The organism is Streptomyces sp. BBFR2 (genome assembly GCF_044497305.1).
Classification (GTDB): Bacteria; Actinomycetota; Actinomycetes; order Streptomycetales; family Streptomycetaceae; genus Streptomyces.
In genome coordinates, this window is the sequence record NZ_CP172415.1 from 3,087,958 (window position 1) to 3,144,817 (window position 56,860).

49 protein-coding genes, 1 tRNA gene, 2 pseudogenes and 1 CRISPR repeat array (1 of these 53 cut by a window edge) are annotated in these 56,860 nt (G+C 71.2%); of the genes and pseudogenes, 37 read left to right on the plus strand and 15 right to left on the minus strand.

The annotated features are described in order from the left end of the window. Positions 1-257: 257 nt before the first annotated feature. From ACGH2B_RS11955 to ACGH2B_RS11975, 5 genes and pseudogenes are all read left to right on the plus strand, one after another. Positions 258-767, plus strand: a pseudogene (locus tag ACGH2B_RS11955) (Lrp/AsnC family transcriptional regulator); the annotation flags it as partial. Positions 768-1,159: 392 nt separating this feature from the next. Beyond that, complete coding sequence (gene ddaH / locus ACGH2B_RS11960) at positions 1,160-1,933, plus strand: dimethylargininase (RefSeq protein WP_399096953.1); 774 nt, start codon at positions 1,160-1,162, stop codon at positions 1,931-1,933. After that, positions 1,930-3,168, plus strand: a complete 1,239-nt coding sequence (gene rocD / locus ACGH2B_RS11965; protein ID WP_399087829.1) for an ornithine--oxo-acid transaminase — start codon at positions 1,930-1,932, stop codon at positions 3,166-3,168. The genes ddaH and rocD overlap by 4 nt, the downstream gene beginning before the upstream one ends. A gap of 185 nt (positions 3,169-3,353) precedes the next feature. Next, positions 3,354-3,587 (plus strand): hypothetical protein, encoded by a 234-nt coding sequence (locus ACGH2B_RS11970; protein ID WP_399087831.1) that lies wholly within the window; start codon positions 3,354-3,356, stop codon positions 3,585-3,587. Positions 3,588-3,658: 71 nt separating this feature from the next. After that, positions 3,659-4,837, plus strand: coding sequence for an SPFH domain-containing protein (locus tag ACGH2B_RS11975; protein ID WP_399087833.1), 1,179 nt, complete (start codon positions 3,659-3,661; stop codon positions 4,835-4,837). A gap of 315 nt (positions 4,838-5,152) precedes the next feature. Here ACGH2B_RS11975 and ACGH2B_RS11980 read toward each other — a convergent pair whose 3' ends face one another. Then, positions 5,153-5,632, minus strand: coding sequence for a MarR family winged helix-turn-helix transcriptional regulator (locus ACGH2B_RS11980; protein ID WP_399087835.1), 480 nt, complete (start codon positions 5,630-5,632; stop codon positions 5,153-5,155). A gap of 372 nt (positions 5,633-6,004) precedes the next feature. Between ACGH2B_RS11980 and ACGH2B_RS11985 the strand changes: the two genes are divergently transcribed. The 4 genes from ACGH2B_RS11985 to ACGH2B_RS12000 all read left to right on the plus strand — a co-directional run bounded on the left by ACGH2B_RS11985 (position 6,005) and on the right by ACGH2B_RS12000 (position 9,048). Further along, positions 6,005-7,225, plus strand: a complete 1,221-nt coding sequence (locus tag ACGH2B_RS11985; RefSeq protein ID WP_399087837.1) for a cytochrome P450 — start codon at positions 6,005-6,007, stop codon at positions 7,223-7,225. A 128-nt stretch (positions 7,226-7,353) separates the two neighbouring features. Next, positions 7,354-7,563 carry a ferredoxin gene (locus ACGH2B_RS11990; RefSeq protein WP_399087839.1) on the plus strand — a complete coding sequence of 70 codons (210 nt, stop codon included), beginning with the start codon at positions 7,354-7,356 and terminating at the stop codon, positions 7,561-7,563. Between the two features lie 58 nt (positions 7,564-7,621). Beyond that, entirely contained in the window at positions 7,622-8,275 is a 654-nt protein-coding gene (locus ACGH2B_RS11995; protein ID WP_399087841.1) for a PadR family transcriptional regulator, read from the plus strand. 422 nt (positions 8,276-8,697) lie between these two features. After that, on the plus strand, positions 8,698-9,048 hold the full coding sequence (locus ACGH2B_RS12000) for a hypothetical protein (RefSeq protein WP_399087843.1): 351 nt from the start codon (positions 8,698-8,700) through the stop codon (positions 9,046-9,048). A gap of 148 nt (positions 9,049-9,196) precedes the next feature. Here the strand turns inward: ACGH2B_RS12000 and ACGH2B_RS12005 are convergent, their stop codons facing one another. After that, a complete protein-coding gene (locus ACGH2B_RS12005; RefSeq protein WP_399087845.1) occupies positions 9,197-10,093 on the minus strand; it encodes a helix-turn-helix transcriptional regulator in 897 nt (298 codons plus the stop codon). A 139-nt stretch (positions 10,094-10,232) separates the two neighbouring features. Between ACGH2B_RS12005 and ACGH2B_RS12010 the strand changes: the two genes are divergently transcribed. The 8 genes from ACGH2B_RS12010 to ACGH2B_RS12045 all read left to right on the plus strand — a co-directional run bounded on the left by ACGH2B_RS12010 (position 10,233) and on the right by ACGH2B_RS12045 (position 17,776). After that, positions 10,233-11,288: an NAD(P)-dependent alcohol dehydrogenase gene (locus tag ACGH2B_RS12010; RefSeq protein ID WP_399087847.1), complete on the plus strand. Its 1,056-nt coding sequence runs from the start codon at positions 10,233-10,235 to the stop codon at positions 11,286-11,288. Between the two features lie 210 nt (positions 11,289-11,498). Beyond that, positions 11,499-11,672: a 50S ribosomal protein L32 gene (gene rpmF / locus ACGH2B_RS12015; RefSeq protein WP_399087849.1), complete on the plus strand. Its 174-nt coding sequence runs from the start codon at positions 11,499-11,501 to the stop codon at positions 11,670-11,672. Positions 11,673-11,940: 268 nt separating this feature from the next. Next, positions 11,941-14,334 (plus strand): DUF4157 domain-containing protein, encoded by a 2,394-nt coding sequence (locus ACGH2B_RS12020; protein ID WP_399087851.1) that lies wholly within the window; start codon positions 11,941-11,943, stop codon positions 14,332-14,334. 405 nt (positions 14,335-14,739) lie between these two features. Then, the gene (locus ACGH2B_RS12025; RefSeq protein WP_399087853.1) at positions 14,740-15,255 is read left to right on the plus strand and encodes an LAETG motif-containing sortase-dependent surface protein; all 516 of its coding nucleotides are present in this window, start codon (positions 14,740-14,742) and stop codon (positions 15,253-15,255) included. A gap of 26 nt (positions 15,256-15,281) precedes the next feature. Beyond that, positions 15,282-15,959, plus strand: coding sequence for an RNA polymerase sigma factor (locus ACGH2B_RS12030; protein ID WP_399087855.1), 678 nt, complete (start codon positions 15,282-15,284; stop codon positions 15,957-15,959). Further along, positions 15,956-16,504 carry a hypothetical protein gene (locus ACGH2B_RS12035; RefSeq protein WP_399087857.1) on the plus strand — a complete coding sequence of 183 codons (549 nt, stop codon included), beginning with the start codon at positions 15,956-15,958 and terminating at the stop codon, positions 16,502-16,504. The genes ACGH2B_RS12030 and ACGH2B_RS12035 overlap by 4 nt, the downstream gene beginning before the upstream one ends. A gap of 233 nt (positions 16,505-16,737) precedes the next feature. Beyond that, positions 16,738-17,034 carry a type II toxin-antitoxin system VapB family antitoxin gene (locus ACGH2B_RS12040; protein ID WP_003986294.1) on the plus strand — a complete coding sequence of 99 codons (297 nt, stop codon included), beginning with the start codon at positions 16,738-16,740 and terminating at the stop codon, positions 17,032-17,034. 115 nt (positions 17,035-17,149) lie between these two features. Further along, positions 17,150-17,776 carry a LytR C-terminal domain-containing protein gene (locus ACGH2B_RS12045; RefSeq protein ID WP_399087859.1) on the plus strand — a complete coding sequence of 209 codons (627 nt, stop codon included), beginning with the start codon at positions 17,150-17,152 and terminating at the stop codon, positions 17,774-17,776. A 78-nt stretch (positions 17,777-17,854) separates the two neighbouring features. Here the strand turns inward: ACGH2B_RS12045 and upp are convergent, their stop codons facing one another. Further along, entirely contained in the window at positions 17,855-18,490 is a 636-nt protein-coding gene (upp, locus tag ACGH2B_RS12050) for a uracil phosphoribosyltransferase (protein WP_399087861.1), read from the minus strand. A gap of 297 nt (positions 18,491-18,787) precedes the next feature. On the opposite strand from upp, the gene ACGH2B_RS12055 reads away from it, so the two are divergent. The 5 genes from ACGH2B_RS12055 (at position 18,788) to ACGH2B_RS12075 (ending at position 21,904) form a co-directional block, all read left to right on the plus strand. Next, positions 18,788-18,997, plus strand: coding sequence for a hypothetical protein (locus ACGH2B_RS12055; protein WP_399087863.1), 210 nt, complete (start codon positions 18,788-18,790; stop codon positions 18,995-18,997). Positions 18,998-19,255: 258 nt separating this feature from the next. Next, a complete protein-coding gene (locus ACGH2B_RS12060; RefSeq protein WP_399087865.1) occupies positions 19,256-19,789 on the plus strand; it encodes a hypothetical protein in 534 nt (177 codons plus the stop codon). Between the two features lie 579 nt (positions 19,790-20,368). Then, positions 20,369-20,902 (plus strand): nucleoside deaminase, encoded by a 534-nt coding sequence (locus ACGH2B_RS12065; protein ID WP_399087867.1) that lies wholly within the window; start codon positions 20,369-20,371, stop codon positions 20,900-20,902. A 55-nt stretch (positions 20,903-20,957) separates the two neighbouring features. Beyond that, a tRNA-Ser gene (locus ACGH2B_RS12070) sits at positions 20,958-21,047 on the plus strand. Positions 21,048-21,652: 605 nt separating this feature from the next. Next, positions 21,653-21,904 carry a hypothetical protein gene (locus ACGH2B_RS12075; protein WP_399087869.1) on the plus strand — a complete coding sequence of 84 codons (252 nt, stop codon included), beginning with the start codon at positions 21,653-21,655 and terminating at the stop codon, positions 21,902-21,904. A 59-nt stretch (positions 21,905-21,963) separates the two neighbouring features. On the opposite strand, the gene ACGH2B_RS12080 is transcribed toward ACGH2B_RS12075, so the two are convergent. Continuing rightward, complete coding sequence (locus ACGH2B_RS12080) at positions 21,964-22,167, minus strand: hypothetical protein (RefSeq protein WP_399087871.1); 204 nt, start codon at positions 22,165-22,167, stop codon at positions 21,964-21,966. A gap of 909 nt (positions 22,168-23,076) precedes the next feature. Between ACGH2B_RS12080 and ACGH2B_RS12085 the strand changes: the two genes are divergently transcribed. The 9 genes from ACGH2B_RS12085 to cas6e all read left to right on the plus strand — a co-directional run bounded on the left by ACGH2B_RS12085 (position 23,077) and on the right by cas6e (position 34,544). Beyond that, positions 23,077-23,394: a WXG100 family type VII secretion target gene (locus tag ACGH2B_RS12085; protein WP_399087873.1), complete on the plus strand. Its 318-nt coding sequence runs from the start codon at positions 23,077-23,079 to the stop codon at positions 23,392-23,394. After that, on the plus strand, positions 23,394-24,737 hold the full coding sequence (locus ACGH2B_RS12090; RefSeq protein WP_399087875.1) for a hypothetical protein: 1,344 nt from the start codon (positions 23,394-23,396) through the stop codon (positions 24,735-24,737). The genes ACGH2B_RS12085 and ACGH2B_RS12090 overlap by 1 nt, the downstream gene beginning before the upstream one ends. An 11-nt stretch (positions 24,738-24,748) precedes the next feature. Beyond that, on the plus strand, positions 24,749-25,204 hold the full coding sequence (locus ACGH2B_RS12095) for a hypothetical protein (protein ID WP_399087877.1): 456 nt from the start codon (positions 24,749-24,751) through the stop codon (positions 25,202-25,204). Positions 25,205-25,384: 180 nt separating this feature from the next. Continuing rightward, positions 25,385-28,231, plus strand: a complete 2,847-nt coding sequence (cas3, locus tag ACGH2B_RS12100) for a CRISPR-associated helicase Cas3' (protein WP_399087879.1) — start codon at positions 25,385-25,387, stop codon at positions 28,229-28,231. Between the two features lie 36 nt (positions 28,232-28,267). Beyond that, a CRISPR array of direct repeats spans positions 28,268-29,519; the repeat unit is 28 nt; unit sequence CTCTTCCCCACGCACGTGGGGGTGCTCC. Positions 29,520-29,614: 95 nt separating this feature from the next. Next, positions 29,615-31,222, plus strand: a complete 1,608-nt coding sequence (gene casA, locus ACGH2B_RS12105; RefSeq protein ID WP_399087881.1) for a type I-E CRISPR-associated protein Cse1/CasA — start codon at positions 29,615-29,617, stop codon at positions 31,220-31,222. 50 nt (positions 31,223-31,272) lie between these two features. After that, positions 31,273-31,926, plus strand: coding sequence for a type I-E CRISPR-associated protein Cse2/CasB (casB, locus tag ACGH2B_RS12110; RefSeq protein WP_399087883.1), 654 nt, complete (start codon positions 31,273-31,275; stop codon positions 31,924-31,926). 1 nt (position 31,927) lies between these two features. Further along, the gene (gene cas7e, locus ACGH2B_RS12115; RefSeq protein ID WP_399087885.1) at positions 31,928-33,052 is read left to right on the plus strand and encodes a type I-E CRISPR-associated protein Cas7/Cse4/CasC; all 1,125 of its coding nucleotides are present in this window, start codon (positions 31,928-31,930) and stop codon (positions 33,050-33,052) included. A gap of 53 nt (positions 33,053-33,105) precedes the next feature. Beyond that, the gene (gene cas5e / locus ACGH2B_RS12120; RefSeq protein WP_399087887.1) at positions 33,106-33,864 is read left to right on the plus strand and encodes a type I-E CRISPR-associated protein Cas5/CasD; all 759 of its coding nucleotides are present in this window, start codon (positions 33,106-33,108) and stop codon (positions 33,862-33,864) included. After that, positions 33,861-34,544 carry a type I-E CRISPR-associated protein Cas6/Cse3/CasE gene (gene cas6e / locus ACGH2B_RS12125; protein ID WP_399087889.1) on the plus strand — a complete coding sequence of 228 codons (684 nt, stop codon included), beginning with the start codon at positions 33,861-33,863 and terminating at the stop codon, positions 34,542-34,544. The genes cas5e and cas6e overlap by 4 nt, the downstream gene beginning before the upstream one ends. A gap of 1,989 nt (positions 34,545-36,533) precedes the next feature. On the opposite strand, the gene arsB is transcribed toward cas6e, so the two are convergent. Further along, positions 36,534-37,655: an ACR3 family arsenite efflux transporter gene (gene arsB, locus ACGH2B_RS12130; protein ID WP_399087891.1), complete on the minus strand. Its 1,122-nt coding sequence runs from the start codon at positions 37,653-37,655 to the stop codon at positions 36,534-36,536. Continuing rightward, the gene (locus ACGH2B_RS12135) at positions 37,655-37,966 is read right to left on the minus strand and encodes an ArsR/SmtB family transcription factor (protein WP_399087893.1); all 312 of its coding nucleotides are present in this window, start codon (positions 37,964-37,966) and stop codon (positions 37,655-37,657) included. The genes arsB and ACGH2B_RS12135 overlap by 1 nt, the downstream gene beginning before the upstream one ends. A gap of 108 nt (positions 37,967-38,074) precedes the next feature. On the opposite strand from ACGH2B_RS12135, the gene ACGH2B_RS12140 reads away from it, so the two are divergent. After that, positions 38,075-38,494, plus strand: coding sequence for an arsenate reductase ArsC (locus ACGH2B_RS12140; RefSeq protein WP_399087895.1), 420 nt, complete (start codon positions 38,075-38,077; stop codon positions 38,492-38,494). On the opposite strand, the pseudogene ACGH2B_RS12145 reads toward ACGH2B_RS12140, so the two are convergent. Next, a pseudogene (locus ACGH2B_RS12145) lies at positions 38,433-38,833 on the minus strand (ArsR/SmtB family transcription factor). The gene ACGH2B_RS12140 and the pseudogene ACGH2B_RS12145 overlap by 62 nt on opposite strands. A 293-nt stretch (positions 38,834-39,126) precedes the next feature. Between ACGH2B_RS12145 and ACGH2B_RS12150 the strand changes: the two are divergent. Both ACGH2B_RS12150 and ACGH2B_RS12155 read left to right on the plus strand, forming a co-directional pair. After that, on the plus strand, positions 39,127-44,361 hold the full coding sequence (locus tag ACGH2B_RS12150; protein WP_399087897.1) for a caspase family protein: 5,235 nt from the start codon (positions 39,127-39,129) through the stop codon (positions 44,359-44,361). Then, the gene (locus ACGH2B_RS12155; protein WP_399087899.1) at positions 44,358-45,239 is read left to right on the plus strand and encodes a hypothetical protein; all 882 of its coding nucleotides are present in this window, start codon (positions 44,358-44,360) and stop codon (positions 45,237-45,239) included. Before ACGH2B_RS12150 ends, ACGH2B_RS12155 begins: the two co-directional genes overlap by 4 nt. A gap of 211 nt (positions 45,240-45,450) precedes the next feature. Here the strand turns inward: ACGH2B_RS12155 and ACGH2B_RS12160 are convergent, their stop codons facing one another. After that, a complete protein-coding gene (locus ACGH2B_RS12160; protein WP_399087901.1) occupies positions 45,451-47,463 on the minus strand; it encodes a heavy metal translocating P-type ATPase in 2,013 nt (670 codons plus the stop codon). A gap of 95 nt (positions 47,464-47,558) precedes the next feature. Here ACGH2B_RS12160 and ACGH2B_RS12165 point away from each other — a divergent pair, with 95 nt between their 5' ends. Next, positions 47,559-47,945 carry an ArsR/SmtB family transcription factor gene (locus ACGH2B_RS12165; RefSeq protein ID WP_399087903.1) on the plus strand — a complete coding sequence of 129 codons (387 nt, stop codon included), beginning with the start codon at positions 47,559-47,561 and terminating at the stop codon, positions 47,943-47,945. Between the two features lie 238 nt (positions 47,946-48,183). Here the strand turns inward: ACGH2B_RS12165 and ACGH2B_RS12170 are convergent, their stop codons facing one another. The 4 genes from ACGH2B_RS12170 to ACGH2B_RS12185 form a co-directional block, all read right to left on the minus strand. After that, positions 48,184-48,879, minus strand: a complete 696-nt coding sequence (locus tag ACGH2B_RS12170) for a hypothetical protein (protein WP_399087905.1) — start codon at positions 48,877-48,879, stop codon at positions 48,184-48,186. Positions 48,880-49,086: 207 nt separating this feature from the next. Next, positions 49,087-49,392 carry a hypothetical protein gene (locus ACGH2B_RS12175; RefSeq protein ID WP_399087907.1) on the minus strand — a complete coding sequence of 102 codons (306 nt, stop codon included), beginning with the start codon at positions 49,390-49,392 and terminating at the stop codon, positions 49,087-49,089. An 89-nt stretch (positions 49,393-49,481) separates the two neighbouring features. Next, entirely contained in the window at positions 49,482-49,610 is a 129-nt protein-coding gene (locus ACGH2B_RS12180; protein WP_399087909.1) for a hypothetical protein, read from the minus strand. A gap of 488 nt (positions 49,611-50,098) precedes the next feature. Beyond that, entirely contained in the window at positions 50,099-50,767 is a 669-nt protein-coding gene (locus tag ACGH2B_RS12185; protein WP_399087911.1) for a hypothetical protein, read from the minus strand. Positions 50,768-51,032: 265 nt separating this feature from the next. Between ACGH2B_RS12185 and ACGH2B_RS12190 the strand changes: the two genes are divergently transcribed. After that, on the plus strand, positions 51,033-51,587 hold the full coding sequence (locus ACGH2B_RS12190; protein WP_399087913.1) for a hypothetical protein: 555 nt from the start codon (positions 51,033-51,035) through the stop codon (positions 51,585-51,587). Positions 51,588-51,622: 35 nt separating this feature from the next. Here the strand turns inward: ACGH2B_RS12190 and ACGH2B_RS12195 are convergent, their stop codons facing one another. Beyond that, the gene (locus ACGH2B_RS12195) at positions 51,623-53,719 is read right to left on the minus strand and encodes a serine/threonine-protein kinase (protein ID WP_399087915.1); all 2,097 of its coding nucleotides are present in this window, start codon (positions 53,717-53,719) and stop codon (positions 51,623-51,625) included. Between the two features lie 355 nt (positions 53,720-54,074). Between ACGH2B_RS12195 and ACGH2B_RS12200 the strand changes: the two genes are divergently transcribed. Continuing rightward, the gene (locus tag ACGH2B_RS12200) at positions 54,075-54,665 is read left to right on the plus strand and encodes a TetR/AcrR family transcriptional regulator (protein ID WP_399087917.1); all 591 of its coding nucleotides are present in this window, start codon (positions 54,075-54,077) and stop codon (positions 54,663-54,665) included. 174 nt (positions 54,666-54,839) lie between these two features. Here the strand turns inward: ACGH2B_RS12200 and argG are convergent, their stop codons facing one another. Both argG and ACGH2B_RS12210 read right to left on the minus strand, forming a co-directional pair. After that, complete coding sequence (gene argG, locus ACGH2B_RS12205) at positions 54,840-56,285, minus strand: argininosuccinate synthase (protein WP_399087919.1); 1,446 nt, start codon at positions 56,283-56,285, stop codon at positions 54,840-54,842. A gap of 171 nt (positions 56,286-56,456) precedes the next feature. Then, positions 56,457-56,860 carry the 3' portion of a hypothetical protein gene (locus ACGH2B_RS12210; RefSeq protein WP_399087921.1) on the minus strand. Its footprint extends 112 nt past the window's final position, so the window shows 404 of its 516 coding nt (coding positions 113-516); the start codon falls outside the window, past its right edge; the stop codon is at positions 56,457-56,459.

Sequence of the window (56,860 nt, forward strand, 5' to 3'; positions counted from 1 at the left end):
ACCCCCGGCCCGCCCGGCCCCCGCGCGACCACCCCGACCGCCCCCCGGTCCACGCCCCGTCGCCCCGCCCGCTGGATACCGTGCCCCCACACCACCGCCCCGGAGGACCCATGACCAGCAAGCCCACGAGGAACGGCGCACGGAACGGCGCGAGGAGCGGCGCGGGAAACGGCGCCCGGAACACCGCCGGAAGCCCCGCCCCCCACGGCCGCCCGCGCCCCGCCTCCCCCGCCACCGGGAACTCCCCGGCCACCACCGCCCGCACCCCCGCCTTCGACGACCTCGACCGCAAGATCGTCGCGGCGCTCATCGACAACGCCCGGACCAGCTTCGCGGAGATCGGCACCGCCATCGGGCTCTCCGCCACCGCGGTCAAGCGCCGCGTCGACCGGCTGCGGGACGCCGAGGTGATCACCGGGTTCACCGCGACGGTGCGGCCCTCGGCGCTCGGCTGGCGCACCGAGGCGTACGTCGAGGTGTACTGCGACGGCGCCGCGCCGCCCCGGCGGCTGGCCGAGGTGGTCCGCAACCACCCCGAGATCGCCACGGCGATGACCGTCACCGGCGCCGCCGACGCGTTGCTGCACGTCCGGGCCACCGACGTCGCGCACTTCGAGGAGGTGCTGGAGCGGATCCGCGACGAACCCTTCATCCGGAAGACGATCAGCTATCTCGTGCTGTCCCATCTGCTGCCGGACTCCGCGGAGGCGGGCGCCCGTCGGGCGGCCCCCGACGACGCCCCCGGCGACGCAACGATCCTGCCCTGAGCCCCCTGATCACGCAGCGATGCTGCGTCCTCACGCACCATGTTCGCCTTGTCCCGCGCGCCGCGCGCTCCCTACCGTGGAGACGTATCCGGCAGCCCCGCGGCCGACCACCGCGGGCCGACCGGTCGTGCCCCGTAGGAAGCGGAGGATCCCCCGTGCCGACGAGTCATGCGCCCGCGCCGAACGACCGCCACGAGCCCGCACCGCCCGCCACCGGAACCGGGGCCGCCCCCGGAACCGGAGCCGGAACCACCGTGGCACCGCACCCCACCGGCCCCGCCACCCCCGGCATCCGGCCGGACCGTCTCACCCCGGCCGAGGACGCCACCCTGCGCGCCACCGTGGACGCGCTCCCCGCGCCCCGCCGCACCGCACGCCCGCGCCGCTTCCTGATGTGCCCGCCGGACCATTTCGACGTCCGCTACGCCATCAACCCCTGGATGCGCACCGACGAGCCCGTCGACACCGCGCGCGCCGCCCGGCAGTGGGAGGCGCTGGCCGCCGCCTACCGCGCGCACGGCCACACCGTCGAGACCATCGCGCCGCAGGCGGGCCTGCCGGACATGGTCTTCGCCGCCAACGCGGCGCTCTGCCTGCACGGCAAGGTCTTCGGCTCGTCCTTCCACGCGCCGGAGCGCCGCCCGGAGTCCGCCGCGTACGAGAAGTGGTTCGCGGCGGACGGCCGTCCGGTGCGCCGCCCGGAGTCGCCGTGCGAGGGCGAGGGCGATCTGGTGCCGGTCGGCGGGCTGCTGCTGGCCGGTACGGGCTTCCGCTCCAGCCGGGCGGCGCACGCCGAGATCCAGGAGTTCTTCGGCGTCCCGACGGTCGTCCTCCAGCTCACGGACCCGTACTTCTACCACCTCGACACCGCGCTGTTCGCCCTCGACGACGAGAACGTCGCGTACTACCCGCAGGCGTTCTCGCCGGGCAGCCGGCAGGTGCTGGAGCGGCTGTTCCCCCGGGCGGTGCACGCCACCCGCGACGACGCGATGGTGTTCGGGCTGAACTCCGTCTCCGACGGCCGTCACGTCTTCGTCGCCCCGCAGGCCACCGCGCTCATCGGCCGGCTGGCCCAGGAAGGCTATGTCCCCGTCCCCGTCGACCTGTCGGAGTTCATCAAGGCCGGCGGCGGCATCAAGTGCTGCACCCAGGAGATCCGCTCATGACCGCTCCCGCGCAGACCGGCCCCGCCGCCGGCGCCGACCGTTCCTCCACCGCCCTCATCGCCGCCGAGTCGCCCGTCCTCGCGCACAACTACCACCCGCTGCCGGTGGTCGTGGCGCGCGCCGAGGACGTCTGGGTCGAGGACGTCGAGGGCCGCCGCTATCTGGACATGCTCGCCGGGTACTCCGCGCTCAACTTCGGCCACCGCCACCCGGCGCTGACCGAGGCGGCCCACCGCCAGCTCGACGCGCTGACCCTGACCTCCCGCGCCTTCCACAACGACAAGCTCGCCGGGTTCGCCGCGAGCCTGGCCTCGCTGACCGGCCTGGACATGGTCCTGCCGATGAACACCGGCGCCGAGGCGGTGGAGAGCGGCATCAAACTGGCCCGCAAGTGGGCGTACGACGTCAAGGGCGTCCCGGACGGCCGGGCGACGATCGTGGTGGCCGCGGACAACTTCCACGGCCGCACCACCACCCTCGTCAGCTTCTCCACCGACCCGGTCGCCCGCGACGGCTTCGGCCCGTTCACCCCGGGCTTCCGCATCGTCCCGTACAACGACCTCGCCGCCCTCGAAGCGGCCGTCGACGAGACCACCGCCGCGGTGCTGATCGAGCCGATCCAGGGCGAGGCGGGCGTCCTGATCCCCGACGACGGCTACCTCACCGGCGTCCGCGAGCTGACCCGCCGCACCGGCTGCCTCTTCATCGCCGACGAGATCCAGTCCGGCCTCGGCCGCACCGGCCGCACCCTCGCCGTCGACCACGAGAACGTCGTCCCGGACGTCCTGCTGCTGGGCAAGGCGCTCGGCGGCGGCATCGTCCCGGTCTCCGCCGTCGTCGCCCGGCGGGACGTGATGGAGGTGCTGCACCCGGGCGAGCACGGTTCGACGTTCGGCGGCAACCCGCTGGCCGCAGCGGTCGGTTCGGCCGTCGTGGAGCTGCTGGCCACCGGCGAGTACCAGCGCCGCGCCGCGGAGCTGGGCGAGGTGCTGCGCGAGGGGCTGACCGCCCTGGTCGGCCGCGGCGTGGTGGCGTTCCGCTCCCGCGGCCTGTGGGCGGGCGTCGACGTCGACCCGTCCCTCGGCACCGGCCGCCACATCAGCGAACTCCTCATGGCCGAAGGCATCCTCGTCAAGGACACCCACGGCTCCACCATCCGCCTCGCCCCGCCCCTGACCATCACCCGCGAGACCCTGGAATCCGCCCTCGGCTCCCTGGCGAAGGTCCTGGGGTAACCCCGCCCCGTACGAACGGAAGCGGCCCGGCGGGGAATCCCCCGCCGGGCCGCACGGCTGTGACGTCCCGCTCCCGCGTCAAGCTCCGGCAATGCCCGCTTCCGCGCCCGCTTTCCCGGGGGTGAAAGCCGTGGTCGCGGGCTAAGGTCGGCAGCAGGACCAGCAAGGCGAGGGGGAAGCCGTCGATGGCGCGGGACGAGGCCGTGATCGGCTGCACCGGTGTGCTGCTCATCGGTACCCGGGGTGAGGCCGGGCCCGGTGAGGTCCAGGTGCGGGTCAGGGGCGGGTCCGAGACGTTTCTGGCCTGGTCGGCCGAGCCGCTGGCGACCGGCACCGAGGTGCTGGTGATCGCCTCGCGCGGCACCCGGCAGGTGGATGTCCTCGCCTGGTCCGATCCGTTGGACGCGCTGGACGGCTAGGGGCCCGTCCGCGTGCGCCGGGCGCCGCGGACCGTTCCCCGGGGCGACGGCGCCCGTTGAGGAGACGAGAGATGTTCGGTTACCGCGTACCGGCCCCGGATGAGGCCATGTTGATCTCGGGCGGCCGGCGGGGGCACGGCGACGCCCCGTTCCGCGTGGTGATCGGCCACGGCAAGTTCGTGCTGCCGGTCTTCCGCAAGACCCGGTTCCTGACGCTGGCGATGTGCGAGTCGGAGGTCGCCGAGACCTGTGTGACGAAGCAGGGCATCGCGCTGACCGTGCGCGCCGTGATCGCGTTCAAGGTCGGCAACGACACCGAGTCGATCGTCAACGCCGGGCAGCGCTTCCTGTCCGACCAGGACCAGATGTCCGTGCTGACCGGGCGGATCTTCGCCGGTCATCTGCGGTCCATCATCGGCTCGATGACGGTCGAGGAGATCGTCACCGAACGGCAGAAACTGGCCACCGAGGTCCTGGAGACCTCCAAGACGGAGATGGCCAAGATCGGTCTGATCGTCGACTCATTGCAGATCCAGTCGATCGACGACGGTGAGACCGGCTACATCGAGGCGATGTCCGCCCCGCACAAGGCGGCCATCCAGCGGCAGGCGCAGATCGCGCAGGCGCAGGCCACCCAGGCGTCGGCCGAGGCCCAGCAGGAGGCGGCGCGCAACCAGGCCGAGTACTCCCGGCAGACGGCCGTGGTCCAGGCCCAGTACAGCGCCGAGGTCGACCGGGCGCAGGCGCAGGCCGCGCAGGCGGGCCCGCTGGCCGAGGCGCACGCCCAGCAGGAGGTGCTGGCCGCCCGTACGGAGCTGGCCGAGCGGGCCGCGTCGCTGCGCCAGCAGGAGCTGGTGGCGGAGGTCGTCAAGCCCGCGGAGGCGGAGGCGGAGCGGATCCGGCTGCTGGCGCTGGCCGACGCGGAGCGGATGAAGATCCAGGCGGAGGCGGCGGCGTCGTACGACCGGGTGGCGCTGGACCGGATGCTGATCGACCAGTTGCCGCAGATCGTCAAGGAGGCGGCGGCCGGTCTGTCCGGCGCCAACGTCAACGTCCTGAACGGCGCGGACGGCCTCGGCGAGATCGCCGCCGGCCTGGTCGGCCAGGGCCTGACCATCCTCGACTCGGTCCGCCGCAACCTCGGCGCGTCCGACGCCACCGGCGACTCCTCCGGCGACGCCGCGCCCCGCACGGGCGCGTCGCCCGAGCCCCGCCGCCCGTCCGACGAGGGACGCATCGGCATCGAGTGACCGGCGGCCGTCTCCCCGGCCCGGCCCCGTACGGATCCTCCCGTACGGGGCCGGGCCGTGTGCGAGGCCGTGTGCTTACGGGCCGTGCCCTTACGGGCCGTGTCCTCACGGGCCGTGTCCTCACGGGCCGTGTCCTCACGGGCCGTGGGGGACGCTGTCCCTCGCCCGGAGCCGGTCCCCTACGGGAGCCCCGCGCCGAACAGGTCCCGTACGGGCCCGCCCCCGAACGGATCCCGTAGCGGTCCCGGACTCCCTCCGGCTCCTCTACGGGCCGCACGCCCCGGCGCGCTCCCCGAGGCCCGTACCGTCCCGGCCTCACTCCTCCCGCGCCTCCCGCTCCCGGACGTGTTCCGTGAGCCGGGTCAGGACCTCCGCGGTGACGGCCACGTCGTGGGCGGCGACGCCGTCGAGGGCCTGGTGGAGGGTGAGTTGGCGGGCGTCCTGGAAGCGGCGCAGGACGGTGCGGCCGTGTGCGGTGATGGCGACCTGGCGGGCCCGCCGGTCGAGCGGGTCCGGGGCGCGTTCGACGAGGCGTTCCGCGGCCAGGCGGCCTATCTGGCGGGTGACGTGGGACGGCTCGACCATCAGGTGTTCCGCCAGGTCACCGACCCGGCTCACGCCGCCGGCGCCCTCCAGCGCCATCAGCAGCCACAGGTCCGACCGCCGGGCGGAGACCCCGGCCCGGTCGGCGAGGCGTTCGTGCGCCTGCGAGCGGGTGAGCAGGTAGGACAGGGTGGCCAGCGCCCGCTGCAGCGCGACGATGGGGTCCGGTTCCGGCACCGAGGGCTCCGACATGCAGGAACCTTAGCGGCCCCGGTGAACCGCCCCCGACGGTACGGAAACCGGCCATCACCCGAGCGGCCGGAACACCCCCTTTCACCCCCGGCGAGGGAGGGTTACCGTGGGGCCCGATAGTTGCTTTAGTCAGGTAAAAGTCGGCAGTCGGGTACCGGGTCACACCGGTACCGCCCGGCGGAACGGTCCGCGTCCGCGTCCCGCGACGGACGCGCCGACTCCTGCCGGCGGCCCGGTGCCGACGGCAGGAGTCGGCGCGCACCACCGCGACCGGCCGGGGCACCCGCACCGGCCGCCCGCCATCCGCGCGCCGACGGCGTCACCCGCACCGTTCACCACGGCGCCCCGCGCCCGAACGTGGAAGGACCCGCCATGACGATCGCACCGCAGCACACCGAACCCGCGACCACCCCGGCGCCCGTCGCCGTCCCCGCCGCCCGCGCCCCCGGCTGCCCCTTCGACCCGGCGCCCGCCGTGCACCACACGGAGGGGCCGGTCGTCCGGGCGACCCTGTGGGACGGCTCGCCCGTCTGGCTGGTCACCCGCCATCAGGACGTCCGCGACGTACTGGGCGACGCGCGCTTCAGCGCGGACTCCCACCAGCCCGGTTTCCCGTTCCTCTCCCCCGGGGTGCGGGTGATCGCCGAGGACAGTTCGTTCAGCTTCATCCGCAAGGACGATCCCGAGCACGCCCGGCTGCGCCGCATGCTGACCGCCGACTTCATGATCAAGAAGGTGGAGGCGATGCGGCCGCAGGTCCAGCGGATCACCGACGATCTGCTGGACCGGATGACCGACGGCCGCACCTCCGCCGACCTCGTCGCGGAGTTCGCGCTGCCGCTGCCGTCGCTGGTCATCTGCCTGCTGCTCGGCGTCCCGTACGAGGACCACGCCTTCTTCCAGGAGCGCAGCCGGGTCCTGCTCACCCTGCACTCCACGCCCGACGAGGTCCGCGCCTCGCAGAACGAACTCCTCGGATACCTGGAGGAGTTGGCGGCGAAGAAGCGCCGGGAGCCGGACGACGCGATCATCAGCCGGCTGGCCGCGCGCGGTGAACTCTCCGACGAAGCCGTCGCCGGGATGGGCCGGCTGCTGCTCATCGCCGGGCACGAGACCACCGCGAACATGACGGCGCTCGGCACCCTCACCCTGCTGCGCAACCCGGAGCAGCTCGCCAAGCTGCGCGCCGAACCCTCCCTGATCAAGGGCGCGGTGGAAGAGTTGCTGCGCTATCTGACGATCATTCACAACGGTGTGCCGCGCGCCGCCACGGAGGACGTCACGGTCGGCGGCACCCTCATCCGGGCGGGCGAGGGCGTCCTGTGCACCCTGAACGCCGCCAACCGCGACGAGACGGTCTTCCCCGGCGGCGACACCCTCGACGTGACCCGCGACGCCCGCCGCCACGTCGCGTTCGGCTTCGGCATCCACCAGTGTCTGGGCCAGCCGCTGGCCCGCGTCGAGATGCAGATCGCGCTGGAGACGCTGCTGCGCCGCCTGCCGGACCTGCACCTCACGGTCCCCTTCGAGGAGATCCCGTTCCGCCACGACATGAACATCTACGGCGTCCACGCCCTCCCGGTCGGCTGGTGACCGGCAGGACCCGCGCCACGCCGTCTCCCGTACCCCGTGAAGAACTCCGTCCGGCGCCCCGTCCGGAGCGCCGCGTCACCACCGGCCCGGGGCGGTCCGCCGCCCGGCCCCATCCGAGGAGCGATGCCATGCGTGTCACCGTCGACCAGGACAAGTGCTGCGGCGCCGGGAGCTGCGTCCTCGCCGCGCCGGACGTCTTCGACCAGCGGGACGAGGACGGCATCGTCGTCCTCCTCGACGCCCGGCCGGACGCCGCACTGCACGAGGCGGTCCGTGAGGCCGCCGCGGTCTGTCCCGCGGCGGCCATCACCCTGGAGGAGGCCACCGAACGTGTCTGACCGGGTGGGGCGGGCTGTCCTCGGGCGGCCCGCCCCACCCGGCCCGAGAGGAGTCGTGATGACCCTGCGGCACGCCGTCCTCGCCGCGCTGCTGGACGGGGAGCGCAGTGGCTACGAACTGGCCAAGGAGTTCGACGCCCGGATGGCCAATTTCTGGTACGCACGCCCGCAGCAGCTCTACACCGAACTGTCCGGACTGGAACGGGACGGGCTGGTCACCGGCCGTCAGGTGGTGCAGGAGATGCGCCCGAACAAGCGGCTTTTCACGGTGACCGAGGCGGGCATCGGCGAACTGCACCGGTTCGCCGCCGCCACGGTCCGTCCGTCGTTCCCCCGCGACGACCTGCTGGTCAAGGTGCAGGCCGTGGACCGCTTACCGGCCGTGCCGGTGATCGCCCAACTCACCGAGCGCGCCCGGATCGCCGCCGGCCGCGCCGAGATCTTCGACCGGCTGCTGGAACGTCTCCGCGACGGCCTCGACGAAGCCGCCTTCCTCGCCAGCGGCACCCGCATCGGCCCGTACCTGGCCTGCCAGCGCGGCCTGACCTTCGAACACGAGACCCGCGCATGGTGCGAACGGACCGCGGCGGTCCTGCGCGACCGCGAGACGGCGGCCCTGCGCGACCGCGAGGCGGCGGCGCGGACGGCCGACGACCGGCACCAGGACGGCGGAACGCCCGGCGGTATGGCGGCCGCACGTCCCGTGCCGTGACGGCGGTACGCCCGGTGGCATGACGGCGGTACGCCCGGTGGCACGGCGGCGGCGACGCGCGTCCGGGGCCGCGACGGCGGAACGGGGACGCGCCACCGGGCGGCCGGGGCCCGGCGCACGAGCGCACGAGGTGTACGAGGCGCCCCCGACGCACGAGTGCACGAGACGTACGAGACGTACGAGGCGACGGCCCCAGGCGCACGAGGCACACAAGACGCCCCGGCCTACGAGACGCCCGGCTACGAGGCATCCGTACGCCGGGGCGCCCGGCACGCCGCCGGTGCCCCTGCCGCGCCCCTGCCGCGCTCCTTCAGCACTCCTTCGTGTGATGCGGCGCGGGCGCGCGTCACGCCGTACGGGGCACGGCAGTTGCTCCCGGCACGCGCCCCGCGACGGGGCGCCCGTTCCCCGGAAGGAAACCCATGCGCCTTCGCCACACCGTGGCCGCCGCTCTCGGTGCCCTCGCGCTCGCCGTCACCCTGCCCGCCGCGTCCGCCCAGGCGGCGACCGGCTCGTTCACGTACCTCATCGACGCCCCGGACGGCGCCGTCCGCGTCGGGACGCTGGCGGACCCGCCGACCGGTGTCTGCGTGACGCTGCCCGAGGTCGCGCAGGAGTGGGTGGCGCCCGCGCACACCCCCCGCAACGACACCTCCGACTTCGCGACCGTCTTCACCGGTCCGGGCTGCGACGGCGACTCCTTCACCCTCCGCCCGCACGGCGGCCACGCCACCGAACGCCTGAAGTTCCGCTCGGTGCTCTTCCTCCCCTGAGGAAGCAGGGCCCGGGGCCGCGCCGGGGACGTCCTCCCGCCCCCGGGCGCCTCGGTCCGCCGGACCACACGGCGGCGCCCGGCAGGCCCGGACCGGACAAGCCCAGCCCGGCAGCCCGGGAACCGGAACCAGAACCGGAAAGGCCCCTCTAGGCCAGCTCGTCCCCGGCCCGCGCCCCGCTCCGCCGGTCGTCCGGCTCCGGCTCCGGACGGGGCCGGGCCGGCTCCAGCGTCCAGGAGGCCAGCAGCCGCAGGGACTGCGCGGACGGTGAGCCGGGCTCCGCGTGGTAGGTGATGAGCTGCTGGCCGGGGTCGGCGGGCAGGCTCAGCGTCTCGTAGGCGAGGGTCAGCCTGCCGACCAGCGGATGCCGCAGCACCTTCGTGCCGAACCCCTTGTCCTGCACGTCGTGCGCGGCCCACAGCCGCCGGAAGTCCTCGCTCTTGAGGGACAGCTCACCGATCAGCGAGGCGAGCCCCGGATCGTCCGGGTTGCGTCCGGCGTCCCGCCGCAGATAGCCGACGACGTCGGCGGCCTTGGCCTCCCAGTTCTCGTACAGCGCGCGGTGCCGCTCGTCGAGGAAGACCTGCCAGGCGAGGTTGCGCTCCTTGCGCGGCAGCGCGGGGAAGTCGCCGAGCAGCGCGCAGGCCAGCCGGTTCCAGGCGATGAGGTCGAGCCGCCGCCCGATGACGTACGCGGGCACCGCCTCCATCGTGTCCAGGAGCTGCTGGAAGGCGGGCCGCACCCGCTGTGCGCGGACCGCCGGGCGGGAGCGGCGCGGCACCGGACGGGCGAGGTGGTCGCGCTCCGCGCCGGTCAGCCGCAGCGCGTCGCCGATCGCGTCCAGCACCGAGGCGGAGACGTTGCCGACCCGGCCCTGCTCCAGCCGGATGTAGTACGCGACGCTGACCCCGGCGAGCTGCGCCAGCTCCTCCCGCCGCAGCCCGGGCACCCGGCGCCTGCCGTGGTCGGGCAGCCCGACGTCCCCCGGCCGCAGCCGGGCCCGCCGCGAGCGCAGGAACTCGCTCAATTCGGTGCGCTGGTCCATACCCGAAGTATGCGCATCCGGGACGGCACCGGGGAAAACTCCGGCGGGCCGCTGGGTGGTCCTGCCAGTGGTAGGAACGCCAGTCGTACGAAGCGGGGGGCACTGGCTACGGTCCGGCGGCTCTCGCATCCTCGGGAGCATGAACCACACCTCTGTCGCCGCGTACGCCGCACCCGCGCCGAAGGCACCGCTGGAGCGGACCACCATCCCGCGCCGCGAGCTGGGTGCCCACGACATCCTGATCGACATCAAGTTCGCCGGTATCTGCCACTCCGACATCCACACCGCCCGCGCCGAATGGGGCGAGGGCGGTCACTTCCCGCTCGTCCCCGGCCACGAGATCGCCGGCGTGGTCGCCGCGACCGGCTCCGCCGTCACCCGCTACGCGGTGGGCGACCGCGTCGGCGTCGGCTGCTTCGTCGACTCCTGCCGCGAGTGCGACAACTGCCGCGCCGGTATCGAGCAGTACTGCACCGGTGACCTGGGCAACGTCGGCACGTACAACGGTGTCGGGCGGGACGGCGAGCCCACCCAGGGCGGCTACTCCACCCACCTGGTGGTGGACGAGAACTACGCCCTGCGCATCCCGGAGAGCATCCCGCTGGACGCCGCGGCGCCGCTGCTGTGCGCCGGGATCACGGTCTACTCGCCGCTGGCCCACTGGAACGCGGGCCCCGGCAAGAAGGTCGCCGTGGTCGGTCTCGGCGGTCTCGGCCACATGGGCGTCAAGATCGCGCACGCGATGGGCGCCGAGGTGACGGTGCTCAGCCAGTCGCTGCGCAAGAAGGACGACGGGCTGCGCTTCGGCGCCGACGACTACCGCGCGACCTCGGACCCGGACACCTTCAAGGAGCTGGCCGGCACCTTCGACCTGATCATCAACACGGTCTCCGCCGACCTCGACCTCAACGCCTACCTCTCGCTCCTGCGCACCGACGGCACCCTCGTCCAGCTCGGCGCCCCGGAGAAGCCGCTGACCGTCGCGCCGTTCGCGCTGATCGGCGGGCGCCGGTCGTTCGCCGGTTCGCTGATCGGCGGCATCCGCGAGACGCAGGAGATGCTCGACTTCTGCGGTGAGCACGGCATCGCCGCCGACATCGAGGTGATCGGCGCCGACCGCATCAACGAGGCGTACGAGCGCGTCCTCGCCAGCGATGTGCGCTACCGCTTCGTGATCGACACCGCGACGATCTGACGCGGAACCTGGCGCGCGCAGCCGGCGGGCGGCCCCGCGCCGCCGCTGCCGCGCGCCCCGGACACCTCCGCCCGGGGCGGCCCCACCAGGCCGCCCCGGGCGCTCCCGTATCCGGGGACCTCCTGCCCATCCACCCCCAAATCGAAACGACAGTCATTTTCATATAGCCTCTGGTGGTCCGTCCGACCCCATCTCCCGGAGGCTCCACCCATGGCCGTCCCCAAGCGCAAGCTCTCCCGCAGCAACACCCGCCACCGCCGCGCCCAGTGGAAGGCGACCGTCCCCCAGCTCGTCCCGGTGACCGTCGACGGCTCGGTCTACCAGGTCCCCCAGCGCCTGGCCCAGGCGTACCGGCGCGGGCTGATCGACCCGCCGAAGAGCTGAGGGAGGGGTACGGGGGGGGCGGGCCCGGGTACGGGGGCGCCCCCGGGAAGGCGTACGGAAGCGCCGCACCCGATACGGCGTCGGGAGGGCGGCCCCGTGGACGCAGGGCCGCGCGCCGCTACCTGCCCGGGCCGCCGGCCGCGGCCGGGAAGGGCCCGCGCCCGCTCGCGGGACTGCCCGGACCTCTGCCCCTTCGGCCCTTCAGCCCGCTTCCCGTGCCGTGCTACTCATGCGGGACTTCTCGCGGCGCCGCACAGGGAGCACGGTTATGCCCTCACAGGAAAAGAAGAGCAAAAATCCGGGTGCGAGGCAGACCCCCGCTCCGAAGAAGTCCGCCGCGCCACCGGACGACATGCTCGCGCTGCAGCGGAGCGTGGGAAACGCCGCCGTTTCCGCCTGGCTCCGCATGAGTGCCGGAAAGGGAACTCTCGACGCGCCCGGCCTCACCGCCCTCCAGCGCAGCATCGGCAATTCCGCGGTGAACCACCTCGTCAGCCGCTCCGCCTCTTCGGCCCACACCGAGGAAGAGGCGGCGGAACACGGGAATTCCACGGGCTCCCAGGAACAGCCCCTGGCCGTCCACAACGTGCTCCGCTCGTCCGGCCGCCCCATGGAAAACGGACTCCGCCAGGAGATGGAGCAGCGGTTCGGCGACGGCGTCGATTTCGGTTCCGTCCGCTTCCACACGGGGGATCAGGCCGCCCAATCGGCCACCGAATTGCAGGCCCGCGCCTACACCGTGCGCAACCACGTCGTCTTCGGCAAGGGCGTCGAGCGCGACAAGAAAACCGTCGCGCACGAGCTGGCCCACGTCGTGGAGAACGAGAAGGGCACCTCGTTCACCTCCGTTCCCTACGGGGACAACGTCAACGTCTCCGAGGTGAACGGCCCCTCGGAGGTCGCGGCGGAGGCGACCGCCGAGCGCGTCATGAGTACGCCCGCCCCCGCTCCTTCCGCGGCACCCGCCGGCCATGACACCACCACCGTCGCGCGCAGGAAGACCGACGGCGGCGCAGGCGTCCCGTCCGCGGGCCTGCCCGCGGTGCAGCGGGCCCTCACCGTCGGCGACCGGGACTTCACCAAGGAATACCAGGCGAAAACCGCCCGCAGGGACGAGAAGGACCACGCGGCCATCCTCAAGAAGATGACGGACGAGGTCTCACAGCACTTCCTGAAGGACGCGGCGAAGGAATTCTCCCCGGAGGAACGCAAGGATTTCGTCAACGAAGCCAAACGGATCAACTGGCAGTTGGCGAAGGCCATCGTCTCCCCCGTCGGCCTCAAGAACGAATACCACCCGGCCCTGCGCGGCGTGGTCGGCACGCACCCCGACTTCGGCGCGAAGAACCACGACATCCAGGTCAACAACTACACCGACCTCGCCCGCAACCTCATGGGCTGGGTCCACGCCAAGGACAACCGGAGGCAGGAGAAGAAGGAAGCGGAGAAGATGCACCGCGACCCTGACCTGGACATTTACCTCAACGTCCTGCTGCGGCGCATGCACGGGTACACCCGCGCGGTCCAAAAGGGACGGAACATGAGCGACAGAGATATCGCCGTCATGGAGCAGGAACTGCGCACCGGTCGCGCGCACATCAGGTCGCAGATCACGAAGGACGGGGTACGCGACCCCGACAAGCAGGCGGGAAAGCCGGTCGGCTCCTACATCGCCCACTTCGACGGGACGATGAACAAGAAGTTCCGGGGAACCCGGCTGGACGCCCGCATCATGGACCGCGGAGGACTGACCGCGGTGATGAAGGACCCGGAGAAATTCGATCTCCGCGAGAAAATGATCGTCCTGCACGACCTCTCCGAGTACTTCGGCCACTCCACCCACACCCCGCCCACGGCGGGGAAGAAGGCGGTCCCGGAGATGACCGAGGACGACCAGCGGAGCACTCTCGCATTCGACCACCGGGGCAAGCGGGTCAGCACCACCCGCGACCGCGGCCAGAACGCCCTTCTCCATGACGACGGCACCCCCAAGCTCAACGACCGCGGCAAGCCGGCGACGCACCCCTCCACCCGGAACGAGAACTCCGAGACCACCCGCAACGCGCGGGAAAAGGACATCCCCGTCTGGGCAGGTCAGTCCTGGACCGCCGCCAGGATGTTCCGGATGGCGGTGTCCAGCGGGGCGTCACTGGAGGAAATCGCCGCACTCGGCTGGGGAATCTTCGCGTTCTGGCGCACCGACTTCGACCACACGACGGATTTCGCGTATCACACGCTGCACGAAGTCATGGACATCGCCCAGAACTTCGGGCTCTCGTACAACATCAACAAACCGTACGGCTCGTACCGCAAGGTCGACACCACACGCGTGGGCGCGAAGGTGGACACGCTCCTGTCGAATGTGTCGGACATCCGGTCCCAGGCCAAGGATCTCGTCCGGGGCATGAAGGACGCGAAGCTCAACAACCCCCGCCGGTGGGGGCGGCGGGAAGAAGAACTCCTGGGCGTGTTCATCGACATCAAGGAAGACGCCGAAGTGCTCCAGGAGAAAATCCAGCGACGCGCCGATTCCCTCCGCGGTTGGAGCAGGCTCACCGACGAAGAACGCACCGACCTCCTCAAGAAGGTCATCGACGGCCTCAACAACTGGCACGACGAATTGGGCGACCTCCAGCAAACGCTCAGCAGGCACAGCCGTTGACCCTCCCGCCCACGGCGACGGCCACGGCGCTGACCTGACACCCACCCGCTTCCACCGCCTCCGGTCGGCCCGCCGTCGGCACGTCGAAGCTCCTGGCACAAAGCCCCGAGAACCACGGCTCTCTGCCAGGAGCCGACGCGCCCAGCGCCCCCGCCCCCACCGGAGCCACCCCCGGCGACACGCACACGGCCCGACGGCACCGGCACCCACTCATTCCGGCACGGCCACCCGCCGATCCGGCGAACGGCGCGCTCCCGGCTCCCGGCTCCCGGCTCCCGGCTCCCGGCTCCCGGCTCCCGGCTCCCGGAAGAATTTTTCTCCCCACCGGCAACCCCCGCCCCCGCCGCACGTCGTCAGGGGTGAGGGCGCCACCGGGCGCCGCCCGACGACCGTGGAGCAGTACCCGTGAATTCCTCCCGCACCGCCCCCACGCAGTCCGCCGCTTTTGCCGCACGGCCCGCCGCGCGCCGCCGGATACGCGGTGCCGCCACCGCCGGTCTGCTGGCCGCCTGCGCGCTCACCACCCTCTCCGTGGCCGGCACCGCGCACGCCGACGGTGTCCGCCCCGAGCCCACCGTCAGCGTGCCGTCCCAGGAGCGGCCCACCGCCGTCCCCTCGTCGCCCGGCCGCGACGCGACGCAGCCGCCGTCGTCCCGGCCCAGCGCCTCCCGGGCACCGTCGTCCGCGGAGCCCACCCAGCCGCCCGGTGACGCCACCGCGCCGCGCCCCGTACCCAGCGAGAGCCGCCCCGGCGGCACCCGCGCCGGCGCGGACGCCACCCCCGCGCCCGCCTCCGGCAAGGACGAACTCGCCCACACCGGCGCCTCCGAGACCACCACCCTGATCCTCGGCGCGGGCGCCGCCGCCCTGCTCGTCGCCGGTGGTGGCACCCTGTACGCGGTCCGCCGCAACCGCGCCTGACGCCCCCTCCCCGGCACCAGGAACCGATGGAAACCCTCCTCCTCCCGCTCGCCCCGGCCGGGTTCGCCCGGCCGGGGCCGCGGCGTCCCCGGTGGCAGTGGCTGCGCCGCGTCACCGGCACGGCGGCCCGCACCGCCCGGACCGCCCGCACCGCCGCGCCCGCCCCGGCCGCCACCCCGGCGCCGGCCCTGTCCGCGTACGGCACGCCGATGCCCGAGCGGCCCTCGATCGGCGAGCTGTACCACGCGCACCGGCTCGCGATGGTCCGTCTCGCGGTGCTGCTCGTCGACGACCGGGCCACCGCCGAGGACGTCGTCCAGGACGCGTTCACCGCGCTCTGCCGCCGCCACGGCGAACGCCTCGACGAGGTCGACAACGCCCTCGCCTACCTGCGCACCGCCGTCGTCAACGCCGCCCGCTCGGTCCTGCGCCGCCGCCGCACCGCCCGCGGCTACACCCCGCCGCACGAGGCCGACGCCCCGTCCGCCGAGGAACGCGTCGTCCTCGACGAGGAACACCGCGAGGTCCTCGCGGCGCTCGGCCGACTCACCGCCCGCCGCCGCGAGGTCCTCGTCCTGCGGTACTGGGGCGAGTTGTCCGAGGCCGAGATCGCCCGCACCCTCGGCATCAGCCGGGGCGCGGTGAAGTCCCTCGCCAGCCGCGCCCTGGACGCGCTGGAGAAAATCCTGAAGGAGCGGTCATGAGCACCGGCGACCACCACCGGACCGCCCCCTCCCCCGGCGGCCCCGAACGCCCCGTCGAGGCCCGGCTGCGCGCCGCCCTCGCCGCCCGCGCCGCCACCGTCGAACCCCGCGACCTGCGCCCCGCCGAACCGCCCCGGGCCGCCCGCCGCACCTCCTGGCTGCGCGGCGCCCCCTGGAGACGCTTCGCCCTCCCCCTCGCCGCCGCGGCAGCCGCCGCGGCCGTCGCCCTCGGCTACGCGGCCCTCTCCCCCGGCACCACCCCGCCCCGCCCGACACCCGCCACCACCCCCGACCCGCTGCCCCGCCCCACCCACCACGGGCAGCCCTCCCCCGACCCGTCCCCCACCGTCCCGGACCGCGGCACCCCCGACCCGACCCGCACCCGGAACCCCGGCCGCACCATCAGCCCCGACGAACTCGTCCCGGACGCCACGGCGAGCTGGACCCCCAGCACCGACAGCCGCACCCCGCGCTCCCGAGGCGCCACCCCCACCACACCGGCGGCCCCGCCCTCCCAATCACCCCCCGGGCCCCAGCAGCCGTAGCACGCCGTACGGGACGGGCGGTACGGAGCGGACGCGCACGGGCCCGGCGGACCGCACGGGACGGCGCCCCGCACCGCACCGCGGCAGCGCCCCGGAACACCCCCCGGCGCCGCCCCCGCGCACAGGCTCCGGCCCCCGCGCGCCGGGGCCACACCGGCCTCGTCCGGGGCCCGGAGTGGCCGATACCCGTGGCACGGCTGGGCCCGCGGCCACTCGCCCGGTAGGCTTTCCGTGTGATCTTCAAGCGCATCGGAAATGGGCGTCCGTACCCCGACCACGGCCGGGAGAGCACCCGCCAGTGGGCGGATGTCGCCCCGCGCCCGGTACGCCTCGACCAGTTGGTGACGACCAAACAGCAGTTGGACCTGGAAACCCTCCTCGCCGAGGACTCCACGTTCTACGGCGACCTCTTCGCCCACGTCGTGAAGTGGCAGGGCGATCTCTACCTGGAGGACGGCCTGCACCGCGCCGTCCGCGCCGCGCTCCAGCAGCGCCAGGTGCTCCACGCCCGCGTCCTCGAACTCGGCTGACGCCAGGCGCCCGTTCCGCCGTCCGTACGGTGCGATTGCCCCTTTCGGGTCGGCTCCGCCACCGTGGGCCGATCATTTAGTAGGCACGCGTCCGGAGCGGCACTACGCTCGGCTCATGAGCATGCTGACGCCCCCAGGCATGGGCGGTAAGAAGTACCGCATCACGGGCGACAGGTATCCCCGGATGCGCCGCCCCCGCCACCGCCGCCGGATCGCCCTCGCCACCGCCGCGGGGGCCTGCGCCCTCGGCCTGGTCGGCTGGGGCACCCTCCAGCTCATCGACGTCTTCGGCGGCACCTCCGGCAAGGCCCAGGCGGCCGAGAAGGGCACCGACGCCAAGCGGAAGTGCAAGCCCGCCGCCGCGGTGGCCCCGCCGCCGGCGCCGTCCGCCATCACCGTCAACGTCCTCAACGCCACCCCGCGCGGCGGACTCGCCAAGCAGACCGCGGACGAGCTGAAGAAGCGTGGCTTCGACATCGGCAAGGTCGGCAACGCCCCCGCCGCCTACGACAAGAAGGTCAAGAACAACGGCGTCCTGCTCGGCCCGTCCGGCGCCGCCGGCTCGCTGAAGGTCCTCGCCACCCAGCTCCCCGGCACCCGCCAGGAGACCGACGGCCGCAAGGACCACTCCGTCGACCTGATCATCGGCGACACGTTCCAGGAGCTGACCAAGGCGAAGGACGCCCGGAAGGCGCTGACCGCCCTCGCCCGCCCGCCGCGCCCCACGGCCCCCGCCTGCTGACCGCCCGGCCGCGGACATGCCACGGGCCCCCGCCGGAGAACCGGCGGGGGCCCGGAACGTTCCGTACGGGCCCGGGGCTCAGCCGGCCGTCCCGTACATCCGGTCGCCCGCGTCGCCCAGCCCCGGCACGATGTACCGGTCCTCGTTGAGCCGCTCGTCGACGGCGGCGGTGACCACCGTCACCGGCGCACCGGCCAGCTCCCGCTCCATCACCGCGACGCCCTCCGGCGCCGCCAGCAGGCAGATCGCCGTGACATCGTCCGCACCCCGGCCGATCAGCTCACGGATCGCCGCGACCAGCGTGCCGCCGGTGGCCAGCATCGGGTCGACGACGTAGATCTGCCGGCCGGAGAGATCGTCCGGCATCCGCGTGGCGTAGGTGTGCGCCTCGTACGTCTCCTCGTTGCGCACCATGCCCATGAAGCCGACCTCGGCGGTCGGCAGCAGCCGCACCATGCCGTCCAGCATGCCGAGCCCGGCCCGCAGGATGGGGACGACCATCGGCCGCGGGTACGACAGCCGGACACCGGTGGTCGTCGTCACCGGCGTCTCGATCTCGACCTGCTCGGTCCGCACATCGCGGGTCGCCTCGTACGCGAGCAGGGTCACCAGCTCGTCGGCGAGCCGCCGGAAGGTGGGGGAATCGGTGCGCTTGTCGCGCAGGGTGGTGAGCTTGTGCGCCACCAGCGGGTGGTCGACGACGTGGATACGCATCCCTCGACAGTAACCGAGAGTGCGGAACGGGGCGCCCGGCCGGTCCCCGGACAGGCCCCGGACAGGCCCCGGACAGGCCCCGGTCGGCCGGGGGCCTGCCGCCCGACCCGACCGGCGGCCCGTCCCCCTCGCACGCACGGGCAGGGCCGTTTCCAGGACGCACCCGACGCCCGGCCGCACCGGTGGCCCGGCGGCGGCGCCGTCCGGCCCCGCTGGCGCGGCCTCCCCGGCGCGCGGAGAGTGGGCTTCGGACGCCCTGTCCGTCCGGCCGGCCCGCCCGGGCCGGCCCCGCCCGAGGTGGTGTGCCGCGTGGCCGATCCGCGACGTCCCGACGATGCGCCCGGCGCCGCGCCCGGCGCGGAGAGCACCGCGGCGCGTCGCCGGCGCCGCGCGCAGTTCCTGCGCGAACTGCACGAGGCCAAGGAGCTGCGCGAGCGCGTACAGCCGCGCCGCGCCCGGGCCGCCCGGAGACGCCAAGCGCTACGGATGCGCACATTCCGCTGGTAGACGACGCGTACGGCCCCGGCGCCACGCGGCCCCGGCGCCGCTCCCGGCCGCCCCGTCCCCCGCGCCCGGAACGTCCCGTTTCCGGCGCCACCGCTCCGGCACGCGAGCGACTTCTCCGGCAACCTCCCCACGACGCAGCCCCGAAGACCCCCCGCGGACGCGTTGTTTCTGCCACGATTCCGCTCGGGGGCGGGACCAGTGGCGCACCCGCGTCGCCCCGCCCGACCCGGCAGCCCAATACCAAGTGGGAGAGTCACGGTGTACTTCGCCGCACTGCTCGCGCGCACCGAAGACGGGTGGGAAGCGAGCGATACGGAGCTCGACAATGTGGAGACCCTGACCGATCTGGCCGATCTGGCCCGAGAGGCAGCGGTGGACGACGACACGGTGGTCGCGTACATCGAGCAGGAGGACGCCTGGTTCGGCGTCGTCCGCATCGACGGCGAGGACGACCCGCGTGTCTTCGTCTCACACGCCGCCGCCGCCGCGCGAAGTTCGTACGGCGCCATGCTCACCGACGAACTGCTCGGCTCCGACGACGACGCCGCCGACCTCGACAGCCTCGACCTCGACGGCACCGAGGACGGCGAACCCGAACCGGACCCGGACGGCAACGACCCCGACGACACGGCCACCGCCGGCCCCGTTCCGCCCCCCGGCCCCCTGGGTGACGTGGAACTCCTCACCGACCTGGGCGTCTCCCCCGAAGACCTCCTGGTCCTCGACACCGACGCCCTCGCCCAGCTCGCCGACGCCCTGGGCTGCACAGAGGTCCTGGAGGCGGTGCGCTGAGGGACGCCACCCCCGACGACCGTGCGGACACCCCGGGCCCCGGTCCGCCTCAGCGGGCGCTCCGGGGCACGGTCCTGACCACCGCCCCCGGAGGCGGCGCACCCGGCGGTCCCCCCGACCGCGCCGCTCGGGCCCGTCCGCCGCGCGCGCCCGGACGGAATGAGGCACGGGGCACGGCTCTCACAGGTCACCGGGCGGCCCGTTCCACCCCGCACGCCCCGGAACGGCGCGAGGCCCCGCTCCGCCGCGGGCCCCGAACGCCGTACGCGTCACCGGGCGGCCCGTTCCACCCCGCACAGGCGGCCCGTTCCACCTTCACGGCCCTGGAACGGCACGAGGCCCCGGCCCGCCACGGGCCCCGTACGCCGCACGTGTCGCACGGGACGGCCCGTTCCACCCCGCACAGGCGGCCCGTTCCACCTTCACGGCCCTGGAACGGTGCGAGGCCCCAGGGCCCACAGACCTCGTACGCCGTACGCGTCGCGTGAGGCGGCCCGTTCCACCTTCACGGGCACCCCGGAACGGCGCGAGGCCCCGGCCCCCGGCCCCCGACGCGTGCACGTCCCCGACACTGGGTGCATGACCGCGTCACCTCCGCAGCCCCCGCCCGCCGCCGTGCCCGATCCGTTGCGGGAGCCCTGGACCGGCCCGATGCGGCGGGCGCTGGCGGAAGCCGCGCTCGCCCCGGCGACCGGTGACGTCCCCGTCGGCGCCGTCGTCCTCGCCGCCGACGGCACGGTCCTGGGCACCGGCCACAACGCGCGCGAGGCCACCGGCGACCCGACCGCGCACGCCGAGGTCCTCGCCCTCCGCGCCGCCGCCGAGGCCCTGGCCACGGGCGCCGGCCCCGCCGACCGCCGCCCCGGCGACTGGCGGCTGACCGGCTGCACCCTCGTCGTCACCCTCGAACCCTGCACGATGTGCGCCGGCGCGATCGTCCTCTCCCGCGTCGACCGCGTCGTCTACGGCGCCTACGACGCGAAGGCCGGCGCCGTCGGCTCCCTCTGGGACGTGGTCCGCGACCGCCGCCTCAACCACCGCCCCGAGGTCATCACCGGCGTCCTGGAGACGGACTGCGCCGCCGCCCTCACCGCCTTCTTCCGCACCCGCTGACCCCCACCGGCATCCGATTTCGGATCCCGGCCCCCCTTGGGCTAAGCTCTCTCTCGGTAGCGTGTCCGAGCGGCCGAAGGAGCGCGCCTCGAAAGCGCGTGAGGGGGCAACTCCTCCGTGGGTTCAAATCCCACCGCTACCGCCATCAACACCCCTCTGACCTGCGGAAACGCGGTCAGAGGGGTGTTTTGTGTGTTGCATATACAACACATGTGTTGCACAGGGACTCCGGCGAGACCGCTCCGTTCACCAACTCCCCTACCACCAAGGGTTTTTGAAGCAGCCCTCGGTGGGACCGCCACCCACGGATCCCGGTAAGACATATTTGCGAGCGTCACGGGCACCGGGCACGCGAGCTTTCGGGCGGCGTCGTTGCCTAGTCGGACTCGTCGGGGGACGGTGCTGGGGCACCTGTACGGCTATCAGCTGGCGCACGGTGTCATTCCGCGGCTGGGCTGGGGCAACAACAACCCGACCGTGTGCCACACCTACGACAACCACTCCTGCCAGCAGCCCGCCCACCTCCGGCTCAGTACGCCTGCGGAGAACAGGGCGGAGTGGCTGGCCCGGCGCCGTGGCCCCCACGGCCCGCTCGCGGATCTCCGTGGCCCGGCCGGTCGTGCGCGGGCCATCGGCGCGGCCATCCGGGCAGGCCGGGCGAACGGTGAGCCCGAAGCCGACATCGCACGGCGCATCGCGACCGCGGCAGCGGCTGGGCGCCCACTGAGCCTTTGGTGAACGGTGCGTCGGATGCCGTCGCCTGCTATCGGCTCGGTCAGGCACCGGGACCTCAAGCTCGTACCACCGGCCGGATCGGTCACGCCATCTCCGGGTGACGACGGCCCGCAGCTCCTGCCCGTCCGGCAGTGGCACGACGGCCAGCGGTGCCTCGCCGCCTCACCCCTCTTCCACGTCTACGCCGCGTCCGGCTCCGGGGCCGGGTCGTTGACGTGCTTCAGCGCGGACCGCGCCGACGGCGCATCGACGCCGACGGACTTCTAGAACGGGTGGGTCACCAGCAGCTCGGCCAGGTCAAGGCGCTGCGCGCGCAACGCTGCGACCTATGCCTTTTCTTCCTCAGTCCACCCCGGGGAGTCCGGGCGGAAGTTCTCGTAGAACTTCCCGCCCTCCCGTGTGTGGGTCCATCCCGGGCTCGGCTCCACAGACCAGGGCAGGCGCTTGTAGAGGCCCCGGAGGTCGGCGGTCACCTGGCGCATCTCCTGCTGCGCGTCCAGCAGATCCTTCGGGAAGTCGTAGTCGGCCACACCACAAGGATACGACCGCATGTTCGATTCTCTGGCGAGTGACCGCATCCCGCATCCTCGAACCCATCATTCTCGGCTTCGAGCTCTTCGCCATCCGCAACCGCATCAAACGCTGACCGCAACCCTCGGATCAGGCCGCCCGCCACACACCGCCCCTCGGCGACAGGCACCTCCGCTCGGCCCCGTCCTCGGTATCGTCGAACGCAAGCACGCGACGCTTGACAAATAAATGGCAAAGCGCTGAGAACGCCGCAGGTCACAAAGCCTCTTCCCCACGCGCGTGGGGGTGTTCCCCGTCGTGAGGTGCCATTACCGCTGGTGGTGGCCTCTTCCCCACGCGCGTGGGGGTGTTCCACCCAGAAAAGCACGCGCAGAGAAACCCGTAAACTCTTCCCCACGCGCGTGGGCGTGTTCCGGTTTCCACGCCCGGCATCGCACCCACCACCGGCTCTTCCCCACGCGGGGGGGTGTTCCGCTGGATGTGCTCGGGGTGCGGATGCAGAGCACCTCTTCCCCACTCGCGTGGGGGTGTTCCCTGGAGAGGGGCCCGCTCTGTGCCAGCACGTTCCTCTTCCCCACGCACGTGGGGGTGTTCCGGTCGGCACCTACGGCGACTCACGGCTCGCCGTCTCTTCCCCAAGCACGTGGGGGTCGTCGATATGGCACACCCATGGAAGATCATCCGGGGCAGCGGCATTGACCGGGCAGTCCGTCGGACGCCGGTACCGGGGAGCTCTACGGCTACCAGCTGGCGCCGCTGGGGAAAATTGGGCGCCGCAGCGCCGTGGCTGAAACGTGCTCCTACCAGGGCGATTGTCAGTGCTGCATGCCATGGTCGCTACCCGTGAACTGGGAGCGCTGTCAGCGCTCGCAACGGTGGCGAGCACTTGTCCAAGGGGGAGGCAGAGCATGGCTGGCGACAGCTTCGAGGTGGACACCGATCAACTGAAGTCCGCTGCTCCGACGTTCCATCGGGAGTCCGTGGCCCTGGAGCGGGCGGCGTCCAAGCTCCGGAATGCGTTAGGCGGGCTGGGGGAACCCTGGGGCGGTGACGAGCAGGGCAAGAAGTTCGAGCACGTCTACGCACCGCACCGGGCACAGGTCGAGAAGGCGGCCGAAGCCCTGACCAAAGGTCTGTCGAGCATCACCAAAGCCATGAATGACATGGCTGCCAACCACGAGGAAGCTGACCGCTCGGCCGCATCCGGGTTCGAGGGCGGTAGCTGATGGGCGCTGCCGACAAGGCCAAGGAGATCGTCCAGGATCTGACCGGCATGTGGTGGCCGAAGGGCGACGAGGACGAGCTCCGGGAGGCCGCCCGTGCCTGGCGTACCTTCGCCGACGAGGTCGAGGACTGCACGGCCGCCTGCCACAAGCAGGCCCAGGACGTCATCGACACCAACAAGGGCAAGTCGATCGAGGCGTTCGGCGACTTCTGGAAGAAGTACCACGGCGGCGGCAAGGGGTATCTGGACGACGTCGCCTCCGCCGCGCGGGACATGGCCAAGGCGCTGGACAAGTTCGCCAATCAGATCGTCGAGGCGAAGACGAAGATCGAGCACGAGCTGGAGATCGCCGGGGCAGTCCTGGTCGCGGGCACCGCGCTGGCCCTCTTCACCGGAGGCATCAGCGAGGTCGCCGCGGCCGGCGCCACCGAAGCGATCGTCGCGGCAGCCAGTACAGCGGGCGTTGCCGTCTCCGCCACCGTCGCCGAGATCGCCGGAACAGTCCTGGCCACCGCCGCCATCGGCGGCATCGAGGCCATCACCGTCGACGTCGTCGTCGCTCAAGGTGGCCGTAACCTCCTTGGCGACCAGCACGGAGTCGACCTCGCCGAGGTCAAGGACGCAGGTGTCACCGGTGTCCTGATGGGAGGTGCTTTCGGCGGCGCTGCCCGTACAGCGCGGGCCGTCTCAGAAGCCGGCGGAGTCAAAACCGTGCTCCGGAACTTCGACGGAATCCACCTGGAATCCCTGGGTTTCGGCGCTCCTCGATTCGCTGTGCCCGATGGTGGCTCCTTGCCGCGTGGCTCAGCCTCCCGCATGTTCCGCACCGGAAGCGGCGACGAGGTGCCTGCTCTCCCACCCCCTCCCCGACGGGGGCAGCTGGCGAAGGGGAACGGCGGCCCCTCTCTGGAGCAGGTGCGGAAGATGCGCGACAAGCGCAAGCGCTGGTCCACAGGGGAGGACCACGTGCGCAAGATGTACGGCGGCCAGGGCGAGAAGCACTACCCCGTCCCCACGAATCAGGACCCCAAATACCCCGTCACCGCCACCGGCGGACGGAAGGTCGACGTGCCTGTCCCGCTGCCTGACGGCCGGACACTCGGCGTCGAGGTGAAGACTTACCAGCAGTACCGCATGGTCGAGGTCGCCCCCGGCCAGCATGCACCTCAGCAAGTAGAGGTGCCGCTCAGCAAGCACATCAAAGAGCAGATCCACAAAGACATCGCACTACGAAAAATGGACCCGGGATTCGACCCCCGGTGGGTATTCCTTCACGCAGGACCTTCGCAAGAATTACGCGAATACCTCAAGGAAGCCGGTATCATATTCGTGGAACACCACTAGGGAGAGAAAGAATGCAGCCTTCCGAGGCAGACCAGGCACGAGCCGACCTCGAACAGTGGGCTCAGGAAGCGCACGAGAATGTTCTCGGAATCGCCGACATGCTCAACGTCCCCGCCGAGCAGTACGAACAGGACGTACTGATCCTGATCGGCCCGCTACAGGATTACGTATCCAGGCTCCCACTTGACGAATTCGAGCAGGACGACTGGGTCACCCTGCACAGCGACCTGGCAGCATATGTGGCGGATGTCGGGATTCACGAGCACGGGGCGTCGTGGAAGGTCCGGGATGACGAGACCTCGCCCAGTGGCTTCCGTTACGTCATCGAGGGTGCAGCACTCGACGGCGAGACCAGCTCCGTGGACCCGTTCGATGTCGTCATGGAGGAATTCGGCAACCTACCGATCCAGATCGCGCGGATGCTCGCCAATGCGGAAGTGGCGATCGGAGCGAATTCCCTTACCTGATGAGATCTTGAACATTGAGCCGGTGCTCCGCTCGCCGAGCCGGCCAGAATTTGAACCGGAATTGCGCGGCTGCGGTTACTTTGCAGGCCACCGAGCACGCAGAGGCAGCCAGAAGGGGACCTTTTGCCGTCGGAGCGTTTCCTCTTCAGTGCCCCGAAAATATCGTGACCATGGAGCCTTATGATCGACGATGCGTTCGAGTGCCTGCTATGGGGGAAGTCGAAGGGCCTTCCTGCCGGTCGGCACTACCCGCTGATCTGCCACCTCGTGGATACGTCCGTGATGGCAGATGTGCTGTGGGATGCGTATCTCACACGTTCCCAACGCCGGATGATTGCGCGTGCGCTCGACCTGACCTGCGACGAGGCTCGGCGGCTGGTCGCCTTCTGGGCGGGGCTGCACGACATCGGTAAGGCGGTGCCGTCCTGGCAGGCCATGCGCCCGGATCTGGCAGAGGCTCTGGTGTCAGCGGGTTATCCCGTCGTGTCGGAGGCTGATGCTGCGGCCCTCGGTCGGCACGAGTCCTCATCCCAGCTTCTGGTCCCGTCGTTGCTGGGCGGGTTGGGCTGGAATCTGTCCGGGCGGAGGGACCGGGTCGCTGCGGTGGTTGCGGGGCAAGTCCTCGGGGGGCATCACGGTCGATACGCAGAGCCCACGCGGCCGGACATCGCGGCGGCCCCGCTGCGCTTCTTCCCCGGCCTGGGCGCAGGGGCATGGTCGGGCCAACGGGAAGCAATGGCCCGGGTGCTGGCGGCCGTAACCGACGCGCCGACGGTCACGGTGGCGAAAGACCGGATTCCAGCTGCGGCCATCACGGTGGTCACCGGGCTCATCGTGCTCGCAGACTGGCTGGTCTCCCAGGAAGACCACCTCATCCGTCGTCTTGAGGAAACTGGTGCAGTGGTCGACACGGCCGCTGTCCACGCATGGGCGGCCGCGTCCCGCACCCACGCAACTGCCCTGCTCGCGGAGGCTGGCCTCCAGGCCCCTGCTGCTCCGGCTGCAGCGACTTCGTTCGTGGACATGTTCGGCTACGTGCCGATCACCAAGCCGAATCCCCTCCAGGCGAGCATCAGCCGGTACCTGCCCGGCATGCTGAGCGGAGGACCGGGGCTGCTCCTGGTGACCGCACCGACCGGCGACGGCAAGACCGAGGCGGCGCTGTACGGGGCGGCGCTGATGGGACAGGCGTGCGGCACCCACGGCGTCTACGTCGCCCTGCCGACGATGGCCACCACCGACCAGATGCACGGCCGCCTGGCGACGTGGGCCGAGCACAACCTCCCCACCGCGGTCACCCGGCTTCACGGTTCCGCGTGGATGCACCACGACGACAACAGCACCCCGCAGAGCAAGGAGGACGCGGAGGCGGAGACCAGGGTCGTGCACGGCGACGACGGCGTGTCGACCGAGGCCACCCGCTGGCTGCACCAGTCCAACCGGCACGGTCTGCTGGCCCATCTGAACACGGGCACCATCGACCAGGCTCTCCTGTCCGTACTGCCCCTCAAATACGGCCCGCTGCGGCATCTCGCCCTCTCGGGCAAGACCCTGATCGTGGACGAGGCCCACTCGTACGATGCCTTCACCCACGCCCTGCTGCTGCGCCTGCTGCAGTGGTGCGGCGCCTGGCAGGTGCCGGTCGTCGTCCTGTCCGCCACCCTGACCGGTGACACCGCGGCCGCCCTGGTCAACGCCTACCGGCACGGCGCCGGCCACACCCAACCAGCCGCGATCGAGCCCGCCTACCCCGGCTGGTCCTTCACCGACCACGCCACCGGCACCACCAGCGTTCCGCCCGAAGCCGTCGGCACCGGACGCGGCCGCGATCTGAACGTCACCAAGGTCACCACCCGGGGCACCGGCCACCGCCATCAAACGATCCTGGCGCAGCTCGATGAGCTGGCCCATCACGGCGGCTGCGCTGCCGTCATCTGCACCACCGTCCCCCAGGCCCAGGCGACTTACCAGGCCCTGGCCGACCACTTCGGCGACGGCGTCGACCTGCATCTGCTGCACGCCCGCCTGCCCGCCCACCAGCGTGCCGACTACACCCGGCGGGCCGAGACCGCATTCGGCCGCGTCGACAAGCCCGGCACCACCAGGCCGCACCGAGGCATCATCGTCGCCACCCAGGTGATCGAGCAGTCACTGGATCTCGACTTCGACCTGATCATCAGCGACCTCGCCCCGCTCGCCCTGCTCCTGCAGCGAGCCGGCCGAGCGTTCCGGCACGGCCCGGACGCATGGGAGCGCGCCGGTCTCAAACGCCCCACCTGGGCAGGGACCGACCCCCACATGCTCGTCCTCACCCCCGGCGACACCACCGGCCGCCCCAATTTCGCACCACCGGCCTGGGGCGACGTCTACCCCCCGTCCCTGCTCCAACGCACCTGGGAACTCCTCGACCGGCACACCGGCCCCATCAACATCCCCAGCGATGTACAGCGCCTGGTGAACGCCGTCTACGATCCCGCCTTCGCCAGCACCGACCCCGACACGCTGTTCGCCGCAGACCGTGACCGCATCGCCGACGACACCGCCCGCCGAGCCCTCGCCGACCTCGCCATGATCAAGCCACCGGCCAAGGTGACCACCGCCAATCTGCACCGGCTGACCGAATCCGACGCCGACCCCGAGCTGATCACCACCCGCCTCGGCGCCAACAGCATCAGCCTGATCCCCACCTTCCACGACACCGAGAACAACATCTGGCTCGACCCCGACCACACCATCGCGCTCCCCACCCACGGCGCCGGCGAACGCGAAAGATTCACCCGCCAACAAGTCCGCACCCTCATGCACTACGCAGTCCCGATGCGCGCAGGCGCCTGGCTGAACCAGCTCACACCGGACCAGCGACCACACCCCACCTGGTCCAAGGAGCCCCGCCTCAGCAACCTGATCCGCCTCCCCCACCACCAGGCCCCCACAAGCCACCACTCGCCGCCCCTCGGCGACAGGCACCTCCGCCTCGATCCCGTCCTCGGTATCGTCGAACGCAAGCACACGACGCTTGATAAATAAATGGCAAAGCGGCCAGAACGCCGCAGGTCACAAAGCCTCTTCCCCACGGACGTGGGGGTGCTCCGCGCCTTGTCGCTGGCCAGTTCCGGGGTGACCTCTCTTCCCCACGGACGTGGGGGTGCTCCGTGACGCAGCCCGATCGTGCCGTCCTCGCGCCGCTCTTCCCCACGTACGTGGGGGTGCTCCAAAATCAGGGCGTTGAGGTGCGGGTTCCATCCGCTCTTCCCCACGTACGTGGGGGTGCTCCGTCGCTGGCGATGATCCGCCCGCACCAGGACGCCTCTTCCCCACGTACGTGGGGGTGCTCCGCCCGTCGGTACGCCGGGCGCCGGACGCTGTGGCTCTTCCCCACGTACGTGGGGGTGCTCCGCGGCCAAGGAGATCGAGGACGCGGTCACCGGGCTCTTCCCCACGCACGTGGGGGTGCTCCGGGCGTCTACGCCGAGGCCGGTCTCCAGATGGCCTCTTCCCCACGCACGTGAGGGTGCTCCGCGGGCGATCGCACACGGCTCGCAGAGGTCCCGCTCTTCCCCACGCACGTGGGGGCGCTCCGGCCGGGCCCCTGGATGAGGATCGGGAGGCGGGCTCTTCCTCACGCACGTGGGGGTGCTCCGATCGGCGGCGCGGCCTACCTACACACGCTGGTCTCTTCCCCACGCACGTGGGGGTGCTCCGATTCCGGAGGTTGACTTGCCGACGCCAGGCTTCTCTTCCCCACGCACGTGGGGGTGCTCCCTTCCCCTTCTCCCGCAGCATCTGGATCCCCGTGAGCGCCTCTTCCCCATGCACGTGGGGGTGCTCCGCCGGGCACGTCGACCGCCGCGGTGATGACGGTCTCTTCCCCACGCACGTGGGGGTGCTCCGTCGACGACGCGTTTGCCCAGCGGGGACTTCAGCCTCCCCACGCACGTGGGGGTGTTCCGCCGAACTCCGGGAAGGACCCGTCGTTGTACAGCTCCTCCCCACGGACGTGGGGTGCTCCGTCGTACGGCGGCGTCGCGGATGCCCTGGATGCCTCCTCCCTTGCACGTGGGGGTGTTCCGTCGGACCGGTCAATCGCAGATGCAGCGCGCCGCTCTTCCCCACGCGCGTGGGGGTGGTCCTCAGATGGCCATGCGCCTCCAGTCCGGGATCTCGGATTCCCCACGCACGTGGGGGTGCTCCGGGCAACCGGGAACTGAAGGCGCTTGTCCCGTACTCTTCCCCACGCACATGGGGGTGCTCCGCCGGTGTGGGTGGTGCGGGCCTGATCGCTGGCCTCTTCCCCCACGCACGTGGGGCGTACTCCTTCCTACCGATGACGTGCGGCTTCGGGGAGCGACCTCTGCCGCTGCTTCGACTCGCCCCGGGCGTTGTCAGTGGTGGGTTGTACGGTGCGCCGTAATGGACAGGACAGATGTTGAGCAGGTAACTCAGGCTTCTGGTTTGGACGTTGCGGTTGATCCGTGGATACCGGTCACCATGGTCGACGGCACGTCGCGCCGGTACGGGTTGCGGGGACTGCTGGTCGACGCGCACCTCATCGAGTCTCTGGCAGTGACGATGCCACCGGCTGAGTGCGCGATCCTGCGGATTCTGTACGCGTTGGCGCTCCGCGGCGCAGGGCTGGCGGCGTTGGACGTCGATGACCGGTATGACCTGCTGGAGCAGGGATCTTTCGACCCTGCCGTGGTCGATGCGTACTTCGCTCGGTACTCGGACCGGTTCCGGTTGTTCGACCCGGTACGTCCTTGGCTGCAGGAGCCGCGGCTGCCGTCTCAGATGGACGTGCGGGTCGAGAAGGGGAGACGGAAGGGGCAGCTGGACCGTAAATCCAGTGGCGTGGGGAAGCTGGCATGGGGCCGCGCCAGCGCTACGTCCTCGGCGTGGTTCGGTGCCTTCCACGACGGTGCCCCGGTCCCGGTGCCGGGCCCTGCTGCGGCACTGAATCTGCTCGCCTGGCTGTGGTACGGGCAGGGCGGCCCGCAGGGTCCGAACCGCAGGACTCAGCGTCATGATCTGCGGCATGCCAGCGTCGGGCCGCTGCGCGGCCTGGTCTCCTACCACCCCACGGGGCGGAATCTGTTCGAGACGATGGTGCTCGGTATCCCCGAGACCGATGTGGTCCCCGTGCCCGGCACGGATCTCGCGCCATGGGAGCGCGACGAGCCGGCCGACCCGGACGGGGAACTTCCCGTCGCAGAGGGGCCGGTGACACTGCTGACCGCACGGGCACAGCATGCCCTGCTTCTCGTGCCGTCCGAGGACCGTGCCGAAGCTTCCGACGTGTACATCGCATGGGCGTGGCCGTCATCCCTACCCGCCGTGTCGGACCCGTACCTGAATTGGCTGGAGGGGTCCAAGGGCCAGCAGTACGCACAGCGTGCGGATGTCGCCCGTGCTGTCTTCCGTGACCTGGACGGGCTGGTGCTGCACACCGCACCCGGCAGCGTCCAGCGACGGCCTCTGATCATGGACGCCATCCACGATGTCCCGGTGGAGGTGCTCGACCACGTGGCGGTTGTGGCCTATGGGTTCGAGCAGAGCCGGGAGAAGGCTGGCGGCGAGGTGGGCTGGTACCGGGCGGCGACGCCGCCGGTCCTACGCCTGATCCGTGAGGAAGAGAAAGCGAACGCGGGGCGCCTCGCTGCCGCCCGTGAGCGCGCGGAGCTGTGCGCGAGACGGCTGGAGTGGGCGGCAAACAGTGTCTGGCAGGACACCGCGGCACCTGCCGATGAAGACGACAAAGGCCCGACGCCTTGGAGCAAGCGGGCGTTGACCGCGTACTGGCCGCGCGCCGAAGCGGCGTTCTGGACGCTGCTGGACACCCGCGCCTGGGACGAGGCAGCGAACGTGTTCGGGCGGATCGCGGTGGACGTCTACGACCAGGTGATGCGCGAGGTCGTCAACGCCGATCTGCCTCGCACGGTCCGGGCCGTGGTCCAGCACCGCGGCAAGGTCGCCTCGACCCTCACCAAGACCACCAGCAGCAAACCGAAGGAGACCGAGTGACGACGCCCGAGACGCGCAGCTCCCGGCTACTGGCGGAGGCGGATGCATTCGTGGGCCGGACCATCGCGGCGTGCCGACGGGACGCCGGAACGGGACAGGCCATCCGCTCAGCACTCGGCCATACCCCTGCCGAAGCAGTGCGGGCACACCGCTATGTCGCGGCCCGGCTTCCGGATGAACCGGCAGCTGATCTGGAATGGGCGCACTACACGGTGGCCGCCCTGATCGCCCTGTATGACCCGCGCGCCAAGCCTGCCAAGGACCTTCCCTCCGACGAGGGCGATGACGACGGGGCGGCCCAGGACACCGGCCAAGGGGAGCACGAGAGGGGCAAGCGCAGGAAACAGCCGCTGCCCCTCAGCCGACGGCTGCGGCAGGGGAACCTCGGCGCCGTTCTGGGGGCACTCGACGCCCCCGACACCAGCGGGGAGGACCCCGAAGGGCGCAGCGCGCCACGGCTTCAGGCTCTGTTCCGTGAGGATCTTGCGGGCCTGCACACCGCGCTGCCCGGTGTGATGCGGCTGGCGTGCGACGCGCCGCGGCTGCCGGACTGGGGCGTGCTGCTGCACGACATCGCCGACTGGGAGCGCGACAAGCGCCGCGAGGCGGCGGTCCTGCGCTGGTCCAGCGCCTACTACAAGACCCTCACCACCGGCGCCGCGAACTCCGACGCCGACGCCGAGCACGAGAGCGAGAAGAACTGACATGGCCTTTCTGTGCCTGCACGCCGTGCAGACCATCCCGTACGCCAACCTCAACCGCGATGATCTGGGGGCGCCGAAGACTCTGGCCTTCGGCGGAACGACGCGCATCCGGTTGTCCTCACAGGCCCTGGGACGTCCGCTACGGGACTTCGTCCAGGACACCACCGGCATTAAGGCCGTGCGCACTCGCCGGATCGGCCAGCAGGTCCAGACCGCTCTCACTGACCGCGGCTGGGACGAAAAGCTGGCCGCCTCGGCCGCACAGCAGGTCCTCGGCGCCACCGGCTTCAAGCTGGACAAGGACGGCACCAAGTCCCTACTGTTCGTGCCGAATTCCACGGCCGAGAAGATCGCCGATCTGTGCGAGACGCACCGGGCCGCCATCGAAAAGACGGAGAAGTCGAGCGCGAAGAATCCCAAGCCGGGTGTGCCGGGCGATGAAATCCACGCCCTGCTCAAGGCCACCAACGGGAGCATCGCGCTGTTCGGACGGATGCTGTCCGAGCTGCCCGGGGCCGGCGTGGACGCCGCCCGGCAGATGGCCCACGGGTTCACCACGCACACCGCTCGCCGCCAGCCGGACTTCTTCGTGGCGGTCGACGATGTGACCCACGACAGCGACGAGACCGGCTCGGGCCACATGAACCACGGCGAGTACGCCAGCGGCGTGTTCTACCGGTACGCGGTTCTCGACCTGCGCGAGCTTCTCGACACGCTGGACGGGGACACCGAAACCGCCCGCCTGCTGGTCGACGCGTTCGCGCGGGGGTTCATCAAGGTCCTGCCGCAGGCGAAGAAGAACGTCACGGCCCCCCACACCATCCCGGACCTGGTGCACTTCACCGTCCGGTCCGACCAGCCCGTCAACTACGCCACCGCGTTCGAGCGGCCCATCGCAGCGGACGACGGCGGCGGCTGGGCGCGGCCCTCCCGCGCTGCTTTCTCCCGCTACGCCACGGCCGTCAACCGGCTCCTGGGCGCAGACGACGTCGCCTACAGCGGATATACGTCCATCGAGCAGGGCGAGCGCTTGGACGGCCTGGGCGAGCAGGTCGACTCCTACAAGGCACTCACCACCGGAGCGATCGACGCGCTTTTTGCCGCTCAGGCCGCAGCCAAGCAGTAGCCGCCGGCCTTCCCCACGCCCGTGGGGCCGCTCTACCGCCAAGGAGAATCCGCTTGCCCGGCATCCTCATCCACCTGTCCGGCCCGCTCATGTCTTTCGGCGAGCACGGTGAGTTCACCGAACGCGACACCCACACCCGCCCCACCCGCTCCGCACTGATCGGACTGCTCGCCGCTGCGGACGGCCGCCACCGCGGCGCAGATCTGGCTGATCTGCGTGCCCTGCGCTACACCGTCCGCACCGACCGGCCCGGCACCCGGCTCGTCGACTTCCACACCATCGGCGGCGGCCTGCCCCTGCACCAGGCCGTACCCCGGGCCGACGGCACCCGCAAACCGGAGAACAAGGCGACCGTCGTCACCCATCGCCACTACCTGGCGGACGCGGCGTTCACCGTCGCCATCGACGGCACCGACCCGACGGTCAGCCAGGCCACGGCCGCGCTGCGCGCGCCCCGCTGGCCGCTGTACCTCGGGCGCCGATCCTGCCCACCGGGAAGCCCGCTCCTCGTCGCCACCGGCCTGGACGACGCCGCCGCCGCGCTCACAAGCTTCCCAATCCACCGCCAACGCCCCTACAGGACCGACACGGTGACGGTCGACCTCGCCCACGCCACACCGCCCACCAGCGGCACCCCTGCCCGCAACCGCCTGGCCGACAACCCCGTCACCTTCGACGAACACCACCGAGCCTGGGACGTACGCACCGAGTACGTCACCACCGCCACCCTCCCGGCCAACCTCTGCGCCGGCCTCGGCACCGACTGGCTCAACGCTCTCGCCCGCCACCGCGCCCAGGAGACCCCCGCATGACCGCCCCCACCGACACGGCCGCGGTGTACCTCACCCAGCTCCACATCAACACCCGCAACCGGCAGGCCCTCTCCGATCTGGCCGACGGCGGCGGCCTCCACCGCACCCTGATGCGACTACTCCCACCAGACCTCGGCGAACAAGCCCGCGCCACAGGCGGACTGCTGTTCCGCGTCGACGAAACCGTCACCGGCATCACCATCCTCGCCCAGACCCGCACCCCGCCCCTCGTCGAGAACATCCCGGCCGACTACGCCCACGCGGCCGTCAAGAACATGACCGGCTTCCTGTCACAGCTGGCCGAAGGGACTCACGTCCACTACCGGATCGCCGCCAACCCCACCACCCAGCTCGGCACCCTCGCCGACCGCCAGCGCGTCCAGGCCACCCGCAAACTCAAGCGCCTCCCCCCAGCCCGCACCGTCCTCACCGGACCCAAAGCAGACGACTGGTGGGCCCGCCGAGCCACCACCAACGGCCTCACCCTGCACAGCATCCTCCGCACCAACACCCCTTCCGTACACATCACCCACAAGCCCGGAAGGCACCGCCACGCCATCACCGTCTTCGAAGGAGACGCCACCATCACCGACGCCGACACCCTCCGCACCGCAGTCCTCAACGGCATCGGCCGCGGACGCTCCTACGGCGCCGGACTCCTCAGCCTCGCCCCCGCCTAACCAGCAAAGAAAGCGCAAAGCATCGAGAGAGCCCCAGCTCAGGAAGGGGGTTCCCCACGCACTTGGGGGTGGTCCGTGAGCGCAGGAACTTGCACGAACTCGTAGACGGGGTTCCCCACGCATGTGGGGGTGGTCCGCGGTCAGGGGTCAGGAAAACGGCGCCGGTGCTGGGTTCCCCACGCACGTGGGGGTGGTCCGCCGTTGGCGACCTCGAAGACCCCCATGGCGGCGGGTTCCCCACGCACGTGGGGGTGCTCCGCCAGGGAGGCCCGTCCTCCTTTTCGGGGCAGACTCTTCCTCACGCACGTGGGGGTGCTCCGGGGGCCTGGACGACCGCCGACGGGCGGTCCCTCTCTTCCCCACGCACGTGGGGGTGCTCCGGGGCAGCACGACCGCAACCCCGGTGAGTCCAACTCTTCCCGACGCACGTGGGGGTGCTCCGAGCTGCTCCAGCAGGCCGCCCAGGACTACGAGCGCTTCCCCACGCACGTGGGGGTGCTCCGGAGTACATCGCTGCCGTACGGGAGGGTCGGGACTCTTCCCCACGCATGTGGGGGTGTTCCGGCCCGCCTCGTCTCCGCCCACCTCAAGGTGGCCTCTTCCCCCACGAACGTGGGGGTGTTCCGCTCAGCGCTGGGGACGGCTATACCTACTACCCCTCTTCCCCACGCACGTGGGGGTGCTCCGAGGCGTCTGCTCCTGCTCGGCTCCCTGGCCCGATCTTCCCCACGCACGTGGGGGTGCTCCGACCGCGGGAATGCTCCGATCGTCCTTGCGTCGTTCTTCCCCACGCACGTGGGGGTGCTCCGCTCCTGCGCAACCTCGTGAGCAGGGGGCGTGCCTCTTCCCCACGCACGTGGGGTTGCTCCGGACCCGCTGACCCGCCCGCTCGTTGAGCGGCGCTCCTCCCCACGGACGTGGGGGTGGTCCGCCGGGAGTGTCGACGATGATGCGGCACCGCTCGGGTTCCCCACACACGTGGGGGTGGTCCGGCGCGCCAGAACGCCCCGTCCGCTCGTTCGTAGAGTTCCCCACGTACGTGGGGGTGGTCCGTCGGCGGCCATGCCGTCCGCAGCGCCCGACGAGGATTCCCCACGCATATGGGGTTGGTCCGGTAGAGACGCGCGAAGAGCGCGCAGGGCGGGAGAATTCCCCACACACGTGGGGGCGGACCGCTACTCAAGTTCTCGCCCGAGCATGGGAGCCGGCTTCCACATGCATGTTGAGGTAGTTCGCTGGTGTCGGATCTCCAACAGCCGGAACCTTGGAATCACCGCTTCTAGATCAAAATGACCACCCGCCATCCTCGGCTTCGGCATCCTCGCCATCCGCAACCGCATCAACGCTGGCCCGTCGGCAACTGGAGCACGCAGCCACTACTCGCCCCCACGGTGACTCTCCGCGATCGCCGCAGGAGCACGAGAGCAGCCACCATCGGCCCACAAAGCAACGTGCACTTTTGCAAATGTACGAGGTACGAGAGCCCCAACCTTCGACACCGACCAGGCGCCGACTGGATGTGTTGCATATGCAGCACGAACCGTCCTTGAGTGGCATCGAACGCCACCCAACAGCACCGAAACACCCCCTCCCACCTGCCTCTTTAGAAAAACCCCAGGTGAGAAGCATCATGTTGACGGGTTCAAATCCCACCGCTACCGCTCACAAACACCCCTCTGATCCGCGGAAACGCGGATCAGAGGGGTGTTTTGCTCGCTGCGTGTGCGGCGGGATTCGCCGCACACGGCTCCTGACGGGGCCGCAGCTTTCGTCAACTTCCCTGCGGGCAAGGGTTTTCGGCGCAGCCCTCCGTGGGACCGCCGTCCACGGTGCCCGCCGAGACGGGCTCGACGTTCCGCGCGCCCGCGAGGGCAGGGCGGACGCATCCGTTCATCCCGTTACCGGTGAAGGCGTGTCGGGGCCTGTCGGAGTGCGCAGCCGAGGAGAAGAACACTCCCCTGCCCTCGCGGTCGGGGCAACGTCCACGGCTCAGCCCTCCTTCGCCTCCGTCGTCACGGCTGCCGGGGCGAACCTGCGGCGCCAGGCCAGGGCCACGTAGACGAGTCCGATGAGGACCGGGACCTCGATGAGCGGGCCGACGACGCCGGAGAGGGCCTGGCCGGAGGTGGCGCCGAAGGTGGCGATGGCGACGGCGATGGCGAGTTCGAAGTTGTTGCCCGCGGCGGTGAAGGCGAGTGTCGCGGTGCGGTCGTAGGCCATCCCCAGGCCCTTGCCGAGGAGGAAGGTGCCGAAGAACATCACGGCGAAGTACGCCAGCAAGGGCAGGGCGATGCGGATGACGTCGACCGGCTGCGAGGTGATCGTCTTTCCCTGGAGGGCGAAGAGGATGACGATCGTGAAGAGGAGGCCGTACAGGGCCCAGGGGCCGGTCTTCGGCAGGAAACCGGCCTCGTACCGGGTGCGGCCGAGCTTCTTCTCGCCGAGGCGGCGGGTGAGGAATCCGGCCACCAGCGGGACGCCGAGGAAGACGATCACGTTCAGGGCGATGTGCCAGACGGACACGTCGAGGCCCTGTCCGTCGCCGAGTCCCAGCCACCGGGGGAGCAGGTCGAGGTAGAACCAGCCGAGCAGGCCGAAGGCGATGACCTGGAAGACGGAGTTCAACGCGACGAGGACGGCGGCGGCCTCGCGGTCGCCGCAGGCCAGGTCGTTCCAGATGATGACCATGGCGATGCAGCGGGCCAGGCCGACGATGATCAGGCCGGTGCGGTACTCGGGCAGGTCGGGCAGGAAGATCCAGGCGAGGGCGAACATCACGGCCGGGCCGATGAGCCAGTTGATCACCAGGGAGGAGACCATCAGCTTCTTGTCGCCGGTGACGGTGTCGAGGCGGTCGTAGCGGACCTTGGCCAGGACCGGATACATCATCACCAGCAGCCCGATCGCGATCGGCAGGGAGATCCCGCCGATCTCGACCTTCGCCAGCGCGTCGCCCATGCCGGGGATCGCGCGTCCCAGGCCCAGGCCGACGATCATGGCCAGCAGGATCCATACGGCGAGGTAGCGGTCGAGGGTGGAGAGCTTCGCGACGATCGACGCCTGCGCGCCGGTCTCCGCGGTCGTCGCGCCGGGTGCGTCCGTCGTCTTCATCAGCAGGCTCGCTTCCGGCCGGTCTCGGCGGTCGTGCGGGCGGTTTCGGCGAGGTCGGAGAACTGGCCGGCCAGGCGCGCGATGACGTCGGGCCGAAGCCGGTAGTAGGTGAAGCGTCCGCACGGCTCCGTCTCGACGACCCCGGCCTCGCGCAGCACCTTGAGGTGGTTGGAGAGGTTGGTCTGCCGTGCCCCGGTCTCCTCGACCAGGTGTGTGGTGCACAGGGTCTCGTGGGCGAGCAGGTTCACGATCCGCAGCCTGAGCGGGTCGGAGAGCACCCGGATCAGATCAGTGTCGACTGACGTCATCATGCGCTGATATTCTCACATCACTGGCAACTGATACCACTGGGTGCTGATGCCGCTGGGTGCTGATGCGACGGGCGTCCGCCCCGAACAGGACGAGAGGGAGGGACCGTGATGTCCGGCAAGCCGTCCGTGCTGTTCGTCTGCGTCCACAACGCCGGTCGCTCGCAGATGGCCGCCGCGTGGCTGAGCCACCTGGCCGGCGACCGTATCGAGGTCCGCTCGGCGGGCTCCGCCCCCGGTGATGCCGTCAATCCCGCCGCCGTCGAGGCGATGCGCGAGGCCGGGATCGACATCTCCGCCCAGAGGCCGAAGCTCCTCACCGTCGACGCCGTCCGGGAATCGGACGTCTGCATCACCATGGGCTGCGGGGACGCCTGCCCCGTCTTCCCCGGCAAGCGCTACCTGGACTGGCGGCTCGATGACCCGGCAGGCCAGGGCGTGGAGGCCGTCCACCCCATCCGCGACGAGATCAGGAAGCTGGTCGAGGGGCTGATCGAGGAGATCGCCCCTCGGGGGCGGTCCGCCGTGTGAGCGCGCCACCTGGCGGCCGGGGGCCCAGCGGGCTTCCGGCCGCAAGGACCGACGGCTCGATGGTTCGACGGCTTGACGACTCGATGCGGGAGCAGACCCAGGTGCCGCGCCGCTCGGAAGCCAGCAGTCCGGTTTCCTTGCCTTGGGCGTTTTCAGGTGAGGGGGAACGAGCGGCTGGGACACGGCGGCATCGGAGATGTCGGCGTCGCAGACGCACGCCTCGCCGCCCTCGTGCGAGGCCACCGCGGTGAACGGCCGCAACCGCACCGGATCGCCGAGCGCCTTGAACATCCGCGCACCCGTCTCGGCCTCCTCGGCGGTGAACGGCCGCTCCGTCAGTGGCGGGCAGCACGGACAAGGCCGAGCTCGCCGCGGAAAGCAGCTGCTGCGGCTTGACCGGCCAGGGCGATCAACGGAAGGGGGCTGCGATCGCTGCACAGAACCGAACGCGGGCCCCATGCGCCTTCTAGCCTCGGGGCGATCGCGCAGCAGAGGCGAACAGCGGCGTTCCCAGGCGGCGGAGCGGGCGGACGGCGGCCTCGCGGCTCGGTGATTGTGCGCAAAGTCCACCCCGCGGCCAGGCTCATCGATAGAGTCGCCTGAGCTACGGCACATGGCGGTGGGGTGGTCGGGTGGGGCGGAGTTTCTTCATTGCTTTGGGCAGCGGTCGGTACCGCAATCTCCCCGAGGACGAGCAGCTGGGGTCCGTACCTGGTGATATCCACGCGGTCTCACAATTGTTCGGCAGATTCGGCTACCAGACGGTGCTGCCCGGACTGGGTGAGTACGACGGTGCCGAGCAGATCCGGCAGAAGTTACGTCACTGGTCGGCAGACGTAGCACTGACCGCTGATGATGTGGTCGTCGTGTACTTCGCGGGCCATGGTGCGGTGGAGCAGCGGGACCGGCACTATCTCCTCTGCTGGGATTCGCAGGACGAGGATCTCGCCACCACTGCCCTGGCGACGGAGGACCTGCTGCGCATCCTCTGCCGGGGAGGCCTGCGGCACCTCCTGCTGATTCTCGACACCTGCGCAGGCGGCGCGGGCAGTGCCGAGGCATCGGCCGTCGCCCTCCAATCCATCGCCTACCGCAATGTGCGAGGCGGTGCCTCCTCTGGACTGTGGTTCCTTGCCTCTGCCCGACGCAAGGACATCGCCGAGGACGGTGCCTTCGTGGCTGCTCTGGACGAGGCAGTTGGTACAACGACCGATCGTACGGGCCAGCGCCAGCAGTTTCTCGACCTCACCGAGTTGGTGAAGGCGGTCAACGAGCGCTTCGAGGCCGACGGCAGATCACAGCGCGCCGAGTTGGCCAGCGGGCTCGTCACCGGGCTTGCACCGTTTCTCCCTAACGCCGGGTACCGGGAAGAATTGCCGCCGGTCGGTACCGACCTCGAAATCCAGCGCAGGGTCGCGGACCGGGACCTCACCGAACACTTCGGCCCCCGGTCACGCGGGGTGGAGTTCGAATCCGAGCAGGGACTGTACTTCAGTGGACGCCGCAGCGTGCTGTCCGAGCTGGTGGCATGGCTGACCTCGGATGAAAGCGACGGTAAGGGGCGCGTCGTCACCGGCAGCCCGGGGTGTGGAAAGTCGGCGGTCCTCGGCCGGATCGTCGCGTTGTCGGACGGCCGTTACCGCCCCAGACTCGGACTGTCCGGCGCGGATCCGGAGACGGTCATTCCCGAGGGCTGTGTGGCGGCTGCCGTGCACGCACGGCACAAGCGGCTCGAAGAAGTGGTGGAGCGCATCGCTCTCGCCCTCGGTACGAAGGCGGACGGCGCGGCCGCGCTGCTTCAGGAACTCACCCGGCGTGGCAGGCAGGTGCCGCCGCTGATCATCGTGGTCGACGCGGTGGACGAGGCCGGATCGGACACCGCTGCCGACGCCGGAGGCCACGGCGAACCTCGCCGCATCACCCGTGAACTCCTTCGCCCCATGGCGGAGATCCAGGGGGTGCGGCTCCTGGTCGGTACCCGGCACGAACTCGTCGCACCGCTCGGCCCCACCTTCACCTGCATCGATCTGGACCTGCCCGCATACCGTGCCGAGGAACAGGATGTCGCCAGGTACGTCACCCGGGTTCTGCTTGCCACAGAGGAGCCCGAGGTGTGCACGCCGTACCGGGACTGCCCCGACCTGGCCGGGACAGTTGCCGCGAGCGTCGCGGAGAAAGCGGCGGGCGTTTACCTCTACGCCAGAACCACCGCACGCACTCTGCGGTCGGACCGGACCGTCGTCGACGTGGCACGTCCGGACTGGGCACAGAAGCTGCCGAGCGAAGTGGGAGAGGCATTCGACGACTATCTGGCGCGATTCGGACCGGACGAGGCACGGGTACGCCGGATGTTGCTGGCCCTCGCGTTCTCAGAGGGCAGGGGACTGCCACGAGGCAGGGTCTGGACCGCTCTGAGTTCGGTGCTTTCCGGTGTGCCTTGCACAGAAGAGGACGTCTCCTGGGTGTTGGACGTCGCCGAGGCGTATATCGCCGAGGTCATCGATGACGACCGGCGCTCGGCCTACCGGCTCTATCACAAGGCCCTCGCCGAGCATCTGCGCGCGACGGCAGACCGCCCACCGGAGGACATCCAGCAGGCGGTCGTCATCGCGCTCCGCTCGCTCGTGCCCGTCACGCCGGACGGAGCGCTCGACTGGTTCGCCGCTGTTCCCTACGTCGGCCAACACCTGGCCACACATGCGGCGGCGGCCGGTGCGCTGGACGGTCTCATCGAAGACCCCGGGTTCTTGCTCGCCGGTGAACCACTTGCCCTGCTGCGGGCCTTCGCCTCGATCGAAGGGGAGGAGCCGCGGCGCATTCGCGGTGCGTATGAACAGGTCGCGCACCGTCTGACGGCCGACCGCCCACTGGGGGAACGGGCGGCGGATCTCCAGCTCTCCGCACGCCGTTGCGAGGCCGACCGCCTCGCGGACCGAATCGAAGGGCTGGGTGTTTCGCTTCCCTGGTCCGCAAGTTGGGCGTGGTGGTCGGCGAGCGGAGTGCACCGACTGCTGAGCGGCCATGCCAAGACGATCGGCTGTGTGGCCGTCGGCGACCTGGACGGCCGTCCCATCGCGGTGACCGGAAGCATCGACGGGACAGCTCTGGTGTGGGACCTGACGTCGCAGCGGCAGATCGGGGACCCACTGGAGGTCAAGGTCGCGGTGAGCGCCATCGTCATCGGCGACCTCGGTGACTACACCGTCGCTCTGACGGGCGGACAGGATGGCATCATCCGGGTCTGGGACCTCTCCGCGGGTCAGGAGTACGGCGAGCCACTGAGCGGCCACACCAACCAGGTCGAGAGCTTGGTGATCGGCGCTATCGAGGAACGGCCCGTGGTGCTCAGCACCAGCACGGACGGGACCGCACGGATCTGGGACCTGGTGAGTCGACGTCAGCTCGGTGGGGATCTCAGTGCACACAAAAGCACTGTCCGGGATGCCGATCTGGGCGAGCTGGACGGGCTCCCCATCGCTGTCACCGGCGGAGATGACAAAACCGTCCGTGTCTGGGATCTGAGCGAGCTGTTGACCGGCGGGGACGCGCGCCAGGACGGCAGCCCGTTGACGGGGCCCGCCGGAGCGGTTACGGCGGTCTGCCTGGCGCGGCTGGACGACCGTTCCGTAGCGCTGGTCGGTGACGGCAACGGCATGCTCACCCGGTGGGATCTGGAAGCGCGCCGGCAGATCGGTGAACCGGTCATGGCGCACGTCTACTGGGTGAGAAGTGGTGTCACCTCAGCGGTGATCGGCGACTTCAAGGGCCGCCCCGTCGCGCTGACCAGCGGCCGCCGCGAGTCCCGGCTGTGGGATCTGCGGACACTTCAACAGCTCGGCCCCCCGCTCCGCGGACACGTCGAGGACATCACGGCCGCCGCACTCACCAACCGGACGGACGCAGCTCTGGCAGTCACCGTCAGCAGGGACCGCACGGCGCGCATCTGGGATCTCACCGCGGACCAGCCCGAAGAGGGGCACGCCCGGCCGGTGTCTTCGGTGGCGTTCGCCGAGGTCCGGGGCTGCCCCATGGTGGTCACCGGTGGGGAGGACGGCACAGCCCGGCTGTGGGACCTGCGCGATCATCGGCAACTGTGCGGCCCGATGGAGGGCCACTCGGGGCAGGTACTCGCGGTGGCCTTCGGGGAATCCAACGGACGCACTGTCGTGGCGACAGCGGGGTCCGACACCACCGTCCAGCTGTGGGACCCGTTCCGTGACACCTCACCGGGGGCACCCCTCGAGGGGCATACGAACGCGGTGCACTGCCTTGCCTTCGGCACGCTGGACAGCGCAACGGTAATCGTGAGCGGCGGCGAAGACGGCACGGTGCGCATCTGGAACGCGGCGTCCGGGGAACCGATCGGTCGCCCTCTGGTGGGCCACATCGGCGGTGTCCGGCATCTCGCCGTCCGGCGGTCGGGCCAGGGCATGGAGATCGTCCTGAGCACGTTCCTCAATCACGCTTACGTCTGGCAGATCAGCAGCCACCGGGAGCCGTTCCCGACCGGGCCGTATGCGCACTTCAACGTCGAGGACCTCACCCCCTCCACGCTTGCCGTGGGCGTTGCCTTCCACGAGAGCCGACCAGTCGTCCTCACGGTGCTGGACGGTAACAACATCCACCTACACGATGTGGTGACCCACGCGGACGTGGGCGGGCCGTACCGCGGGCACACCGAGTGGGTGACCGTGGCCGCGCTGGGCCGGGTTGGCCGTGACGCCGTCATTGCTTCCATGGCCCTCGACAACACCATTCGGCTGTGGAATGTGGAGACCGGCGCTCCCTTGGGGGCACCGCTGGAGGGTTCCCTCACCCTGGGGCCGAGCATCAGACGCGCGGCCCCGGTGTTCGGCACGCTCAACGGAGTGCCCGTCGCGGTGACCGCGGACTCGCGAGAGGCCCGGGTCTGGGACCTGGCCGCCATGCGCCCCATTGGCGAACCGCTGAGCGGCGCGGAACAGAACCTGGTGTCGGTCGGCATCGTCCGGACCGGGGCCAACCGGGCCGTCGTTGTCACGGGTGGCAAAGACGGCACTGTGCGCACCCATGCCCTGGACGACGGGCGCCAAGTCGCGGCCCATCTGACGTCCTCCAGCAACTACACCACCGACCTCACGGCCGCCACGCTTCCGGATGGCGGAGTCGTGGTGCGCAGCAGCCGAGGAGGAGCGGAGGTATGGCATCTGGAATCCCGAAAATTGCTCGGCAGGTTTTCCGGCACCTCGTGGCGCGCCTGTGTACACACCGTGGGCGAGCGGGCAGTGGCCGTATCGGTCGGGGAGGACTACACCCTCCATGCCTGGGATCTGCACACCCTGGCCCCTGTGTGCTCTCCGATGAGGGGGCACACCGCCCTTGTGATGACGGTGCGGACGGAGACTGTCGGGGGCATTCCGCTGGCCGCGAGTGCCTCACAGGATGGCACCGTGCGCCTGTGGGATCTGTCCACCGGCACACCGTTCCATGAACCGTGGGGAGGCCACGAGATGGGTGCGTACGGCCTGGAAATCGCTCGGTTGGACCACCCCGTTGTGATCTCCGGGGCGGGCAACGGGCATCTGTGCTTCCGGGATCTGGCCGAGGGGTCCGACATCGGCGTGGAACTGGAACCCTTTCCGTCAGCGGTCCAGGCGATCCGGGTGGCCGATATGGACGGCTCCCCCGTCCTGGTGGCCGCAGACCGCTACGGTCTGATGCGGATCTGGAACACAGTCTCCGCGACGTGGACCGCCGAACTCGATATCGGCAGTTCGATCAAAGGCCTCGCGGTCAACGACGGAAGAGTCTGCGTCGCGACCGAGATGGGATTGGTTGCGCTGCGGCTGAACCACAATGGCAGAGCGGATGGGCAGGAATTCCTGTGACCCGAATCGTCCTGGTTCACGGCATAGCCCAGCAGTTCAAGGGCGCGGAGACACTGTCCGCCGACTGGTACCCGGCGCTCAGCGACGGTGTGGGCCTGGCATCGGGTAAGCGCATCGCGCCGAGTGAAGTCTCCATGGCCTTTTACGGCGACCTCTTCCGGCCTGCTGGACACCGAGGGATCGGAATTCCTGATCTGGACGCCACCGATATCCAGGGCGACATCGAAAGCGAACTGCTGTGGGAGTGGTGGAAATTCACGGCCACGCGGGATCCGGCGGTACCGCGCCCGGATGCGCCGGCCCGGTTGCGTACGCCGAACATGGTGCAGCGCGCCCTGGACGCGCTCAGCCACTCGGCGTTCTTCGCAGGGCTCAGCGAGCGCATGCTGATCTTCAGTGCCAGGCAGGTGCGCAGTTACTTCACCGACCCTGGGATTCGCGCCGCGGCCCAACACCGACTGGTCGCCCAGGTAACACCGGAAACCCGGGTGATCGTTGCCCACTCGCTCGGCACCGTCGTGGCCTATGAGGCCCTCTGTGCTCACCCGTACTGGCACGATCTGACGTTGGTGACCCTTGGGTCTCCACTGGCCGTTCGTAACCTGATCTTCGATCGGCTCCTGCCCCGGCCGATACATGGGAATGCTCGCTGGCCGGCTCCCGTGACACGGTGGACCAACATCTTCGACGAGGGCGACGCGGTCTGTTTGGTGAAGACCCTCGCACCGAGATTCGGCGGCCGCATCAGCGACCTCTCCGTCCATAACGGCGCCGCAGCGCACGACGTCCGTCCCTATCTCTCCGCCCGCGAAACCGGCCAGGCCATCGCCGAGGCGCTGGCGCCGGGCCCATCAGGAGTTCACGCAGAGCAGGGGTGACCGTGATCGGGTCAGCGAGCTGCTGGTCACCACAAGGAAGCCAGGCCGAAGAGAGCAACCAGTTCACCACCAGTACGCGCATTGGGACGAATAAGGCGTGATCGTCGTTGAATTCCTTCGCCAGCATTCGTCTGATCTCAGTCGAGGCCGACACTGTTCCGTCCGCGCCAGGCACACCGCCGGCAGCGGCTCCGCATGCGGCGCCGCTCACTCACGCCGTGCCGTCCGCCACCCCGGGCCACGCCCTCTCCCGCAGCAGTCGCAGGCCGTTGAGGGCGACGAGGACGGTGGAGCCTTCGTGACCGGCCACGCCCAGGGGGAGGGGGAGGGTGGCGAGGAGGTCCCAGGCGGTCAGGGCGGTGATGAAGGTGGCGGCGATGAGGAGGTTCTGGAGTACCAGGCGGCGGGCGGTGCGGGAGAGTTGGACGGCTGCGGGGATGGTGGCGAGTTCGTCGCGTACGACTACGGCGTCGGCGGTTTCCAGGGTGAGGTCGGAGCCGGCTTTGCCCATCGCGATGCCGGTGTGGGCGGCGGCGAGGGCGGGGGCGTCGTTGATGCCGTCGCCGACGACCAGCACCCGTCGGCCGTGGGCCTGCCACTCCTCGACGGCGGCCACCTTGTCCTGGGGCAGCAGGCCGGCGCGGACGTCGGTGATGCCGACCTCGGCGGCCAGGCGCCGGGCGGCGCGTTCGTTGTCGCCGGTCAGCAGCGTGGGGGCGGTACCGGTGAGCCGGGTGAGGGCGGCGACGGTGGCCGCCGCGTCGGGGCGCAGGCGGTCGGCGATCCCCAGGACGCCGACCGGGGCGCCGTCACGCAGGACGACGACGGCGGTGTGTCCGGCGTCCTCCAGCGCGGCCACCACCGCGTGGTGCGGGGCGTCCTCCGGTCCGGCCACCGCCGCGTGGTGCGGGGCGTGGGCCGGAGCGGCCGGGAGGTGGGCGGGCGAGCCGACGGTGACGGTGTGGCCTTGGACGGTGGCGGTGACGCCCTGGCCCGGGGCCGAGGTGAAGCCGGTGGCGGCGGCCAGGGGCAGGCCGCGTTCGCGGGCCGCGGTGACGAGGGCGCGGGCGAGGGGGTGCTCGCTGGGGTGCTCGGCGGAGGCGGCCAGCTTCAGGAGCGCGGCACCGTCCAGACCGCTGCCGGGCAGGGGGCGCAGGTCGGTGAGGCGGGGGGTGCCTTCGGTGAGGGTGCCGGTCTTGTCGAGGGCGACGGTGTCGGTCTGCCCGAGGCGTTCCATGACGACGGCGGACTTGGCGAGTACGCCGCGGCGGCCGGCGTTGGCGAGGGCGGAGAGCAGCGGCGGCATGGTGGAGAGGACCACCGCGCACGGCGAGGCGACGATCATGAAGGTCATGGCCCGGAGCAGCGCCGAGGTCAGGCTCACGCCGAGGGCGAGCGGGACGGCGAAGACGGCGAGGGTCGCGAGGACCATGCCGATCGAGTAGCGCTGTTCGATCTTCTCGATGAAGAGCTGGGTGGGGGCCTTGGTCGAGGAGGCTTCCTCGACCATCCGCACGATCCGGGCGATGACCGAGTCGGACGGGTCCCGCTCGACGCGGACGCGCAGGGCGCCGGTGCCGTTGACGGTGCCCGCGAAGACCTCGTCGCCGGTCCGCTTGGTGACCGGCAGGGGCTCGCCGGTGATGGTCGCCTGGTCCACGTCGCTCGCGCCGTCGGTGACCCGGCCGTCGGCGCCGATCCGTTCGCCGGGCCGGACGAGGACGAGGTCCCCGGGCGCCAGCCGCGCGGCGTCGACGCGCTCCTCGGTGCCGTCCGGCAGGAGGCGGGTGGCGGTCGCGGGGGCGAGGTCGAGCAGGCCGCGTACGGAGTCGGCGGTGCGGGCGGTGGCGACGGCTTCCAGGGCGCCGGAGGTGGCGAAGATGACGATCAGCAGGGCGCCGTCGAGGGCCTGGCCGATCGCGGCGGCGCCGAGGGCGGCGACGACCATCAGCAGGTCCACGTCGAGCGTCCGGTCCTTCAGCGCCTTCAGGCCCTCCCAGCCCGGTTCCCAGCCGCCGGTGACGTAGACCGCGGCGAACAGGACCGCCCGCAGCCACGCCGGGCCGTCCAGCAGGTGGACGGGGAGGGCGAGCAGGAACAGCACCAGAGCGGCGAGCGCCCAGCGGGACTCCGGCAGGGCCAGGACGCGGGTGCGGCGCCGTGGCGGGGCCGGGCGCGGGCTGTCGGCGGGTGGTGCGGACCGCTGGTCCAGGGCAGAGGGCATGGCGGAGGGACCCTTCTCGGGCAGGACAGGGCGACCCCTCCACCGTACAGGAATATATGAACAGGTCTTCAGGTGTCGTCGTTATGATGGACGCCATGGGCCACGGACGCACCGCCACCACCAGCGCCAGCACCCGCGAACGTCTCGACGCGGTCGGCACCGCCGATGTCGCCGCCACCCTCCAGGCCCTCGCCACCCCTTCGCGGCTGCGCATCCTGGCCCGGCTCCAGGAGGGGCCGTGCGCGGTCGGCGACCTCGCCGACGCCGTCGGCATGGAGCCCTCCGCCTGCTCCCACCAGCTCCGGCTGCTGCGCAACCTCGGCCTGGTCACCGGCGAACGCCACGGCCGCTCCATCGTCTACGCCCTCTACGACGACCACGTCGCCGAACTCCTCGACCAGGCCCTCTACCACGTCGAGCACCTGCGCCTGGGCATCCGCGACACCCCCGCCGACCGGCCCGCGGCCACCGCGGCGGACTGAGCCGGGGCGGATTCGACCGGTCCGCGGGGGGGGCGGGTTCACCGGCGGGAGGCGGAGTCCGGTCGCCCGCCGCCGGTTTCCGGTCCGGATCCCGTCGTCGGCTCCCGGTTCGGATCCCGCCGCCGGTTCCCGGTCCGCCGGAGTACGCGGAGCCGGGCGGGCACTGCCGCCTTGACCAGGCACGGAAGCGGCCCGGGCCCGCCGTGCGGACCCGGGCCGGAAGGCATCCCCGAGGGCGTCAGGCCGCCGGAGTCAGGGCCGGGACGAAGTGCTCGTTGGTGCGGCAGCCGAGGTTCTCGTAGGTGTTGACCTTGGTGTCGGGGTCGGTCTTCAGCAGGTGGTACTTGCAGGCGCGCTTGATGTACTCGCCGCGGATGCCACCGGGGAAGTCGATCTCCTTGTTCCAGAGGTACGGCGACTCGTAGCCGTTGAGGTGGGCGGTGGCGTTGACGTCGATGCCGCCGGGGGCCTCGATCTCGTAGACCCAGCCGGTCCGTCCGGCGCCGTAGGTGGCGAACTTCTCGGCGACCCACTTCTCGCAACTGGTGCTGAGGTGGGCGGTGTTCTGGCCGCCGCCCTTGACGATGTACTCGGCCAGCGGCGTGAGGGCGTCGCCGCGCGGGGTGAAACCCTCGTCGAAGATCTGCTGGGTGTTCTCACGGGAGTCACCGCGCCACAGCGTCTGGCGGTCGTCGCGCCACTGCCAGCGCTCGTCGGCCTCGGCGTGCCGGACGGCCGGGAAGATGCCGGGCTCGGTGCTGGTGCGCAGCCAGTCGGAGTCGCTGAAGCCGTGGACCGGGCCGCACGGTCCGGTGTCGGGGGCCGGGGCCTTCGCCGCCGCGGGGGCGGTGGTCGCGTCGGCGGCGGCGGTGAAGGTGAGGGAGCCGGCGGCGAGAGCCGTGGCGGTCAGGACGCGCAGAGCGGCCTTCAACATGGTGAGAGCCCATCAGTCGAGCGACAGAACGGGCCCTTTATAAAGTCCGCCGCTCCCCGTGCGGGGGAAATGACCTGGCGCATCACCCCCAAGAGCGAACGGCTGTACCCGCCCGCCACGGATGCGTGATAGCGGTCCGGCGGCGCGTACGCGAGTGGCCCGTGCCCCGCCCGTACGGGACGGACGCGGCACGGGCCACCGGATGTGTCAGGACGAGAACGACCCCGCGCCGCCCGGTACGTGAGTGCCGTGCCCGGCGGGGACCACCACCGACGGGCCCAGGCAGAACGGGTTGCCGTACACCTTCACGGGCCGGTCCGTGAGGTTCGCCAGGACATGGGCCGCGGCGGGGAGGGCGTGGCATCCCTCCGGGTCGCGGTAGACGTCGAGGGGCTGCGCCTCGGTGGAGAAGACCGCCACCTCACCGCCCTCCGGACCGGCCGCGACCGCGGGGCCCGCCACCCCCAGCGCCACTGCCGCCGCCACCAGACCCACCGTGATTACTCGCATCATCTTCCTCCGGACGCACACCCCGCTCCCGCGCGGGCTCCCGTCACGTCTACCGCGACTTTCGCTTCAACGAGCGGGAAAATCAGGGGAGTTCACTCGATCCGGGGCACCTGGGGGTGCGCCTCCGGGGCGATCGGGGGCAGCGGCTCGCCGAGGGGCACCTCGTGCGGGCGTGCGGTGCGCAGACGCGCGGGCGGGGGCGCGGCCGTCCTCGCCCGCACACCCGGCTCCGCTATCCGGCTTCCGAGCCGATGCCGTGCCGGGGCCGGTCCGGCCGGCTCCGCCACCAGCCCCAGACCGTGATCCTGTTCAACCCGCTGCGCCGTCGTGCGCAGCTTCCGCACTCCGGGATCCGCGCACGGCGGGTGAGGGCCGCGACCGCGTCGCCCAGCCCGACCGCGCGCCGGCGCGCCTGCGGTGCCCCCGAATGCGGGATTTGGCTTTCCAGACTTTCCCACGTAAGAGGAAGTCCGGGGACGGGCTGAATGCGTTTTCTTTCGCTCGGGCTCAGTTCTCGAACATCGGGGTGGGCGAGGAGTTGCTCACTCATGCGCTGATCCGCAATTCCTACATACGCGGTCTCCGTTCCGTGGACGAGAACGGCGTTTCCCACCTGGTACTTCGGTGCCCGCAAGGTGTTCTCTCCGGGCTGCGGTTGAACCGGAACTTCCAGCCAGTGAATGGTGCTCACGTGACTCCCTCTCCCGGTTCAGTTGTTGCAGCAGCCGACAGCGACCCGGCACCACCAGGTGCAGTCGCAGGTGGCACAGGCAGCACACTTCACGACGCACAGACCGCATCGTCCCGCGAGGCAGGCGAGATATACGGCCCAGGTGGCGGGCGGACAGGTCAGGGCGGCGCTGACGCATTGGCCGCCGCAGTCCGACGACGTGAGACACGAGGTCAGCGCGTCCCACCAGCCGTCTACGGCCACCAGCCGCCCACCGCTCGCAGTGGTGAGTTCCTGGACGCCGGTGAGGAAGTTGTCTGTTGTCGTGTCGAGGGTGAACACGTAGTCGTGGCTGACACCGGCGGGCAGTCCCTGTGTGGTGGCCACGCATTCGGCCACCTGCCGGTCTCCGATGGTTCGGGATTGCACGATCAGGCCGGACTGGATGGTGTTCACCTCTTGGGAGGGCGGATTGTCAACTTCCTCGGGCACGGGAACGGGCCCGTCCAGGTGGAATGTTCCGCTGACGCCGAAGAACTGCGGTTCGGGCAGGTCGGTATCGGCGCTCACGCCGAGACGGCCCAGCAGGGCGTTGCGCATGTCGGACACCTGTGAGTTTCCGGCGGCCACCCGGTTCCACTCACGGCTTGCCTGATCGGTGGAGAAAATCGCGAGCTGATGCTCCCGCACCGTGGGGGTTTTCGTCATTGAATCCTCGCCTCCATGCCCAACTGGGCAGTCGCAGGATGCCGGTTGATTCCGACCTCCCGTTCAGAATGCACCCGCCCGGAATGTTCCGCATTTCGTACAACACCATTTCGCCGCACGGTATTTGGCGGCCGTAATTTGCAAACCAGGTTTTCGGTGATCAGGTCATGAAGTCATGAATGGTGCGGGCAGCGTCCCCGTGACGGTGCGCCTGGCGCACGGCACACGGGCGAAGTTGCGGGAACTGTTGCGCCGTCAACGAGAGATGAGGCGCGAGCTGGCGGCCGACGAGCGGTGGAGCACCAGCGGGCTGAGCCGCCGCGAGGCGTCCGCGGTTCGCGCCAGGTGGCGGCAGGAGCTGGCGGAGATGAGGGAGCACGGCCGGCTCCTGGACTCGCTGGACGCCCTGGCCGCCCTGGGCGTACGCCGCGAGATGGCGGCGCGGGGCTGGGACCGTCCCTGGCCGGCCTGTCCGCCGCAGGCGCGCGACCTCGGGCGGTGGCCCGGGTCGGCGGACGGCGGCTTTCCCGAGCAGCTCCCCCTGCGGCTGCCGGTGGGCCTGGAGAACCAGGTACGGGCAGCGTGCTGGTACACGTCGTACGAGGCGATCGAGGCGCTGGTGGAGTGGCGGCGCCGCCACCCGCAGGTCATACCGCGCCGGAGATGGGCGCCGCCGGGGCTGGAAGACGCGCTCGACGCGTACGACCGGCTGGCCGCGCGGGTGACCACCACCGGCGAGATCTGGCGCGCGGGGGTCGAGCGCGGTATGCACGCCGCGGGCGGGCACGGGCCCGTGAGTTCCGGTGGGCCTCCGCGGTGAGCCCGCCCTCGGCACCGGGGCGGGCTCCCCCGGCCTCACGCCCGCTTGTAGTAGTAGCCGGAGCCGTGGGCGGCGCCGACGTTGTGCTGGAGGCCGGTGCCGTTGAGGGTGAAGTACGAGGGGTCGAGCTTGTCGTAGCAGTAGCCGGGGTTGGGGCCGACGCGCTTGGCGGCGCTGACGTTGATGCGGCTGCTCGTCCGGGAGGTCACCCGGCCCTCGTAGAGGCAACTGTTGTAGGGGAAGTTGTCGTAGCTGACGGTGCCGGAACGGGAGATGCGGATGGTGCCGGGCTGGCCGGAGTTGTACGTGTCGCCGTAGGTCCAGTTGCCGGCGAAGGACGCGGGGACGGTGCTGCCGCCCGAGCCGCCGGTCGAGCCGCCGCCCGAACCGCCCGAGGAGCCGGAGCCGCCCGAGGTGCCGCCGCCGGAGGAGGTGGACGAGCCGCCGGAGCCGGAGCCGCCGCCCGTCGCCGTACCGCCCGCCGGGGCGTTCGAACCGCCTTCTGCGTCGCGGCCGTTGTGGCCGTCCCGGCCGTCCTTGCCGTCCGCGCCCTTCGACGGGTCGTCCGCCTTGCCGTCGTCCTCGCCGTCCTTCGCCTTGGGCGGGCGGGAGGCCGTGGTGCCGCCGGACGGGGCGGCCGGGGTCACCGGGGCGGTGGAGTGCGGCGCGCCGGCCGCGGGCGGCTGCGTGACGGAGCGGCTGTACGGCGCGAGCGCGGCGAACGTCCCGCCGCCCACCGCCAGGACCAGCACCACGGGGACGGAGATCCGCCACCTCCGCCGCCGCTCGGAGCCCTTGCCGGCTTCCTCACCGGATTGCTTGCCGGATTGCTTGCCGGCCTTCTTGCCGGTCTTCCGGCCGGGGCCCTCGCCCGCCCGGGTGACGGGCGTGGCGTCCTCGGGCGCGTCACCGGACGGCTCCCCCGCCGGTTTCCCCTCGGGGGCCTGGCCCGGTTCCCGTACGGTCGCCGGGGCCGCGGGTGCCGCCGGGCGGAGGCCGACGGTCTTGCGGTCGGGGGCCGCGGGGTCCGGGGCGTCGGGGGCCGCGGCGCCGGGGGCTCCCCCGCCGGGGGCTCCCCCACCGGAGGCTTCGCCGCCGGGCGTCTCCCCGTCGGGTACCTCCCCGCCGGGCGCCGCCTCGCGTACCGGTGCCGCCTCCGCGTCCAGGAGCCGGGCCGACTGGCGGGCGAGGCGGCCCAGGACCTCCGGGGGCAGCCATGCCGTCCCCGCGCCCGTGCCCGGGTCGTCCCCGTACTCCGCCAACAGCTCGGGGACGGAGGGGCGTTCGGCGGCGTCCTTGGTCAGGCAGCGGCCGATCAGGGTGCGCAGCCCGGTGTCGCGGACGGCGTCGAGCGCGGGCTCCTTCTCGACGATGTGGTACATCACCGCGTGCTGGTTGCTGACACCGCGGCCGAACGGCAGCTCGCCGGTGGCCGCGTACGTCAGGACGCAGCCGAGGGTGAACACATCGCTCGCGGGGCCCGCGCCGTCGCCGAGGATCTGCTCGGGGGACATGAAGCCCGGCGAGCCGATCACCATTCCCGTGCTGGTCAGCAGGGATTCGACGGAGGTGCCGACGGCGCGGGCGATACCGAAGTCGATGACCTTGGGGGCGTCGGCGGTCAGCATGACGTTGGACGGCTTGAGGTCGCGGTGGACGATCCCGGCGCCGTGGATGTCGTCGAGGGCGCGCAGCAGTCCGCCGGCGAGGGCGAGGACGGACGCGGCGGGCAGCGCGCCGTGGCCGCGGACGGTCTGTTCGAGGGAGAGCCCGGGGACGTAGCCGGTGGCGACCCAGGGCTGCGGGGCGTCGGGGGCGGCGTCCAGCACGGGGGCGGTGTAGCGCGCGCCGACCCGGCGGGCGGCGTTGATCTCGCGGCGGAAGCGGGCGCGGAACTGCGGGTCCGCGACGTGTTCCTCGTGCACCACCTTGACCGCGACGGTCCGGCCCGCGGCGGAACGCGCGAGGTAGACGCGGCCCATACCGCCGGCGCCGAGCCTGCCGAGCAGCAGGTAGGGGCCGATGCGGGCGGGGTCGGTGGCGGTCAGCGGGGTGATGCCGCCGTCGGGGCCGGCGCCGCCGTTCCCGTGGTCCTCGCTGTCCTCGTGCGCGCCGTTGTGGACGTCGGTCATGGCCGTGTGATCCCCCGGTCGTCCCCGCCGGCGGTCCGGTGGCGGGGAGAGGTCGTCGTTGGAGCGGTGTCATCAGCGGGGACGCCACCTGGGCGCCGCGGGTTTCCGCGGCGCCCTCGGTGGTCCGTACGCTCCCGCCCGTCCGCCCGGCGGACGGGCGGGAACGTGCGGACACGGCCCGGCGGGGGGCCCGGCGCGGACGCCGGGCCCCCCGCCGCGCTGCGTCCGCACACGCAGTGTGGAGCACGCGCCGACTTTCCGGAATAACTTCCGGAAAAAATTCCAGAAATTTCTTCTATGCTGGCCGCGAGGCGCCCCGGGGCGCAGGGCCCGAACCGGGAACGAGGCGGCGGCGATGAGTCCGAAGCAGCAACGCGGCGCGGCGACCGCCGCGCAGATCCTCGACCGCGCACTGGAGATCTACGCGGCGGACGGCGAAGCCGGCCTCACCGTGGGCGCGCTCACCGCCGCCAGCGGCGTCAGCGCCGGCAGCGTCTACCACCACTTCGGCAGCCTCCCCGGCGTCCTGGCCGCGCTGGCACAGCGCTGGCTGGGGCGGCTCCTGGAGGAACTCGTCGCCGAGCTGGGCAAGGTGACGGACGCGCGCTCCGGCGTCCACGCGGTCGTCCGGGTCTACCTGCGCTTCGTGCAGACACATCCGGACGCGTCCCGGCTCATGCACTCGGCCCCGGTGGACCGCGAGGGCATGGCGCGCGCCGCCCAGCTCCGCGGCTCGCAGGAGGCACGCCTGGCCCCGCTCGCCGCCTGGCTGCGAGGACGGCAGGCGGCGGGCGAACTGGCCGCGCTCCCGCTGCCCGTCCTCGAATCGCTGATCCTGGGCCCGGTGACGGCCCTCGCCCGCCGCTGGCTCACCCTCGGCGACATCGACCTGGACACGGCCATCGAGCAGACCCCGGAACGGATCTGGCGGTCGGTCAGCCCGTAGGCGCGGTGCGGCACGGCCGCGCGGCACGGCGGGAGCCCGGGGGCGTACGCGGCCGGTGGGCCCGCAGGCGTACGGAACCGGGGACGCGGGAGGCGTACGCGGCCGGTGGGCCCGCGGGCGCACGCGACGGGCCCCGCGGACCGGAGTCCACGGGGCCCGAGGTGCGGGAAGCGGTCAGTCCGTGCCGGATTCCATCGCGGCGCGGTCCAGCGCCTCGTCCTCGGCGGAGACCTGGCCGCGGGAGGCGATGGCCTCGGCGCCGCCCTCCGGCATGGAGCCGATCAGGCCGGTCGCGGCGGCCTGGGCGGCGCCGACGGCGGGGGTGGTGGTGCCGATCAGGCCGATACCGGCGTACTGCTCCAGCTTGGCGCGCGAGTCGGCGATGTCGAGGTTGCGCATGGTGAGCTGGCCGATCCGGTCGACGGGGCCGAACGCGGAGTCCTCGGTGCGCTCCATGGACAGCTTGTCCGGGTGGTAGCTGAAGGACGGGCCGGTCGTGTCGAGGATCGAGTAGTCCTCACCGCGCCGCAGCCGCAGGGTGACCTCGCCGGTGACGGCGGCGCCGACCCAGCGCTGGAGCGACTCGCGGACCATCAGGGCCTGCGGGTCCAGCCACCGGCCCTCGTACATCAGCCGGCCCAGGCGGCGGCCCTCGTTGTGGTACTGGGCGAGGGTGTCCTCGTTGTGGATCGCGTTGACCAGGCGCTCGTACGCGGCGTGCAGCAGGGCCATGCCGGGCGCCTCGTAGATACCGCGGCTCTTGGCCTCGATGATGCGGTTCTCGATCTGGTCGGACATGCCCATGCCGTGGCGGCCGCCGATCGCGTTGGCCTCCATGACGAGGTCGACGGCGGAGGCGAACTCCTTGCCGTTGATCGTCACCGGGCGGCCCTGCTCGAAGCCGATGGTGACGTCCTCGGTGGCGATCTCCACCGACGGGTCCCAGAACTTCACGCCCATGATCGGCTCGACCGTCTCCAGGGAGACGTTCAGGTGCTCCAGGGTCTTCGCCTCGTGGGTGGCGCCCCAGATGTTGGCGTCGGTGGAGTACGCCTTCTCGGTGGAGTCGCGGTAGGGCAGGTCATGGGCGACCAGCCACTCCGACATCTCCTTGCGGCCGCCCAGCTCCGTGACGAAGTCGGCGTCCAGCCACGGCTTGTAGATCCGCAGGTTGGGGTTGGCGAGCAGACCGTAGCGGTAGAACCGCTCGATGTCGTTGCCCTTGTACGTGGAGCCGTCGCCCCAGATCTGGACGTCGTCCTCCAGCATCGCCCGGACCAGGAGCGTGCCGGTGACGGCGCGGCCCAGCGGCGTGGTGTTGAAGTACGCGCGGCCGCCGGAGCGGATGTGGAACGCGCCGCAGGTCAGCGCGGCCAGGCCCTCCTCGACCAGGGCGGCCCGGCAGTCGACCAGACGGGCGATCTCGGCCCCGTAGGTCTGCGCGCGGCCGGGCACCGAGGCGATGTCGGGCTCGTCGTACTGGCCGATGTCGGCGGTGTAGGTGCACGGGACGGCGCCCTTGTCGCGCATCCACGCGACCGCGACCGAGGTGTCGAGGCCGCCCGAGAAGGCGATGCCGACACGCTCACCGACGGGGAGGGAGGTAAGGACCTTGGACATAGGAAGAGTATGCAGGGTTTCGAATTTTCATGCAAGCCCTCGCGCGGGCCCTTCACCGGCCGCACCGCGCCCGGCCCGCCGGAGCCCGCCGCCGGACGGAGAAACGCGACCGCCCGCCGACCGGACGGTTCCGGTCGGCGGGCGGTACGCGGTGCGGCGGCGCGGCGGTGGTCAGTCCCGGCCGCGGCGCAGCGCCTTGCGGATGAAGTGGACGATCAGCCAGATCACCAGCACCACGACGACCAGGAAGATCACGAAGAGCACGATCAGGAAGATGCCCAGCTTCTTGAAGAAGCCCTTTTTCTTCTTCTTGGACTTCCCGTGCGCGAGGTGCACCTTCTTGAGCTTCTTGACCTTCGACGCGGTCACGGCGGTGCCCTGCCCCGCCCCGTCGAAGCCCGCGGCGCCGGCGACCGTACGGGCCGAACCGGTGCCGCCCGCAACGGACTTCACCTCGGCCGGAGCCGCGGCGGCGGTGTGCGGGGCGACGGCGGCGGCCGGGCGCGGCGCGGCAGCGGCGGCGGGCGCGGCGGCCGCGGCCAGCAGGCCGAAGAGCAGCGCGAGCACCATCGCGG

Bases quoted from the DNA above. Each gene is read 5' to 3' on its own strand.
- casA (WP_399087881.1), top strand. From the start codon at position 29,615: ATGGACAGGACAGATGTTGAGCAGGTAACTCAGGCTTCTGGTTTGGAC.
- rocD (WP_399087829.1), top strand. From the start codon at position 1,930: ATGACCGCTCCCGCGCAGACCGGCCCCGCCGCCGGCGCCGACCGTTCC.
- ACGH2B_RS12085 (WP_399087873.1), top strand. From the start codon at position 23,077: ATGGCTGGCGACAGCTTCGAGGTGGACACCGATCAACTGAAGTCCGCT.
- ACGH2B_RS12195 (WP_399087915.1), bottom strand. From the start codon at position 53,719: ATGACCGACGTCCACAACGGCGCGCACGAGGACAGCGAGGACCACGGG.
- argG (WP_399087919.1), bottom strand. From the start codon at position 56,285: ATGTCCAAGGTCCTTACCTCCCTCCCCGTCGGTGAGCGTGTCGGCATC.
- rpmF (WP_399087849.1), top strand. From the start codon at position 11,499: ATGGCCGTCCCCAAGCGCAAGCTCTCCCGCAGCAACACCCGCCACCGC.
- ddaH (WP_399096953.1), top strand. From the start codon at position 1,160: ATGTGCCCGCCGGACCATTTCGACGTCCGCTACGCCATCAACCCCTGG.
- cas7e (WP_399087885.1), top strand. From the start codon at position 31,928: ATGGCCTTTCTGTGCCTGCACGCCGTGCAGACCATCCCGTACGCCAAC.
- ACGH2B_RS11990 (WP_399087839.1), top strand. From the start codon at position 7,354: ATGCGTGTCACCGTCGACCAGGACAAGTGCTGCGGCGCCGGGAGCTGC.
- ACGH2B_RS12010 (WP_399087847.1), top strand. From the start codon at position 10,233: ATGAACCACACCTCTGTCGCCGCGTACGCCGCACCCGCGCCGAAGGCA.
- ACGH2B_RS12190 (WP_399087913.1), top strand. From the start codon at position 51,033: ATGAGGCGCGAGCTGGCGGCCGACGAGCGGTGGAGCACCAGCGGGCTG.
- ACGH2B_RS12065 (WP_399087867.1), top strand. From the start codon at position 20,369: ATGACCGCGTCACCTCCGCAGCCCCCGCCCGCCGCCGTGCCCGATCCG.
- ACGH2B_RS11995 (WP_399087841.1), top strand. From the start codon at position 7,622: ATGACCCTGCGGCACGCCGTCCTCGCCGCGCTGCTGGACGGGGAGCGC.
- ACGH2B_RS12075 (WP_399087869.1), top strand. From the start codon at position 21,653: ATGCCGTCGCCTGCTATCGGCTCGGTCAGGCACCGGGACCTCAAGCTC.
- ACGH2B_RS12175 (WP_399087907.1), bottom strand. From the start codon at position 49,392: ATGATGCGAGTAATCACGGTGGGTCTGGTGGCGGCGGCAGTGGCGCTG.
- ACGH2B_RS11985 (WP_399087837.1), top strand. From the start codon at position 6,005: ATGACGATCGCACCGCAGCACACCGAACCCGCGACCACCCCGGCGCCC.
- ACGH2B_RS12035 (WP_399087857.1), top strand. From the start codon at position 15,956: ATGAGCACCGGCGACCACCACCGGACCGCCCCCTCCCCCGGCGGCCCC.
- cas3 (WP_399087879.1), top strand. From the start codon at position 25,385: ATGATCGACGATGCGTTCGAGTGCCTGCTATGGGGGAAGTCGAAGGGC.
- ACGH2B_RS11975 (WP_399087833.1), top strand. From the start codon at position 3,659: ATGTTCGGTTACCGCGTACCGGCCCCGGATGAGGCCATGTTGATCTCG.
- ACGH2B_RS12000 (WP_399087843.1), top strand. From the start codon at position 8,698: ATGCGCCTTCGCCACACCGTGGCCGCCGCTCTCGGTGCCCTCGCGCTC.
- ACGH2B_RS12135 (WP_399087893.1), bottom strand. From the start codon at position 37,966: ATGATGACGTCAGTCGACACTGATCTGATCCGGGTGCTCTCCGACCCG.
- ACGH2B_RS12045 (WP_399087859.1), top strand. From the start codon at position 17,150: ATGAGCATGCTGACGCCCCCAGGCATGGGCGGTAAGAAGTACCGCATC.
- ACGH2B_RS12140 (WP_399087895.1), top strand. From the start codon at position 38,075: ATGTCCGGCAAGCCGTCCGTGCTGTTCGTCTGCGTCCACAACGCCGGT.
- ACGH2B_RS12170 (WP_399087905.1), bottom strand. From the start codon at position 48,879: ATGTTGAAGGCCGCTCTGCGCGTCCTGACCGCCACGGCTCTCGCCGCC.
- ACGH2B_RS12005 (WP_399087845.1), bottom strand. From the start codon at position 10,093: ATGGACCAGCGCACCGAATTGAGCGAGTTCCTGCGCTCGCGGCGGGCC.
- ACGH2B_RS12200 (WP_399087917.1), top strand. From the start codon at position 54,075: ATGAGTCCGAAGCAGCAACGCGGCGCGGCGACCGCCGCGCAGATCCTC.
- ACGH2B_RS12030 (WP_399087855.1), top strand. From the start codon at position 15,282: ATGGAAACCCTCCTCCTCCCGCTCGCCCCGGCCGGGTTCGCCCGGCCG.
- ACGH2B_RS12090 (WP_399087875.1), top strand. From the start codon at position 23,394: ATGGGCGCTGCCGACAAGGCCAAGGAGATCGTCCAGGATCTGACCGGC.
- cas6e (WP_399087889.1), top strand. From the start codon at position 33,861: ATGACCGCCCCCACCGACACGGCCGCGGTGTACCTCACCCAGCTCCAC.
- ACGH2B_RS12020 (WP_399087851.1), top strand. From the start codon at position 11,941: ATGCCCTCACAGGAAAAGAAGAGCAAAAATCCGGGTGCGAGGCAGACC.
- ACGH2B_RS12095 (WP_399087877.1), top strand. From the start codon at position 24,749: ATGCAGCCTTCCGAGGCAGACCAGGCACGAGCCGACCTCGAACAGTGG.
- ACGH2B_RS12165 (WP_399087903.1), top strand. From the start codon at position 47,559: ATGGGCCACGGACGCACCGCCACCACCAGCGCCAGCACCCGCGAACGT.
- ACGH2B_RS12185 (WP_399087911.1), bottom strand. From the start codon at position 50,767: ATGACGAAAACCCCCACGGTGCGGGAGCATCAGCTCGCGATTTTCTCC.
- ACGH2B_RS12160 (WP_399087901.1), bottom strand. From the start codon at position 47,463: ATGCCCTCTGCCCTGGACCAGCGGTCCGCACCACCCGCCGACAGCCCG.
- ACGH2B_RS11980 (WP_399087835.1), bottom strand. From the start codon at position 5,632: ATGTCGGAGCCCTCGGTGCCGGAACCGGACCCCATCGTCGCGCTGCAG.
- upp (WP_399087861.1), bottom strand. From the start codon at position 18,490: ATGCGTATCCACGTCGTCGACCACCCGCTGGTGGCGCACAAGCTCACC.
- ACGH2B_RS11970 (WP_399087831.1), top strand. From the start codon at position 3,354: ATGGCGCGGGACGAGGCCGTGATCGGCTGCACCGGTGTGCTGCTCATC.
- arsB (WP_399087891.1), bottom strand. From the start codon at position 37,655: ATGAAGACGACGGACGCACCCGGCGCGACGACCGCGGAGACCGGCGCG.